The following is a 56,315-nucleotide window of genomic DNA, read 5'->3' as shown; positions in this document are numbered from 1 at the left end:
GTGCAACCGGTCCTCGGTGGCCGCCATCAGCAGTTCGGGCCGCTCGGTGACGGCCAGCACGGCGAGCGCCGCCCGTCCCGCGCTGTGCGCCGCGTCGGCGTGCGGCACCCGCGCCGGAAGGAGCCCGCGCGTCGTGTTGGTGGACGACTTCTCCGCGGGCACCGCGACCACCGGGCGGATCGCCGCGTTCGGCTCCACGCGCTCGGCGCGGAATCGACCGTCCTCGGACCACGCCACCACGAGCCCGCCGAACAGGCTCGCCGCCGCGTTGTCCGCGTGTCCCTCGAACTCGGCTGCGAGCTGGAGCGCGTCGGCGTCGAGCGGACGCTCCGCCAGCGCATAGCCCAAAGCCACGCCGGTGACCACCGCGGCCGCCGACGACCCGAGGCCGCGCGCGTGCGGAATGCTGTTGTGGCAACGAAGGTGCAGGCCCGGGGGCCGGACGTCCAGGTGCTCGCAAGCCCGCCGGAGCGCGCGGACCACCAGGTGGGATTCGTCGGTCGGCACGTCCTCGACGCCGCCCGCTCCCGCGTCGAGCACCTCGATCTTCAGGCCGCCCTCGGTGACCTGCAGTTCGACCACGTCGTAGCGGGCCAGTGCGAGGCCGAGCGCGTCGAATCCCGGGCCGAGGTTCGCGCTCGACGCCGGGACCGTCGCGCGGAACCCGCGCAGGGCCGTCACGACCGCGCCCCAATGTGGCATTGGGTGCATGCGACGCACCCAATGTGGCGTTCGGTGCGTGAGACGCACCCAATGCCACATTGGGGCGCTGTGGCCGAAGCGCGAGCCGGGCCGGTCACCGCAGGTCCAGCGCCGCCGCCACGGCCGTCGGGTCGACCGCGAGCGGTTCCACCTCGACGTTGCCTTCCAGCGCCGTCGCCGGGTCCTTCAGGCCGTGCCCGGTGACCGTGCAGACGACCTTCGAGCCCTTCGGCAGGCGTCCGTCCGCCGCGGTGGCCAGCAGGCCCGCCACGCTCGTCGCGGACGCGGGCTCCACGAAGACGCCCTCGCGGCGGGCCAGCAGCCGGTACGCCTCAAGGATCTTCTCGTCGGTGATCGCCTCGAACAGGCCGTCCGACTCGTCGCGCGCGGAGACCGCGCCCGCCCACGAAGCGGGGCTGCCGATGCGGATCGCGGTCGCGATGGTGTCCGGGTCGGAGACCGGTTCGCCGTGCACCAGCGGCGCGGCGCCGGCGGCCTGGAAACCGAACATCCGCGGGGTGTTCTTGACCACACCGTCGGCCGCGTACTCCGAATAGCCCTTCCAGTACGCGGTGATGTTGCCCGCGTTGCCGACCGGGAGGCAGTGCACGTCCGGGGCCTCGCCGAGCACGTCGCAGATCTCGAACGCCGCGGTCTTCTGCCCGGCGATGCGCACCGGGTTGACCGAGTTGACCAGCGTGACCGGATAGTCCGCCGCGGTCTTGCGGGCGAGTTCGAGGCAATCGTCGAAGTTGCCGTCGACCTGGAGGATCCGCGCGCCGTGCAGCACCGCCTGGGCGAGCTTGCCCATCGCGATCTTGCCCTGCGGCACCAGCACCGCGCAGGTGAGCCCGGCCCGCGCGGCGTACGCGGCGGCCGAGGCCGAGGTGTTGCCGGTGGACGCGCAGATCACCGCTTTGAGGCCGCTGGCCAGCGCGTGCGTGATCGCCACGGTCATCCCGCGGTCCTTGAACGAGCCGGTCGGGTTCGCGCCCTCGACCTTCAGGTACACCTGCGAGCCGGTCAGCTCCGACAGGTGCGCGGCGGGCAGCAGCGGCGTGTTGCCCTCGCCGAGCGTGACCACGCGCGCCCCGTCGGGGACCGGAATCCGGTCGCGATATGCCTCGATGATCCCTGGCCAACCACTCACGCGTCTTCGCCTTCCACCCGCATCACGCTGACAACCTCGTGCACCACATCGAGTTTCGCGATTTCGTCCACAGTGGACTGCAAAGCCGCGTCGGGCGCAAGGTGGGTCACCACGACGAGGCTCGCCGTGTCGTTCGCGTCGCGCTGGCGCACCGCGGCGATGCTCACGCCGTGCGCGGCAAACGCTTGCGCCACCTGGGCGAGCACGCCCGCGCGGTCCGCGACGTCGAGGCTCACGTGGTAGCGCGTCGGCGTCTGGCCCATCGGCCGCACCGGCAGCGCGGCGTGCGCCGATTCGCGCGGGCCGCGGCCGCCGAGCACCTGGTTGCGCGCCACCGCGACGAGGTCGCCGAGCACCGCGCTGGCGGTCGGCGCGCCGCCGGCGCCCTGGCCGTAGAACATCAATTCGCCGGCCGCGTCCGCCTCGACGTAGACCGCGTTGAACGCGCCGCCGACGCCGGCCAACTGGTGGCTGCGCGGAATCATCACCGGATGCACGCGAGCGGAGACCGACTCCGCACCGTCATCCGCCGTCACCCGTTCGCAAATCGCCAGCAGCTTCACCGTGCGGCCAAGCGTGCGCGCCGCGGCCAGGTCGGACGCCGTGACGTCGGCGATGCCTTCGCGGTGCACGTCTTTCGCGGTGACCCGGGAGTGGAACGCCAGCGAGGCAAGGATCGCGGCCTTCGACGCGGCGTCGTAACCGTCGACGTCCGCCGTCGGGTCCGCTTCCGCGTAGCCGAGCCGGCTCGCCTCGTCGAGCGTTTCGGCGTAGCCCGCGCCGGTGGCGTCCATCGCGGAAAGGATGTAGTTGGTGGTGCCGTTGACGATCCCCATCACGCGGGTGATCCGGTCCCCCGCCAAGGATTCGCGCAGCGGGCGCAGCAGCGGGATGGCCCCGGCCACGGCGGCCTCGAAGTACAGGTCGACGCCAGCCGCGTCGGCCGCCTCGAACAGTTCGGCGGAATGCTCGGCGAGCAGCGCCTTGTTGGCGGTGACCACGGATTTGCCCGCGTTCAGCGCGGTGAGCAGCCAGCTGCGCACCGGGTCGATCCCGCCGACCAGTTCGACCACGACGTCGACGTCGTCCCGCGCCACCAGCGCGGCGGCGTCGTCGGTGAGCAGTTCGGCGGGCAGCTCCGGGTGCTTGTCCGGACGCCGCACCGCGATGCCGACCAGTTCCACCGGCGCGCCCGCGCGGGCCGCCAGCTCGCCGGCCTGTTCGGTGAGCAGCCGGGCGACCTCGCTGCCGACCGTGCCGCAGCCGAGCATCGCGACGCGAATGGGCGCACGATCCGTTGGAGAGAGGCCTTTCGGAGACACAGTGGACACTTCTCAAACCTCCAGGCGCAGCATGTCGTCCGTCGTCTCCCTGCGCAGCAGCAGCCGGGCGGCGCCGTTGCGCACGGCGACCACCGCGGGCCGCGGCAGCCGGTTGTAGCCACTGGCCATCGCGTAGCAGTAGGCGCCGGTCGCCGCGACGGCCAGCAGGTCGCCGGGAGCCAGCGTGTCTGGCAGCCAGCAGTCTCGGACGACGATGTCGCCGGACTCACAGTGTTTTCCCACCACGCGAGACAAAGCCGGGGTCACCGGCTCGTCGCCGTCGGCGGCGGACCGCGAAACCACGCGGCAGTCGTACACCGCGTCGTAGAGCGCCGTGCGGATGTTGTCGCTCATGCCGCCGTCGACGCTGACGTACCGGCGGGCGGTCTCGTCGCCGAGCGCGACGTCCTTGATCGTGCCCACTTCGTACAGCGTGAACGTGCCCGGGCCGGCGATCGCACGGCCGGGTTCACCCGCGATGCGCGGCACCGGGAGGTCGGCGTACGCGCATTCCTTGCGGACGATCTCGCGGATCTGCGTGATCATCTGCGAGGGCGGCGGCGGGTTGTCCTTTTCGGTGTAGGCGATGCCGAAACCGCCGCCGAGGTCGACGACGTTCATCTGCTCCAGCAGTTCCGGGCCGTGCTCCTTGGCCAGTTCCGCGAGCAGCCCGACGACGCGGCGCGCGGCCACCTCGAACCCGTCGGCGTCGAAGATCTGCGAACCGATGTGGCTGTGCAGGCCGATCAGCTTCAGCGACGGCGCGTTCAGCACCCGGCGCACCGCCTCGGCGGCATCGCCGGAAGCCAGCGAGAAACCGAACTTCTGGTCCTCGTGCGCGGTCGCGATGAACTCGTGGGTGTGCGCCTCGACGCCGACCGTCACCCGGACGAGCACCTTCTGCTCGACCTCGTGCGCGGCGGCGATTTCGGCGAGCCGGGCGATCTCGTAGTACGAGTCGACCACCACGGTGCCGACACCCGCTTCGACGGCGGCGTCGAGTTCGGCGACCGATTTGTTGTTGCCGTGGAACGTGATCCGCTCCACCGGGAAGTTCGCGCGCTGCGCGACGGCCAGTTCGCCGCCGCTGCAGACGTCGAGGCTCAGTCCCTGTTCGGCCACCCAGCGGGCGACCTCGACGGACAGGAACGCCTTCGACGCGTAGTGCACGAGCGCCGGGTCGTCGAACGCCTCGGCGTAGTCGGCGCAGCGGGACTTGAAGTCCGCCTCGTCGACCACGAACAGCGGCGTGCCGTAGGTCTCGGCGAGATCGCGCACGTCGACGCCGGCGATCCGCACGACGCCGTCCGCGGCGCGATAAACGTTGCGCGGCCACACTTTCGCGGGCAGCAGGTCGAGTTCGCCGGCGCTCGCGGGCGGGAACCCGGAGGCGTCGGCATGGGGGTAGACGTCGGCGTGGCGGGGGCCCGCGGGGTGCGCCATTGTTTACATCCGTTCCGGAGCGGAGACACCGAGCAGCGACAGGCCGTTCGCCAGTACCTGGCGCGCGGCTTCACACAGAGCGAGCCGGGCGTACGTGAGGGGTGTTGCCTCCTCGTCGCCCTGCGGGAGGACCCGGCCCACGGTGTAGAACTTGTGGTACGCGCCGGCCAGTTCCTCGAGGTAGCGGGCCACGCGATGCGGTTCGCGCATCTCCGCCGCCCGCCGCACCACGGCGGGGAATTCGCCGATGGTGCGGATCAGGTCGCCTTCTGCAGGCAGGGTGAGCAGTCCGAAATCGACGTTCTCGCCGGACTCGCCGGTCTTGAGCCCGAGGTCCGCCGCGCCGCGCCGCAGCGACGACAGCCGGGCGTGCGCGTACTGCACGTAGTAGACCGGGTTGTCGTTGGAATGCTTGCGCAGCAAGTCCAAATCGATGTCCAAAGAGGAATCGACGGAGTAGCGGATCAGCTCGTAGCGGGCCGGGTCGACGCCGACCGCCTCCACGAGGTCCTCGAGCGTGATCACGGTGCCCGCGCGCTTGGACATCCGCACCGGTTTGCCGTCGCTGACCAGGTTCACCATCTGGCCGATCAGCACCTCGACCGTGGCCGGGTCGTCGCCGAACGCCGCGGCGGCCGCCTTGAGCCGCGCGATGTAGCCGTGGTGGTCCGCGCCGAGCATGTAGATGCACAGGTCGTGGCCGCGGTTGCGCTTGTCCTTGAAGTAGGCGAGGTCGCCCGCGATGTAGGCGGTGTTGCCGTCCTTCTTGATGACGACCCGGTCCTTGTCGTCGCCGTACTCGCTGGAGCGCAGCCACCAGGCGCCGTCGGCGAAGTAGAGGTTGCCGGAGTCCTTGAGCTGCTGCACCGCCGCGTCGACCGCGCCGGATTCGTGCAGCGAGTTCTCGTGGAAGTAGACGTCGAAGTCGGTGCCGAACTCGTGCAGGCTCTGCTTGATCTGGCTGAACATCAGCTCGATGCCGATGCGCCGGAAGGTCTCGTGCCGCTCGTCCTCGGGCAGGCTCAGCGCGCTCGGCTCGGCCTTGATCACCTCGGCCGCGATGTCGCTGATGTACCCGCCCGCGTAGCCGTCCTCCGGCGCGGGCTCGCCCTTCGCGGCGGCGATCAGCGAGCGCACGAACCGGTCGATCTGCGCGCCGGCGTCGTTGAAGTAGTACTCGCGGGTGACGTCCGCGCCCTGCGCGCCGAGCACGCGGCCCAGCGCGTCGCCGACCGCGGCCCAGCGCGTGCCGCCGAGGTGGATCGGGCCGGTCGGGTTCGCGGAGACGAACTCCAGGTTGATCCGGGTCCCGGCCAGCGCGTCGCCCCGGCCGTACGCCGCGCCCGCGGCCAGCACCTGGCGCACGACCTCGCCCTGGGCGTCCGCGGCGAGCCGGAAGTTGAGGAAGCCCGGTCCGGCGACCTCGACCGCGGCCACCCCGTCCGCACCGGCGACGACCTCGGCGAGCGCCTCGGCGAACTCGCGCGGCTTCAGCCCGGCTTTCTTGGCCACCTGCAGCGCGAGGTTGGTCGCGTAGTCTCCGTGGTCCGGGTTGCGCGGGCGTTCGATGGTCACGGTCTCCGGCAGCACGGCGGCGTCGACGCCCCGTGCGGCGAGGACCTGCACGGCGGAGCTGCGGACCAGATCGGCGAGAGCGGCGGGAGTCACTCGCCGGATTCTAGGTGCGCTTCGGCCGCGCGGTCGCGGCGGTACGCGCTGGCGAGACGGCGGGCACACCGGAGGCGGATGTTCCGCTCGCCGGGGCGCCTCGCGGGTGTTCACGGTGATCGCACGCCCGGTCTCTACACTGGGCTACCGGCAGGGTTCCGTCCGGATCCCTCCCCCGCTCTCACGAGGAGATCTCGGCAACCATGGCCAACGGGACCACCAAGAAGAAGGGCTCGTCCGCGTCCGCGGTGAAGGCGGCGAAGAACCGCTCGGTCGTCGCGGGCAAGCGCACGCCCTGGGGCACCATCATCGGCGTCGTCGTGGTGGTCGCCCTGCTGGCCGGCGTCATCGTCTACTACCTGCAGGCCTCCGCGCCCAAGCGCGACCAGGCCTCCCGGGACGAGGCCGCCGCCGCCTTCGCGCCGACCGCGAGCAATCCGGACCCGTCGAAGAAGATCCCCGGCGTGATCACCAAGCAGTACACCGGTTCGGTGCACATTCTGCCCACCGAACGGGTGGCCTACGACCAGAGCCCGCCGTTCGGCGGCCCGCACGACGGGTACTGGGCCACCTGCACCGGCGTCGTCTACCCGACCGCGGTGCGCAACGAGAACATGGTGCACGCGCTCGAGCACGGCACCGTGTGGATCGCCTACAACCCGGACCTCGTCAAGGGCGACCAGCTGCCGCTGCTGGAGGCGCGGGTCAAGGGCAAGCCGTACACGATGATGTCGCCCTACCCCGGCCTGGACAAGCCGATCTCGCTGCAGTCGTGGGGCCACCAGCTGAAGCTGGACAGCGCCGACGACCCGCGCATCGACCAGTTCATCGCCGCGCTGCGGACCAACCCGAACGGCGTGTACCCGGAGATCGGCGCCTCGTGCGACGCGCTCGGCAAGGGCATGTTCGACCCGAGCAACCCGCCGAAGTTCGACCCGAGCAAGCCGGGCAAGGACGCGAAGCCGATGGACTACAAGGGCAGCACCGGGGCGCAGAACGAGCAGCAGCCCGGCATGCCGGGCACCCCGCCCGCCGGGCAGTGACCGTGGGCAGCTCCGAAAACGACGCTGACCAGGCGGAGGCGAGCGCTGTCGAACCCGAAGGGTCCGCTCCGGCGGAGCGGACCGGCTGGTCCCGGTGGGTGGTCATCGGCGGGACGCTGATCGCCGTGCTGCTGGTCGGGGCCGCGATCGGCGTCTTCGCGACGCGGCTCACCGACGGCAGCGACGCGGTGCCGGCGACGCCGGGCGCGGGTTCGGTCGAGGTCGGCTTCGCCCAGGACATGTCGGTGCACCACCTGCAGGCGGTCACCATGGCCGGCTGGGCCCGCGACCACTCGACCGACCCGGAGATCCGCCAGCTCGCGTTCGACATCGAGCGCACGCAGACCGAGCAGGTCGGGCGGATGAAGGGCTGGCTCATGCTGTGGGACCAGCCGGAGCAGGCGACCGGCGCGTACATGACGTGGATGACCGAGCCGATGGGCCACGCGGGCATGCAGATGCCGACCAGCAGCCCGGCCGGCGGCGCGCCGATGCCCGGCATGGCCACCGACGCGGACCTCGCGAAGCTGCGCTCGCTGTCCGGGCGTGCGCTGGACGTCGAGTTCCTTCAGCTGATGCTGCGCCACCACCAGGGCGGCGTGGCGATGGCCGAGTACGCGCAGGACCACACGTCCAACGACGCGGTGAAAGCGTTGTGCCGCAGCATGTTGGTGTCCCAGGGCGCGGAAATGGACCAGATGAAGCTCATGCTGAAGGGGCGGAACGCGCAGCCGCTGCCCGCCCCCTGACGTTCTCCGTGAACCCTTTCAAAAGCTCGTGAGCGCTTAGCCGCTCACGAGCTTTTGTATGTGGGCCGCGCCAATTCCTTGATGTCGCCCAGCGTCCCCCACTCGTCGCGCCCGAGCCGGGACAGCGGGCGCAGCCGGTCGATCATCGGGTGGTCGCCGTCGAGGACGTCCTCGTTGACCGCGAGGTGCACGACCCGGCCGAACACCACTGTCGAGCGGCCGAAACCGACCGTGCTGTGCAGTTCGCATTCGAACGCCACCGGCGATTCCGCCACGCGCGGCGGACGGACCTTCAGGCTCGGCTCGCGGGTGAGCCCGGCTTCGTCGAATTCGCTCAGCTCCGGCGGGAAATCCGCGCCGGTGGCGTTGATCTGCTCGAACAGCGGCTCGGGCGCGAGGTTGACCACGAACTGCCGGGTCGACTCGACGTTGCGCAGAGTGTCTTTCCGCCCGACCGAGGTGAACTGCAGGACCGCGGGCGCGGCCGAGGCGACGGTGAAGAACGAATGCGGCGCGAGGTTGTCGACCCCGGCTCGCGAGGTGCTCGACACCCAGGCGATCGGCCGCGGCACGACGGTCGCGGTCATCAGGTGGTAGAACGCGTTCGGGGCCAGCTGTGCGGGGTCGAAGTCCTTGCGCATGGTTCCCGGTCTACCAGGACAGCTCCGCGCATCTGCGGGCGCATTGCGGTCCCTCGACCTGAAGCGTCGCGTGTTTGATCTCGTAGCGGACCGACAGCAGGTCTTGCGCCTTGGTGAGCACAGTGGACTGTTCGGCTTCCGCGTTCACCGTCAGGTGGGCCGAGGCGACTTCCATGCCCGAGGTCAGCGTCCAGACGTGCAGGTCGTGCACATCCGCGACGCCCGGCAGCGCAGCGAGTTCGGTGCTGATCGCGCCGACGTCGACGCCGGCGGGCGCGTGCTGGAAGAGGATCCGCAGCGCGCGGCGGGCGAGCGTCCAGGTGCGCGGCAGGACGAACAGTCCGATGGCGACACCGATGATCGGGTCGGCGTAGCGCCAGCCGGTGGTGAGCGTGATCGCGCCGCTGAGCAGCACGCCGACCGAGCCGACGAGGTCAGCCAGCACCTCGAGGTACGCACCGCGGACGTTCAGGCTTTCCTTCGCGCCCGAGCGCAGCACCAGGAAGGACACGATGTTCGCGCCGAGGCCAGCCGCGGCGGCGAGCAGCACCGGCAGGCCAGGCACCTCCGGCGGATCGGTGATCCGCCCGATCGCCTCGACCGCCACGTACCCGGCGACCCCGAACAGCAGCACCGCATTGGCAAGCGCGGCAAGGACTTCCGCCCGGTACATGCCGAACGTGCGGCTGGGCGTCGGCCCGCTGCGGCGCGCGAGCACGATCGCGGCGAGCGCCATGCCGACGCCGAGGACGTCGGTGAACATGTGCGCGGCGTCGGAGATCAGCGCGAGCGAGCCGGTGGCGAAGCCGACGACGAACTCCAGCACCATGAACCCGGCGCCGACCGCGAGAGCGATCAGCAGCGCGCGGACGTAGCGGCCGGACGCGCTCGCCGGAGCGGCGGTGTGCCCGTGGCCGTGCCCGTGTCCCATCGCTCGCCTCCCAAGTTTCGGTGTCGAGAGGAATATATAGTGACATGCGCATATGTGCAATACAGGGTAGCCTAACTTCACTCTAATGCCTGGTGGAGTGTTTCTCCCAGCCCTGTTCCGCGAGGTGGGAAAGCTCAGCGCACGAGCCGGAAGAACCCGCGAATCTGCTCGACGAGCGACGCCGGTTGTTCCATCGCCGCGAAGTGCCCGCCGCGCGGCAATCGCTCGAACCAGCGCAGGTCGGTGTACTTCAGCTCCGCCTGCCGCCGCGACGGCCGGATGATGTCGCGCGGGTACACGGAGATGCCGGACGGTGCCGTGACGAGATCGCCGAAGCTGCGGAAGCTCTCCCAGTACAGCCTCGCGGACGACGTCGCCGAGGCGGTGAACCAGTACGCCGAGATCGCGTCGAGGAGCTGCTGCCGGGTGACGGCGTCCTCGGGGTGCCCGTTGTTGTCGGTCCAGGCCCAGAACTTCTCGGCGATCCAGGCCGCTTGTCCCGCCGGCGAGTCGGTCAGGCCGTAGCCCAGCGTTTGCGGACGCGTGCCCTGCTGGCCCGAATATCCCTGGCCGGTGCTCCGGAACTCCGCCGCCGCTCGCGCGCCTTCGCGCTCCTCGTCAGTCCGGTCCTCGAACTGGCCCTGTGGCGCGGCCGCCATGTTGACGTGCACCCCCGCGACCCGCTCCCGCGCGACTTCGCCGAGTGCGCCCGAAACCGCCGAACCCCAGTCGCCGCCCTGCGCGCCGTACCTCTCGTAGCCGAGGGAAACCATCAACTGATCCCAGGCAGCCGCGATTTTCGGGACGCCCCAACCGGCCTCGCTCGGTTTGTCGCTCCAGCCGTACCCCGGCAGCGAAGGCGCGACGACGTGGAACGCGTCCGCCGGATCGCCGCCGTGCGCCCGCGGATCGGTCAGCGGACCGAGGATGTCGAGGAATTCGAGCACCGAGCCAGGCCAGCCGTGCGTGATCACCAGCGGAAACGCGTCTGGCTCCGGCGAGCGGAGGTGGACGAAGTGAATCCCGAGGCCGTCGATCTCCTGGCGGAACTGCGGGAAAACGTTGAGCCGCTCGGCGAACCCGAAGTCGTAGTCCTCGGCCCAGCTGCGGCAGAGCTCCTGGGCGTAGGCGAGCGGCAGCCCTTGCGACCAGTCGCCGACGGTCTCCGCCTCCGGCCACCGGGTGCGCCGCAACCGCGCCCGCACGTCGTCGATGTCCTCGTCCGCCACCCTGACCTGGAACGGCTCGGCGCTCACCGGTGCTCCCTCCGCCTCGACAGTTCGACGCTACCGCGCTAAGCACCCTCTGTGCGCGGTCGTGAGGGGGCATGCGCTAGGCTTTGTTCAGTTCGCGCGAGCGAGCCCTCGTAGCTCAGGGGATAGAGCACTGCCCTCCGGAGGCAGGTGTCGCAGGTTCGAATCCTGCCGAGGGCACCCTGTTTGAACACGCAAAACCGGCCCCTACCAGCGAGAACGCGGTAGGGGCCGATTCGCGTCTTACCCGGCTGACCACGGCGGACTGCGGCCGAATCCGGGGGCCAGCGGCCAATGTACGGCCAAACGCTCACCGGCCCGAGCCGAGCGCTGTCTCCACCTGCCGCCGCGCGGCCTGCTCACCGCCGTCGAGGAAGCTGGCGTAAACCTCCAGCAGGACGGCAATCGACTGCCCCGCCCACTGCGCGACCGTCGCCGCCGGGACGCCGGCAGCGAGCCACGTGCTCACCGCGGCGTGCCGCAGGTCGTACGGCCGGGCGGCGAGCGGACCCCGCAGGACGTGGGGCGTGAACGTCGCCTCACGGGCCGCACGGAACACCTTGGTGTAGGTGACCTTCGAGACTGGTCCCCCGCGCTCACCGACGAACAGGCGTCCATCCGGGCCGTAGCCGAACCGTTCGACGTGTCGCCACAGGATGGCGGTCAGCTCCGGCACGCACGGCACCGGCCGCACCTCCCCCGCGGACCGCGACTTGAGCGGCCGGTCCTCCCCCACCGTGCCCGTGTCCGTCCACAGGGCGTCGATGTAGGGCCTTGATCCTTCGAGGTAGAGCGTGCCCCAGTCGAATTCCCACTCCCCCGTTTCCGCATCGCGGCGCGGTGCCGGCAGCGCCAGCTGCTCTTTGCGGAGGTTCGTGGCCTCCTCCGGCCGGAGCGCGGCGAAGTACATCAGGCCGAAGAACGCTTCGAGGTGCGCGCCGCTCCGGGGAGTCTCACCGATGATCCGCAGCAGCGTGCGCGCCTGCACCGGGTTGGGAACGGCCCGCTTATCGACCTTGCGCTTGCCCTTGGGCATCTTCGTCCACTTCGCGTTCGTGAGCGGGTTAGCGTCGAGCACCTGAAGTTCTTCCCGGGCGTAGTCGAGTAGGTTCGACAGGACGGAACGGGTCCGGCGAGCCACAGACGGCGCGTACGGCTTGCCGTCGAGCCGTTGCGTCACTGCCCGCTGAAGCGCGCGCAGCACCTCGGGGTTTTCCGCCGAGTCGACGGCCATCGTGTTGCGCGACAGCCATTCGAGCACCCGCGCGGCTTCCGCCGGCACCGCTCCCGCTTTCCGCCGGGGCGGGTTGTATCCCCACTGGCGCACTACCGACCGCACCAGCGCGGAATCCGGCCGCCCGGGCTTGTCCGGCACGAATACCGGCAGCACCCTGATCAACGCCTCCGCTGTCGTCTGGCGCGCCGTCGCAGCGAGGTCCGGCCACTTCATGTCGACGTAGCGTGTGGTGGCTTCAAACCACGGCATGTCCGCGACTGCTTTTCCCTGTTCGACGGGTAATCCGGTCGCGAGGTCGAATCGAGCGCCGTTCCGCTGTGCGGTGATCAGTTCGGCGCGGAAGCTTTCCGCCTGCGCACGGATCTTGAAGCTCTCGCCGAATTCGGTGGTCTCGACCTTCCACCGGACGCGGTAGCTGGTGACCTTGCCGTTCGCGTTCTTACGAGTGATGACGGCCCAGACCTGGACTCGGTAACTACCAGGCATTACGCGGCCTCCAAACAGGACTCAAGCCAGGTGTCGACGTCGGCACGTCGAATACGGAGTTGGCGATTGGGGAGCTTCAGGCACCGCGGCGCGCGTCCTTTTGCGCGCCAGTCATCGAATGTCGAGCGGGCGATATCGAACTCCTCGCAGAACTCGTCAACGGTGAGGTGTTCACGTGCGGCCATGGCGATGTCTCCGGAGCTAGGCAGGCGGGCGCGGAGGCGATGAACACGGGTGCTCCTCTCGGTGGTGTCACTCGGGGTGTCACTCGGGTTTGTGCTGGTCAAAGGGGGTGGAGTGACGGAGTGACAGGTGTGACAGGGATGGGTGGTCGCGGGCGTCACTCCCGCGTCCGCGGCGTGACAGCCGGCGTAGCTGTCACTCGGGGGTGTCACTCGGATTCGTGCTGGTCAGCGGCCTGGGGTGACACCGGTGACAGGTGTGACAGGGTGGGTGCGGCACCGCTGTCACTCGCCCCCGGCGCGCTGTAGATGCCGTCCACCGTGCGCGCCAGCTGGCCGGCGTCGCCCATGCGCTTGCAGGTCTGGCGGATGGTTTCCGGCTTGGCCTCAAGCGCGGCGGCGATCGCTTTCGGCGTGAGCGGCCCGTGGTCGCGCAGAACCCGCAGGATCTGCGCGCGGGTGTCGCCGACCAGGTGATCGGCCGCCGGGCCGTCGAGCTTTGTCCACCTGCCGGCGGTGGCGTCGAACGTCATGGCGTAGTCGGCCTCTTCGACGTCGCGGCCGGTCACGTGCAGCACCCCGTCCGCCTGCCCACGGCCGCGCTCGAGTACGAGTGTGGCGTCAACGGCACCGGTAAGCCCGTTCGTGCCGGAGACGAGGTTCTGCCAGTCCTCCGCCCCCTGCTTACGGACGTGGTGAATCAGCAGGAACGGGACGCTGTAGTGGTCAGCCAGCTGCTTGAACCGGCCGGCCGCGGCGTAGTCGCCGGCGTAGGCCGACAGGCCCGACGCGTCGGACCCGCGCATCTTCTCGTAGGTGTCGATGATGACCAGCCGGGCGTGCGGGTTCTCCTCCAGCCACTCGACAAGCACGGCGTCACCGCCCGCGGTCATGGTGGGGCAGGCGGTTTCGAGGGTGAGCATCGGCGCGGCCTCGCCGCCGGCGGCGAGCATCTGCCGCCGGCGACGCTGCAACCGCCGGCCCGTGTCCTCCAGCGCGCAGTACAGGACCGGGCCGCGCTCCACCTCGATCGAGCCCAGCACCGGCACGCCGTTGGCGATGTCCGCGCCCATGCCGAGCGACAGCCACGACTTGCCCAGCTTCGGCGCGCCGGCCAGCAGGTTCAGCCCCTCGGCAAGCAGGCCGGGCACGGCCCACTTCGGCGGCGGGAACTCCTCTCGCATCAGCTCCGCATCGGTCCACCGGGTGCGGCGGGCGGGCGGTGTCGGCACAGCGGCCAGCGGCCGGGGTGTGGTCATGGCTGGTTCCTCCGAGCGTTGGTCAGGCGACGTGCCGCGGGCGCTTCGCTCCGGCGCGCAGACCGGACGTGATCGTCGTGTTGGCTTCGCGGGCGGTGAAATGCCGCGCTCCGATGTGGCGGCCGGCCGCGGTGAGCAACGCGGCCCGCACCTCGTCTTCGGTGAGCGCGTCGCCGGCGACCAGCTGCCCCAGTGCGACCGCGGCGGCGTAGAGCGTCGCGTTGCGGTTCTGCTTGGCGTCGGCGACCTTCCCCGCCTCCGCCCGCACCGCGACGTCGAGGTAGCGGGACCGGCGGCCGGCGGCCGGGCGGATCGGCACCGCGGGCGCGGCCGGCAGCGGGGCGGGGGTGAGCCGCTCGACCAGCCACGCCGGCAGCTCCGCCAGCGCACCGTCCCACACGTAGCTGTAGCGTCCGGCGTCGGTGACCGTGCCCGGGGCGACGACGTAGCCGCCCCACGCGCGGGTGTCGACCTTCCAGCCGAGCCCGTTGCCGCGGTCTCCGCTGGTGATCCGCAGGACCACGCCGGCCGGGACGCGGTAGTACAGGTGCAGCCCACCCGAGGGCGTCCGGACGGTCAGGGTGTCGCCGGGCAGCTCCTGGCCGGCTTCGTCGGCGAGGACGGCGAGCACGTCTTCCCCCGAGCGCGCGCCGGCCGCGGCCCACCGCGCGGGGACGTCCTCGCCGGGCTTGAGCGTGTCGAGGTCGAGCACGCACAGCCCGGACGGCCCGGTTGCGATGCCGATCCCGTACGGCGCGTGGGTCCACGCGGCGCGGATCTTGTCTGGGTCGGTGGTGGCGCGCTGCTCCCAGGTGCGGTGTCCGCCGGCGCACCGCCCGGTCCCGGGGCAGCCGTCTTCGGCGTGCCCGGCGGGTCGCTTGCCGCCGGGGCGGAGCGGGAAGACGTGCCAGCCGCGGCCGGCCGCGTCGAGTGCGGCGTCCACTGTGGTCGTGTTCATCGGTCCTCCTGCGGGTGGTCGTGGTCGGGGTTGCTGAGTCCGAAGTCCGGCGCGGCCGGGTCGGCGACCGCGACGTCGTCGAGTCCGCCGCGAGCGCGGGCGATGACGTCGAGCAGGTCACCCAGCGACGTGCGCAGCTCGGTGCCCTCGGGCAGCGGCGCGACGGGCAGCCGGTCGACGCCCAGCCGCGCAGCCTGCTCGGCGGCCCACGCGTCCATCGCGGCTTCGTCGTCGTGGAAGTCCGGCGGCAGCGGGATCTCCCGCAGCCGCGGGTGCTGCTGGAGCAGCCAGTCCCGGCATTCCGCCCCGACCGTCAGAGCCGAGACGCCCGCGCCGGGCATCGTGGCCACTTCGCGGCGGGTGATGTGGGCGAGGATCGTGCGGAACGGCAGCGCGTTCACGGGCAGTCGGTGCGTGACGGAGAGGATCGAGTACAGGTCAAACTCGCGGGTGTCCATCGTGGTCAGTTGCCCTTCGTGAGCTGGTGGACGGCTTCGCAGCCGCGGCACTTGGCGGTGAAGATCCAGAACCAGGGCGAGCGGGTCTCGCCGGGCTCCAGCACCAGGCCGCACAAGGTGGTGATCCGGCCGGACCACCACGACCTGCTGCCGCGGTGCACGAGCGGTTTGCTGCTCATCACGTCTCCCGTCGTCGGTGACTGTGTGTGCCTGTTTTTGGGTAGGGTCGACCGGCGCGGTGTCCCGGGAGGGAGCCGCGTCACGGGGTGTTCAAGTGGGGGTTTCGGGCCGTGATCAGGGGGTTCGCGGGGGTGAGTCCCTCGCCTCCCTGGTCAGTGTCGGTGCTGGTCAGGTGAGGGAGGCGAGTCCGGGGAGGCGGTGAGGGAGAACTCCCCGGATCTCGCGGCCTCCCTCAGTCGGTTCCCTCGGTCTCGTCGCCGTCGAACTCGCCGTCTTCGTCACGCTCCGCGATAGCATCGCGGACGCGGGCGGCAGAGACCTGCATGACTCCGCCGGTCTTGTACGGCTTGGCCGACTCCGGCAGCGCGTCGTGCAGGTCGCTGTGGGTCCACTCGCCGTAGGTGCCGCGGTCGCATTCGGTCAGCCGCTGCAACACCTCCTGCGTGCGCATCCGCGCTTCGGTACCGAGCACGGCCGCGATGTTCGCGAGGTGGTCCACCGGGCCAGCCTGCTCCGCCGGGGCGTCGGCGGCCGGCAGCGCCGTCTGCTCGCGCAGCACCATGGCGCGCTTGGTGACCGCGTGGGCGTCCTTGGGCGAGACGTAGAACGACCGCAGCAGGCCGGGCTTGGCGGTGAAGCCGCGCGCCATGCAGGTGCCGACGTCGCCGGGACCCTCGTCGGTCTTCGGGGTGAGCCCCACCGCGGAGATGCCCGCCTTGTACGAACCCGTGCCGAGAACGGCGTCGTTGGCCATCTGGTCGCCGATGGCGAAGCACGCCTTGTTGCTGGCCACCGAGGTGATCTTGCGCGGCAGCGCGTCCTTCGACGGCTCCGGCGTGAGGAAGATCAGCGTGATGGCGTACTTGCGTGCGGTGCTCATCAGCTTGGACGCGACCTCGATCGCCTTCTTGCCGTCCTTGCCCATGAACAGGTTCTGGCACTCGTCGATCACCACGACGCGCGGGCGCAGCCGTCCGTCCTTTTCGGCCAGTACGCGGGTCACCGCGCGGTCGGTGGCGTGCGCCTTGAGCGCCTTACCCCGCACCGAAAGGTCGTCGTACAGCTCGTAGAGCAGGTTCAGGCACGCGTCCACGGTCTCGTCGCCGGCACCGGTGGTGAGCGTCCGCAGCCGCGGCTTCATGGGGTCGTAGTCGGTGTTCTCCGCCATGACCACGACGTCGATGTCCACCAGCGGGTCCAGCATCGCGCCCAGCACCAGGTTGATGGCCAGCGTGGACTTGCCCGAGCCCATCATGCCGCCCAGGGCGTAGTTGGCCTCGAACAGCCGGCCGCGCACCACGTCGCCCTTGAGCGTCACCCCGACCGGCACGCCGGCGAAGTAGTCGGCGGTGACGGTGTCCAGGTCCGTGAGCAGCGGCCACGGGTCGACCGGCTCAGACAGCACGCCCGGCTTGGCCACCCACAGGTCCAAAACGGACGGCTGCGGTTCGGTCGGCCACACCTCCCGCGGGTAGCGGACCAGGTTGTGCGCCAACGTGGTCTTGCGCTTGACGATCTCCTCCACCGGGCACGCCGGCGGCAACGCCACCTGCGCGCGCCAGCCCTTGCCGTCCTTGTGCGGCGGGGTGATGAACTTGATCCGCCACCCCTCCTTGACCGCGCGGTTGAACCCCGGGATGTTCAGGTTCTTCAGCGCGTTGAGGATCGTGTTCTCGTCCGGGAGTTCGTCCATCGTGTCGCCCTCGGCCGGCGGGGTGAGCCACTGCGGCATCTCGCCGTGTGTGCGGCCCTGCTGGTACAGGTAGCCGACACCCACGACCGTGCCGACGACCAGCAGCAACACGCCGTAGGTGGTCAGGAACCACACCACGAACGCGACCGCGTCGAACACGCCCGTGATGGGCGTCAGGATCTCGCCGATTTCGCCGTCATTGATCGCCAGGATGATGCCCAGGACCAGCAGAAACCCTGTCACACCAACGGAACCGATGACGGCAGCCTTGATCCACTGACCCGGGGCGCGGAGCCAATCCATGGTGCGGTCGTGGCGGCGCTGCTTCTCCGCCACGTCCCGGGCCTCCCACTCCAACAGCTTGTCGTGTTCGCCCGCGGCTTCCGCGGCGCGCATCATGCGTTCGTAGCGGTTCGCGCCGTGCGTGTCCCGCCACCGCGTCACGACCACCTTGACCCCGGCGGCGGGGTAGGCGACACCGTGCCGGAACGCGGTCTTGGTGCGCTCGTGCTTGACCACGTCGCGGGCCGTGCGGACGACGGTCACCACGTCGTTGCCGTAGCCGCGGTAGCGGGCGATCGCCCGGGCCTTCTGCGAGGTGAGGCGCTGGTACTCCTCGTCGGTGACGATCTCGCCCTCGATCACCTCGCTGTGGTCCGGCGCGGTGGGCAGGTGGTGGACGGTGGCCAGCTCGCCGGCGGCCGGGGTCTGTTCGGTGTTGTCGTTCATCGGGTCCTCCGGCTCACTTGCGGTTGGGGTTGGCGTGCTCGTCGCGCAGCTGGCGGGCGAACTTCGGCGCGCAGTGCAGCGTCTTGCGGATCGACTCCGCCGAAGCCGGGTTGATCGCCACGTCGGGGTTGTCCAGCGCGGCGGTGAACGCGGCGCGCAGGTCCTCGATCGTGCGCGTCTTCGGGGCGCGCGGAGGTCGGGGCTTGTGGGTCGATTTCGGCTGGTCGGCCGGGCGATCGAGGGTCAACACCGGGGCGTCGACGATCGGGCCGTCGTCGACGCGCGGGGCCTGGTCCTGTTCGGCGAAGAACGCGGCGATCTCCTCGTCGAGCACGTCCGCGGCGTGCCGGTCCGGGTCGACCACCGCGGCGAGTCGACGGCCGTCGAGGGTGTAACGGCCCGGGGTGAACACCAGCCGCGCGTTGCCGTCGCCGTCGAGTTCGGCGACCGCGGTCCGGACGGCGGCGGCCCGGACCTTGGCGACCTTGCGCAGCGTCTTGCGTTCGATCCGGGCGGCGGCCCGCTCCGCCGCCGACCGCGGCGGCGAGGCCACGGCGAGCTGATGGGCGATGACGCCGGCGACGGACACGATGCCCATCACCACCGCCGCGTCCCACCCGCGGCCCAGGCCGTGCACGACGTTCAGGCCGAACCCGACGCCAGCGAACAGCCACGTGCCGAGCTGCAACGCCCACACCGGCCGCTCGGGGTGGCGGTGGCGGGTGACCTCCACTGCGAACGCGAACGCCCACATGCCCAGCTCCGAGAGCGCCGGCAGCGGTGCACCGGTGGCGTTGCCGTAGACACCGACGCCGTAACCGGCCATCGCCGGGACGGCCATGCCCGCCGACACCAGGGCGAGCAGGTAGATCGGCAGCCGCACCCGGTTCGCCGACAGCCACCCCGTGACCGCCTTCCGCGCGGCTTTCCGGTTGGCCTGGCGGGTCTTGCGGCGCTGGTCGGCCAGCTTGACCGCGGCTGCGGCGTCGATCCGGCGTTGGTCCGCCGCCGCAGTCTGCGCGCGCAGCTTGCGGTCCAGCGCGGCGTTCGCGTCCTGCCGCTGGATCTCTGCCTCCGCCGCGCGGGTGGCGCGGCGCTCGTCTGCCCAGCTCATCGGGTCACCTCCCGGTTCTCGTGGTCGGTCGTCTCGTCGGTGGTGGTCGGCGGCGCGGCGAGCTGCTTGCGCTCGGCCGCTTCGGTCTTCAGGCGGGTCTGCTGGCGGTGGTCGCGGATCTCGTGCGCCGCCCACCCGGCGGCGACGACCGCTGACACCAGGGCGAACCACGGCGTGAACACCATGGCCAGGACCAGCGGCCCGACCGTGAAAGCCAGCTCACCGAAGTGCCAGACGGCCCACTCCATGGCCAGTTCCAGGCGGGTCCGCTGCTCACGCTGCACGTTCATCGGGGCACCTCCTGCCCTGTCGGGAAACCTGCGGGGAAGAACTGGTTCACTCGCCGTCGCGGCGGCTGGGACGCCTGCCGTGTGGCGGCCTGGTCGAGCCGGACCAGCACGCCGGCCAAGATTCGTTCGGCGATGACCAGCGGAATGCGCAGCAGGTGTAGGACCAGGAACAGGCACACGGTCCCGGCGAACCGGAGCAGGGCGAGGGTTCCGCGCTCCTGCAACACCTCGAACGTGTTCACGTGCGCTCACCACCCTTCGCCGCGTTGAAGTCGGCGGCCCAGCGCTGGCACCACGCGGTGAGCTGGTCGAGCGGCGCGGACCAGGTGATCGACGGGTCCGCCTCGAACGCCCGGGCCGCGGCAACGGCGGCGGCCTGGCTGGGCGTACTCAGCGGCAGCACGGTGATCGGCCCGTTGTGGCCGAAGTTCATCGCGGTCCACATGTCGAGGCGGATGCGGATGCTGTTGCCGTCAGCGGACATGCCCGGGATGACCGCGAGGTGCGGGCCGATCTGGACGAACGGCCGCGTGATCGAAACTCGCGTGCCGTTGACGTCGAGGTCGCAGTTCACCGCGGCGAGGCCAGAGCCGTCGAACACGTAGGTGTCGAGTTTGAGGTAGCTGGTCATCGGTTCCCCTCCTTGGCGGCGGCCTCGCGGCGCGCACGGGCGATCTCTTCCTCTTGGCGCTGCATCTCCGTGTGCCAGGCGCCGGAGTCGTTCGTGGTCATGCGGCCACCCCCGCCCGGTCGGCCTGCTCGCTCTCGAAGCAGGTCCAGCACTGGCGGGTGCTGGTCGGCACGCAGTAGTCCTGCACCTGCCCGCAGTCCACGCAAGTGCGGCGGGCCTCCATCGCGTGGTCCAGCTGCCCCGGCGCCGCGGTGCGCTTGACCGCGGCCAGCTCGACCGAGAACAGCTCCGCCACGGTCTCCCGGGCGAAGGGCTGGTGGTGGCGGAACACCAGCAGCGCCAACGGGTCCTGTCCGTTGGGGCGCAACCCGACCTCGCGCAGCTGGGCGCGGGTGAGCAGGGTCGAGGGGGCCTCGCCCCACCCGAACACCGGCAGTCCGTCCCGCTCGCCGCGGCACAGGCACGCGTGATGCGTGCGGCCGTCGAACACCGTGGTCACCGTCTGGCGGCGGTTGCGCGGGTTCACCGGTCCGCCCCGTCCGTGACGCCGGCCAGCTCCGCCGCGGCGAGCTGTTCGAGGCGGTGGGCTTCGGCGTGGTGCCAGATGCTGCGGCGCCACTCGTCGAACGTCACGCCGTCGCCAGCGGCCATCGCGTCGCCGACGTGCTGGTGCATTGCGGCGATCTCGCGCAGGCGGCCGGCGATCTCGCGGGAGATCAGGCGGTTCAGCTCGACCGGCGTGTAGGCCACGGTCGCGACCTCGCGCGCCGGGCTGGTGGTGTCTACCATCTGGTGTTCCTCCGTGCGGTTTCGTGACTGGGCGGTGGAACCCGGCGCGGTCGGCGCGTTCTTGGCGGAGTGGGCCGCCGCGTCGGGGTGGAACAGCACGCGGGCCGCCATCACGCGGCCTCGTCGTCGAGCAGCAGCGACAGCGCCGCAGCGGTCTTGCCCTGGCCCTGCACGCCGGCGATCAGGAAGTTCGACCGCAGCACCTCGCGGCCGGCGCGGCGACGCGCCCGGCTCACCCGGCGCTGGTCGTTGAAGTCGTGCCGGAACGCACGCTCCGCGGCGTGCTCGTCGGCAGCCAGCTCGCCGTAGACGTCCTGAAGCAGCGCGTCGATGTCGGTTTCGGTCAGCCCGTCCGGGTAGACCGCCTCGCCGGCGAACTCGTCAGCGGCCGACACAGTGGCGTCGGTCAGGCGGCGGTAGACGTTGGTGTCCATTGCGAAGTCCTCTCGAAGAAACGTGCAGGTCAGTGGGGATGTCAGAGCGAGCTGAAGAACGTGGTCAGGCTGTGCATGACGTGGCGGACGTGTCCGGCCGCCTCCAGCGGCGAGGAGACGACGAACACCAGCACCGCGACCACCAGGGCCAGCCCGACGAGCTTCCGGCCGAACCCCGAACCGGTCTTCAGGACCGGGAACCCCTGCTGCTTCCGCGCCATCTCGTCCTCCACATGTTCGCTGGTTCGCTAGTTCGCTAGCGAAGTTGACGAGAGTGACGCTAGCCGATCCCCGATCGACGCGCAAGGGGTTCGCTAGCGAACTGGCGAAGTTCCTGTTCTAATGGCTGCATGCAGTCACAAGCCACGGCCGGCACGGTGCCGGTCCACCACCAGATAGCCGACTCGCTCCGCGCGCGGATCGAGTCGGGCGACCTCAAGGCCGGCGACCCGTTGCCGTCAGTCAGTGAGTTGACGCAGCTTTGGGCATGCTCTCCGGGAGTCGCGCGAAGTGCTCTAGACGTCCTGAGGGGCGAGGGGCGCATCACTGGCGGGCGCGGCAAGCCGGCGACGGTGCGCGTTCCGCCCCGGCGAGTTCGGCTCACAATCGACTGGACGCAGGAACAAAAGGACCTCGTTCTTCGGCCGACCGAAGAGAGGAAGGTGCGCGGCGCTATCGAGATGACCGCAGGGATTCCGATAGAACAGCTCAACTCAAGCCATCGCTACTCGCAAGTTCCCGCGTCGGAAGAATTGGCGGCTGAGTTTCATATTGAGCCCGGAGCAACCCTTGTCCGCCGCGCATACGAGATGACCGACAAGACTTCGGGACACCGCGTAACGTGGAGCGTCTCGCATATTCCGTTGACCCTCATTGAGGGAAACCCGGACCTCCTGGACGAAAACAATGAGCCGTGGCCGGGAGGGCACCAACATCAGCTCTACACGGTCGGAATCGAATTAGGTCGGTTTGAGCGGTCGGTTATCGCGATACAGCCCACCACCGCAGACCGACAAGTGTGGGGAATGGAACCGGGAGTCCCGCTACTTCAGGTGCGCAGCAGGTCGATCGATATCGACGACCGCGTAGTTGAAATCTCGGATGCAACGTACCCGGCAGACCGGACTGAGATTCACTTCACCGAGCATCTGAAGCGATGGCCGGCGGACTACCCCCGACACGAGCGAGACGAGGACCAGTGACAGTGGAACGGCCGACGATCAACCCCGCCCTCGGCCTGGAGTTGACGCCAGAGCGGACCCTGAAGAAAGAAGTTGTATCCGTCAGCGTCGTAATTCCGGCCCACAATGAAGCGGAGACCATCGGGGAGGTGGTGGAAGAGGTTCGCGAAGGACTGGAGTCACTAGGGCTCCCGTTGGACGTTCTTGTGAGTGCGAGCGGATGCACCGACGCCACTGCTGAAATCGCAGCGTCGGCGGGTGCGCGCGTAGTTGAAGCGCCAGCCGGAAAGGGGGCCGCGGTGAGTGCCGGTCTTGCGGCTACCGATGGCGAAATCGTCTGCCTGATCGACGGCGACATACGCTATTACGGAGATCCGCCCTTGGTGCCTCTCTTGGCGGAACCGATCCTGAACGGAATAGCCGACGCGGTAGTGAGTGACCTCTATTGGCGGCCGCTATATCCCCAACTGTGGCTCTACGGATTCTTTGCGCCGTTGGCGGGCTCACTCTTCCCGGAGTTGCTTCCGAAGGTCGGCTCTACGCCCTGGTCAGGCCAGCGAGCGGCAAAACGGCACCTTTGGCCCGAGTCGTTGCCTAAGGGCTTCACGATGGACCTGGCGCTTTTGCTTCACTGGAACGAGCACGCCTTGCGCATGCGGCCCGTTCTTGCGGACGACTGGGTCAACCCGCAGCGTCCGAAACCGGACCTGATGCGGCAGGAACATGACCTGCTGGTCGGTGAAGCGATCCGGCGTGGACGCATCCCGGCTGGGGCCGCGGAACGCCTCGCCGGCTGGTTCGAGACAGCCCATGAGCTGATGGCCCAGTACAACCCGGAGCGAGATGACCCGCAAGCGTTCGAGGCGCGCGTTCTTGAGTCGTCCCTGGCGGCGCTTCGGCCGCATCTCGCGACCTAGGTCGCCGACCTCGCCATGAAGTCCACGCTAGCCTTTCGGGCCGTTACGGGCGCACTCAGCGCCGGTAACGGCCCGAATTGCGAGCCCTGAGATCGCCGTACGCGGACGAACATGACACCGCGGGTGTAGTTGGACCCGGGGAACCGTCCTAGAGGCTTTGAGGGGGCCGGATTTCGACGATGACCGGGCTTTCGCCGGGCGCGGCGCGTGGTCCTCGCCGTTGAGGTGAGTGACACCCCGAGGGTGTCGAGACTGTCACACCTGTCACTCTGTCACTCGACCCCCTTTGAGCTGCGGTTATAGGTGTGACAGGTGAGTGACACCAAGGGGGACAGCAGTTTTCCCACTCTACTACTATGTCTCTCTAGTCACTGAGCAGCGAAAAGAGGCTGAAACAGCGGGGAGTGGAGGCGCACTCCACCTAGCGCTGTTCCAGCCTCTTTGCCCTGGAGTCACGAGGCCAGCGGCCAATACACGGCCAAGGTGGCATCTCACCGACCCCAGGGACATGACAACGCGCAGGTCAGGGGCCATACGGCACCCTCTTTCAGCCCATCCCTCCGGAGGCAGGTGTCGCAGGTTCGAATCCTGCCGAGGGCACATTATCGGCCGATACTCGAAATCACCTTCACGGTGCGAGTATCGGCCAATGTTGTTTCCGCCGGTCGACGTCACGCCGGGTGGATGAGGCGGCTTTCGTAGGCGAAGATCACCGCCTGGATCCGGTCGCGGAGTTCGAGTTTGTGCAGGATTCGCCCCAGGTGGGATTTCACGGTCGCCTCCGCGAGGTGCAGGGCGGCGGCGATCTCGGCGTTCGAAAGGCCGGAACCCACCTGGACGAGCACCTCGCGCTCGCGGGCGCTGAGTTTGTTCAGGCGCTCGTCGCCGGCGGCGTCCGTGTCGGGCAGGTGCGGGCGGAATTTCTCCAGCAGGCGGCGGGTGATGCGCGGGGAGACCACCGCGTTGCCCGCGGCCAAGGTGCGGATCGCGGCGAGCAGTTCCTCGGGCCTGGCGTTCTTGAGCAGGAAGCCCGAGGCTCCGGCTTTGAGCCCGGCGAAGGCGTATTCGTCCAGGTCGAAGGTGGTGAGGATCAGGACTCTGGTCCGCGGACGGCCTCGGAGGATCTGCCGCGTGGCTTCGATTCCGTCGGTCACGGGCATGCGGACGTCCATCAGGACGACATCCGGGCGGAGGTCGGCGGCCAGGCGGATGGCGTCGGCGCCGTTCGCGGCTTCGCCGACTGGTTCCAGGTCCGGTTGAGCGTCCAGAATCATGCTGAATGCCATGCGCAGCAACGCTTCGTCGTCGGCGATCAGGACGCGGATCGTCATGCGGACTCCGCTGTGCTGCCGAAGACGAGGCGGGTGTGCACTCCCCAGCCGCCGCCGGGAAGCGGTCCGGCCAGCACCGTCCCGCCGTAGCCGGCCGAACGTTCGCGCATGCCGGTGATGCCGTTGCCGGAGCGGGTGGCGGGGGAAGCCGGCGGGCCGGTGTCGGTGACGTCCACGGTGACGGCCTCGGCGGCGCATTCGATCCGGACCTTCGCCTGGGTGCCCGCGGGGGTGTGCTTGAGAACGTTGGTCAAGGCTTCCTGCACCAGGCGGTAGACGGTCAGTTGCGCGGTGGCGGGGATGTGCGCGTGGCCGCCGTCGATGTCGAGGACGGTCGGAAGCCCGGCGGCGCTCGTCTGGCCCGCGAGGGTCTCCAGTTGCGCGATGCCGGGCAGCGGATGGCGCGCCGCGTCCGGTTCGTCGGAGCGCAGGACGCCGAGCGAACGCCGCATGTCGGTCAACGCCTGCCTGCCGGTTTCGGAGACCTGGCGCATCGCGGTGGTGGCTTTGGCTGGCGACGAATGCTGCGCGTAGACGGCGGCATCGGTGAGCGCGACCATGACGGACAGGTTGTGCGTGACGATGTCGTGCATCTCCCTGGTGATCCGGGCACGTTCCTCAGCGACGGCCCGTTCCCGCACGGCTTCCAGGTAGGCGCGCGCGGTCCGCTTGTTCACCCCGAGGACGGCCGCGGCGACGACCATCGCGGTAAGCGCGGCGAACGGGGTCAGGAACGCACCGTCGCTCGCCCAGCGGAGACAGGCGAGGACAGCCCCGATCTCCACCACGACGGCAGCGGCGAGCGTGACGCGCTTGCCCGAGTTCGCGGCCACTGTGTAGAGCGCCACCAGCAGCGCGATGTCGGCGGGCAGTTGGATGCCTGCCAGCCACTGGACAGCAGCCGCGGTCGCCACCACACCGAACACGATGAGCGGGGCCCGGCGCCGCCACACCAAGGGCAGCGCGAGTGCGACGGTGAGTGTGGCGGCCATCGGCAGCTCTGCGGGCGTCCACATGGTCAAGACGTGAAGCAGGAGAAGCGCGGGCAGCAGGGAATCCTGCACTGACGCCCAGCGTCGCTCGTTCTTCACAACGCGAGGGTAGGCCGACGTCCCGCCGCGCACATGAGCCTGCCGGCTGACCGCGGCGCGCCGGATTGCGACTGCGGAAGGAGTCCCGATACCTCCTGTGGTCGTAGTGCGGCCGCCAGTTCGGGTGCTCGATTGCCACTGGAGACGGGTTGGAGATCGGGTCCGGAGAGCGATGTGGCCGGGCTGGTCCGGCACCGAATATGGCGGCATGAACCTGTCCCTGCTGGAAATTCTGACGTTGCTCGGCGCCGTCGCGCTGGTGGCAGCACGCTGGCTGCCCGCAGCTGCCCGCCCGCGCGTCGCTATCGCGGCAGGAGTGGTGTTCCTGCTGTCCGCGCTAGCGCTCTGCGTGACTGGGATTCGCTGGCAGCTGCTGCCGGTGGTGGCGGGCGGTGTCGTCGCGGCTCCGCTCGCCTTCTTACCGCTGGTACGACGCCGGTCCCGCTGGTGGCTGGCGTTGCCGGGATCGTTGTTCTGCGTCTGCCTGATCGCCACCGGTCCCGTTACGGCGTGGGCCTTTCCCGTCCCCGTCTTCCCGACGCCCTCCGGCGGCTTCGCCATCGGCACCCGGGTGCTGCAGTGGACCGACCCGGACCGCCCCGAGACCTTCACCGCCGATCCGCGCGACCGGCGCACGATCGTGGCCCAGCTCTGGTACCCCGCTAACGGCCCAGCTGACGCCCCGCGTGCCCAGTACCTCGGACGTACGGAGGACGAAGCGCGCACCGTCTCCGAAGCACTCGCCGGCGGAGTCGGCTTGCCGGGCTTCCTGTTCGACGGTGTTCCGCGCGCCCGTACGCACGCAATTCCCGACGCACCGGTGGCCGTTGAGGGCGGACGGTTCCCGGTGGTGCTGTTCTCGCCGGGATCCAGCGGAGTGCGCACGCAGAACACCGCGTGGGCAGAGGAAATCGCCAGCCATGGTTACGTGGTCGTCGCGCTCGACCACCCGTACGACTCCGCCGCCGTCGTGCTCGCCGACGGCCGGACGATCACCAGCGCGACCGTCTCCACCGGCGACCGGGCGACAGACGACCGGCTGGCCGACGGCTGGACCGCGATCCGAGCCGCCGACCTCAGCTTCGCGCTGACCCGGCTGGAGAGCCTTAGCGCCGACCCGCTGACCGGACGCCTGGACCCCGGCCGGGTCGCCGTAACCGGGCACTCGATGGGTGGCGCCGCCGCGCTGCAGGCGGCCAGGCGGGACCACCGGTTCACCGCCGTCATCAATCTGGACGGCTACCCTCGTGGGCCCTTGTCTCCCGTGCTTGATCAACCGATGCTCGCGCTCACCCAGGCCGTCACCCCGGCTACCGATCCGCGCTACCTGCCTCAGCTCACCGAGGTGCTCGCACGCGGCACGGCGACGAACTACCGGCTCACCATCCCCGGCGCGGCGCACCTCACCTTTACTGACGGTCCGCTGTATCTGCCGCCGGTGCCTTCGATCGTCGGTTCGCTGGGCCGCGCTGAGAGTCCGCGGGTGGTGGCCGCTGCGAGTCTGGCGTTTCTGGATTCCTTGCTGCGCAAGGGGTCTGGTGATCTGGCGGGCGCTTTGTCGAGCTACGGGGAGCTCAAGGTGTTTCATCCTGGCAACGGCCGCTGATCGCTCGTGATCAGCGGCGCGTTCCGGTGCGTTCGCGCGCCCAGCGCACGAATTCCATCGCGTTCTCCCGCTGCGGTTCGGTGGCCACCGTCTCGAGCAACCGGTCAAGCTCGTCGCTGCGACCATGCTCGGACAGCATCGCGGCCTCAGCCCGCGCGAGATAGCCGGCATTCTCGTCGCCGCGGATGAAACCGAGGTCGCGCGACCGGATCTGCTCGGTCATCCGCTCGCGATCAAGAAGCGCGGTCAAGAACGGCCAGCCGTCGTCGGCCAGGCGGGCGGCCATGTCCCGCACGGCGACCGCGCTGTCCCGCCGTCCGGTGATCTCCCACCACCCGTCGCTGCCGGGCGGCGCGCCGGCGGGGTGCAATCGCCCGCGGTAGAGGCCCAGGCTCTCTGGGATCGGCTTCGGCAGGCGTCCGAGAGTGCGTTCTTGCCAGTCGAGCCACGGCCGTGGCGCCAGCGACAAATTGATCACGCATCTCAGTCGCTCACGATTGCTGCACGAAGACGACTGAACGTTGACGATGGCCCAGTCTCCCAACGCATTCGACCGACGCCAGGTCCCGCCCGAGCCGCTGAACCCGTGCACGCGCGCGGCCGGGCCGACAACATCGCGCAGGGCCTCGCGAAGCGCGATCTGGGCGGTCACGAAGCCGAGCATGGCAGACCCCAGGGTCCGCCAGCTACGACGAACGGCGGTTGCCCCTCGCCCCACCACCAGGTATTTCTATTTTTACAACGTTGTAACGAGTGGAGGCTGGTCTCCGTGCCGCTGAACCGCAGACACTTCGTCGCCGGGACCGTCGCCGCTCTGCTCGCCACTGCCTCCGCCGGGACCGCTGAGGCCGGGCGCAGGCGCGGCGGCTTCTACACGCCCAACGCCGCCCCGCTCTCCCCCACCGCGTTCCTACGGCTCCCGCCGGGCGCGGTCAAGCCGAGGGGCTGGCTCGCCGGCCAACTGCGGCTCCAGCTCGACGGCCTCTGCGGCCACTATCCCGAGACGTCCCATTTCCTCGACTTCGACATCACCGGCTGGGTCCATCCCGAACGCGGCGGCTGGGAAGAACTGCCGTACTGGCTGCGCGGGTACGTCGACCTCGCCATCGTCACCGGAGACAGCACCGCGCTGGCCTCCGCGCGCCGCTGGATCGACGCGGTCATCGCCACCCAGCAGGCCGACGGGTTCTTCGGCCCGAGCGAACTGCGCACCAGATTCCGGGGCGGGCCGCATTTCTGGCCGTACCTGCCGATGATCCAGGCGCTGCGGTCCTGGCAGGAGTACTCCGGCGACGGGCGCATCATCCCGCTGCTGACCCGATTCTTCCGGTACATGAACGCGCAAAGCACCGACATCTTCGACGCGGACTGGCTGAACATGCGCTGGGGCGACGGCCTCGACAGCGTCTTCTGGCTGTTCAACCGCACCGGCGACCCGTTCCTCCTCGACCTCTCGGACAAGATCCACCGCTACGGGGCCAACTGGGTCGGCAATCTGCCGAGCCTGCACAACGTCAATGTGGCACAGGGATTCCGCGAACCCGCTCAGTACTCGCTGCGTTCCGGCGACGCGAAGCTGGTCCAAGCGTCCTATCAGGACTATGACCAGATCATGGCGGCGTACGGCCAATTCGCCGGCGGCGGCTTCGCCGGGGACGAGAACGCACGCCCAGGTTACGGCGATCCGAGGCAGGGCTTCGAAACCTGCGGAATCGTCGAGTTCATGGCAAGCCACCAGCTCCTCGCCCGGCTGACCGGCGATCCGGTCTGGGCCGACCGTTGCGAAGACCTCGCCTTCAATTCCCTCCCCGCCGCTCTCGATCCGGCCGGGCGCGCGGTGCACTACATCACCAGTGCGAACAGCGTCGATCTCGACAATGTGCCCAAGACCGAAGGCCAGTTCCAGAACGGCTTCGCGATGCAGGCGTATCTTCCCGCCGTCGACCAGTACCGTTGCTGCCCGCACAACTACGGCATGGGCTGGCCGTATTTCACCGAGGAATTGTGGCTGGCCACCCCGGACAACGGCCTCGCCGCGTCGATGTACTCGGCGAGCACCGTCACCGCGAAAGTCGGCGACGGCAGTTCGGTGACCATCGACGAGGACACCGCCTACCCGTTCTCGGAGACGATCACTTTCACCATCCGGACCCCGCACCCGCTGAATTTTCCTTTGTACTTCCGGATCCCTTCGTGGTGCACCGCCCCGAAACTCACCGTCGCAAGCACGCCGGTCACGGTTCCGGCCGGGCCTGCGTACGCGAAAGTCCAGCGAGTATGGCGAAACGGCGACATCGTCACCTTGACTCTGCCGCAACGAACCACCGTACGAACCTGGCCCGCGAACCACGACTCCGTGTCAGTCGACCACGGCCCGCTGACGTACTCGCTGCAGATCGGTGAACAGTACGAGCAACTCGGCGGGTCCGCACAGTTCCCGGAATACGCCGTGCACGCGACCTCGCCGTGGAATTACGGACTGGTCGGCGACGTTTCAGCGATGACGTTCGCCGCCACCGGCGGACCATTGCCGGGCAATCCCTTCACCCCGGACACCACGCCGGCCCGGATCACCGCGCCTGCGCGGAAAATCGCCGAATGGACCGCGGACGATCAGAATGTCGTGACGCCGCTGCAGCCGTCGCCGGCACGCAGTACGGCGGAGGTCGAGCCAGTCACGCTGATCCCGATGGGCGCGGCGCGGCTGCGGATCACGTCTTTCCCGACAGCCGCGCCCGACGGCACTCCCTGGCTTCCCGGCGGAGGCGGTGCCGGATTCCGGATCATGAACCTGAACTCCGGCAAGGTTCTCGGTGTCGATCGCATGTCCACAACGGACAGTGCGCAGGTGGTCCAGTACACGGACAACGGCACCGCCGACCACCTCTGGCACCTCGTCCCGAACGGCGACGGCTGGTATCGGATCCGCAACCACAACTCCGGCAAAGTGCTCGGCGTCGATCGCATGTCCACTGCGGACAGCGCCCAGGTCGTGCAGTACACGGACAACGGAACCGCGGATCATCTCTGGCGGCTCATCGACAACGGCGACGGCTGGTTCCGCGTCGTCAATCGCAACTCCGGCAAGGTCCTCGGCGTGGACCGGATGTCCACAGCGGACAGTGCACAGGTGGTCCAGTACACCGACAACGGGACCGCCGACCATCTGTGGCAGCTAGTGCCGGACGGCCAGGTACGCATCGAGAACCGGAATTCGGCGAAGATACTGGGCGTCGACCGGATGTCCACAGCGGACAGCGCCCGGGTCGTCCAGTTCGGCGACACCGGCACCGCCGACCATCTGTGGACCTTCGAAGCGGCCGGAGGGTGGCTGCGGATTCGCAACGTCAACTCGGGCAAAGTGCTCGGCGTCGATCAGATGTCCACAGCGGACAGCGCGATCGTGGTGCAGTACGCCGACAACGGCACTCCAGACCACGACTGGCGGCTGCTCGACGACGGAAGCGGCTGGTTCCGGATCGTGAACCGCAACTCCGGCAAGGTGCTCGGCGTGGACCGGATGTCCACTGCGGACAGTGCGCAGGTGGTCCAGTTCAGCGACAACGGGACCGCGGACCATCGGTGGCGATTGCGTTAGGCCGGCCGCGAGGCCTTCCCGCCTTCCGCGACTCGCAGCAGCGCTTTCCCGATCACCGCCGCCTCCTCGTCGCTGACGTGCGCCGAGAAATGCCGTTCGATGCTCCGCAGGTAGACCGGCGCGGTCTTGCGCAGCGCGCGGACCCCCTCGTCGGTGATCACCGCCCAGCTGACCCGGCGGTCGTCCGGTTCCGGGCGCTTCGTCACGAGCTCGGCCCGCACCATCTCGTCGATCAGCCGGCTCACCCGCGTCCGGCTCAGCACCACCCGGTCGGCGACCTCCGCCATCCGCAGCCCGTTCTTCCCCGCCGCGTTCAGTTCCAGCAGGACGTCGTACCAGGCCAGGGGCACGGTTCCGCCCCGCTGCACGTCGGTTTCGATGGCTCGCACCGCGGCGCTGTGCGCGAGCAGCATCGCCCGCCAGGCCTCCAGGCCGATCTTCGGGTCGCTCACCCGCCCAGTGTAGGTCATTGCGTGCGGGCGCACCTAATGAGTAGAGTGCGTGCGTACGCACATAAATCCTTCGAGGAGGACTGAATGGTCAAGCCCATCACGCGGGACGAGGTCAAGCGGCGGATCGACGCCGGGTCGGCGATCGTCGTCGAGGCACTGCCGGCCAGCTACTACGCGGAGGCGCACCTGCCCGGCGCCCTCAACCTGCCAGTGGACGACGTGGAAAAGCTCGCCCCCATTCTGTTGCCGCACAAGGATTCCGCGGTGATCGTCTACTGCGCCGACTCGCCCTGCCAGAACTCAGGCACAGTCGCGAAACACCTGTCGGAACTCGGATACACCCAGGTTTTCGACTACGACGAGGGCAAGGCCGACTGGATCGCGGCCGGACTGCCGACCGAATCCGGCAATTGAACGCCCGGGACAGAAGGGACAGGAACATGACAGACGCAACTCGCGTGGTCGCCGGAACGGAACTTCCCGCCGCGGGGACGTGGAAGGTCGACCCCGGGCACGCCGAGGTCGGCTTCGTCGGAAGACACTTCATGCTCACCAAGGTCCGCGGCCGGTTCACCGGCGTGGACGCGACACTGGAAATCGGCGAGCGGATCGAAGACACCACGGTGCGCGCGGTCATCGACATGGCCACAGTGGACAGTGGAGACCAGACCCGGGACGATCATCTTCGTTCCGGCGATTTCTTCGACGTGGACCATCATCCGCGAGCCACGTTCGAATCGGTCTCGGTCACCGCGACCGGCAACCACGCGACCATGGCCGGAAACCTGACCATCAAAGAAGTTTCGCGGCCGGTCACGCTCGCCGTGGAGTATCTCGGGCACGCGCGCGACCCGTGGGGGAACGATCGAGCGGTGTTCTCCGCCCAGGGCAAGATCAATCGCGAGGATTGGGGACTGGTCTGGAACATGGTGCTGGAATCGGGCGGGCTTCTCGTGTCGAAGGAGATCGAACTCGTCCTGGAGATCGAGGCGATCCGCTCCTCCTGATCGGACAGATCCCGCTCGCTGAACCGCGAACCGGCTGGGTGGGCCGCCGTTGCCAAACCCGGCCGGGCGGATCGGTCAGCGGACCTAAGCCATTACCGCGGCAGCCAACTCGAACTGCTCCCGCGCCGCCTCATCCTCGCCCCGGGCGTGCAGGCAAGCCCCCAGCCGATTCCGAACCTCGATCTCCGCCCACGGCGACATCTGATCCGTCAACGCCCCCAGCGCCCGCACATGATACGAGAGCGCGAGATCCAAACTCCCCAAATCCTGTTCCGCGCTGCCCAGCCGAGACAGCGAACTCACCAGCAACAGCCGATCCTCCACCCGCTCAGCCAATTCGACCGCCTCCCGCAAGGATTCCGCCGCTTCCTCCGATCGACCGAGATGCAGCCGGACACTGCCGATATGGCTGGAAACCCGGCCCAGCATCGCCGGATTTCCGGTCTGGACCGCGACTTCCCGCGATTCGGCGAAACAGGCGAGCGAGAGTTCGTGCTCGCCCTGCTTGAAATGCACGTAACCCAACCCGGATACCGCCCGCTCGACCAGCCAGCTGTCCGCGACCTCGGCGGCCAGCGTTCGAGCCTCGCTCAGCACCTGTTCCGCTTCATCGAGCGGTCCGGCGAGCATCGTGACCATTCCCAGCCCGCACAACCCCCGCGCCGTTTCCCGCCGGTCGCCGGTTTCGCGGCTGATCCGCAGACCTTCTTCGCACCATTTCCGGGCCTGCACGGAATCCCCCAGCGCGAGATGCGCCCAGCCGAGTCCGAAGCGCAGCGCCGTCGCCATCCGCCGGTCTGCCACGTTGTCCACTTCGGACAGCGCGACTTCCAACAGGGCAAGGCATTCCCGATACCGGATGCGCCGCACGAGATAGTCGACGGCACCCTCGGCGATCCAGCACGCGTAATCCGGATGCCCCGCCGCGACCGCGGACGAGACCACTTCCACCAGATCGCCCGCGCGGTCCAGCCAGGCCGAAGCGTCCACGAGCCCGGCGAACGGCGAATCTGCGATTTCCGGGCCGCTGGGGAAACCGGGTTCGTCCCATTCGCTCGCGGCGCGGCAGGCGTGCAGGTACACCCCGAGCCCGCTGGCGACGTCGGGTTCGTCCGCGGCGAGGCGGCGGGCATAAACCGCGACCAGGTCGTGCATCCGGTACCGGCCCGCGGCGGGCGCCTGCACCAGGTTCGCGTCGACCAGGTCTTCCAGCACGTTTTCCGCGGCACGACGGGAACAGCCGAGCATCGCGGCCAGGACCAGCTCGTCGAACTCGGGCGCGGGCGCGCGGCCCAGTGTGCGGAAGGCGCGTTGCGCGTCAGCCGGAAGCTGGTCGTAGGACAGCCGGAACGCGGCCTCGACACTGCGTTCCTCGGCGGTCAGTTCGCCGAGCCGTCCGGTGTCGTCGGCGAGCCGGTCCGCCAGGTCGCGGAACGTCCACATCGGACGGTTTTGCAGCCTTGCCCCCGCGATGCGCAGGGCGAGCGGAAGCCGTCCGCACAGGCTGGCGAGTTCGTGCACAGCCTCGCGTTCCTGGCCCGCGCGAGCCGGGCCGACGATCCGGCTCAGCAGGCCGGCCGCAGCGTCAGAGCTCAACGGACCCAAGGAAATCCGGCGTTCAACGTCCAAACCGGGCAGTCGGCGGCGGCTGGTGATCAACACCCGGTTCCCGGTTCCGCCGGGCAGCAGCGGGCGGACCTGTTCGGCGCTGACGGCGTCGTCCAGCACCAGCACCAAGCGCAGCGGAGCTGTGGCGGCACGCCAGTTCGCGGACAGTTCGTCCAGGTCGTCCGGAATGTGCTGATCGTTGACGCCCGCCGACCGCAGCAACCGCCGCACCACCCGCACCGGCGCGAGCGGAGCCCGGCTGGTGCTGTGGCCGTGCAGTCCGACGAACAGGCAGCCGTCGGGATGTTCCTCGCGCAGCAGCTGGGCCGCGCGCACCGCCAGCGCCGTCTTTCCGGCCCCGGGTACACCGTCCACTGCGGACACCGCACTGCCCGGCGAGGCGAGCCGGGCCAGTTCGTCGTCGCGGCCGGCCAGCTCGCCGACGTCGTGCGGCAGTTCGTCCCGGATCCTGGGCAAGGCGGCCTGCCGCGTCGCGACACCGAGCGCGCCGTCGTCACCGCGCAGCACCGCTTCGTGCACGCGCCGCAGGTCTTCACTGGGTTCGAGCCCCAGCTCATCGAGCATCCGGACGCGGAACTCGCGCCAGGTGTCGAGCGCGTCCGTCTGCCGCCCGGCACCGTAGAAGGCGCGCATGAGCAGGCCGGTCAGCGGCTCGCGATCCGGGTGTTCGGCGAGCAGCGCCGACACCTCGCTGATCGCCGATTCGTAGTCCCCCAGCCGGATCAGCGCGTCCGTCCGGCCTTCGACCAGCCCGACGCGGCGTTCGCCGAACCGGCGGCGCTCCCGTTCGGCGAACGGGCCGGGCAGTCCGGCCAGCGGAACGCCGTCGTAGAAGGCCAGCGCCTGGCCGTATGCGTCCGCCGCCGCGGCGAGCGCACCGGCTGCCGCCGCTTTCTTGGCGCGGGCGGCGATCTCCTCGACCCGCACGGCGTCCACCCCGACGCCCGCCCCGGCGAACCGGTATCCGCCGGGGTCGGTCCGCAGCACCGATTTCGCGTCCGCGCCGGCCGCGGCCAGAGATTTCCGCAGCTGGTAGATGTAACCGGGCACGCCGTCGCTCTCCGGCGGATGCTCGCCCCACACCCGGTCGACCAGCTCGGCCCGGCTGACCGTCACGTCCGGCCGCAGGAGCAGCGCGACCAGCATCGTCGTCCGCAGCACCGGCCCGAGCTCCAGCGGCTGCCCGCCGTACCAGCCGCGGACCGGCCCGAGCACGGCGAACTCCAGCCGGGACCCAGGCTCGCGCTCCGCCCCTGCCCGGCCGGTTCGCGCGGCACCCGATGACATACCGAAAGTTTAAGGCAGCTCTTTCCGAGGCAGGGCAGATCCGTGTTCCTCGCCTCATTGCCCGGCTTGGGAGCCGCGGTGCCCGAGCACCGGTGTGGCTACCCCTTGGCCGCCCATTCATCCCGGGTCAACGCGTACTCGACCTCGCCGTGTTCGGTACCCGGCAACGGATCGTCGAAGTGGACGTGGAAAGTGCGCACGTAAGTCAGACCCGCGCGTTCCATCACCCGGCGCGACGGGGTGTTGACCGCCATCGTCTGTGCCCACACCCGCCGCATGCCGAGTTCGGTGAATCCTTTGTGGATCACCGCCCGCGCGCCTTCCGTCGCGTAGCCGCGGCCCCAGGATTTCGCCAGCAGCCGATAGCCCAGCTCCAGCTCCGCGGTGCTGCCGTCTTCCGGTGGATCCAGGGAAATCCAGCCGAGGAACTCGCCGGTTTCCCGCTCGATCGCCGCCCACCGCCCGGCCGGTCCGTTTTCATAGGTCCGGAGGATGTCGGGAAGGGTTTTGTGCTCAACCTCAGCGCGGGGTGTCGGCTCACCGGTGAGATACCGCATCACCCGCGGGTCGCTGTCGAGCTGCACGAGATTCTCGACATCAGCTTCGGTAAACCGCCGCAACAGCAACCGGTCCGTCTCCAGAACTTTCACGCGATCACCAATCCGGCCGCCTCCGCGATCCGGTCGCGAGATTCCAGCAGCCTGGTCCTGAGCTTCGGCAAATCCACTCCCAGCAGCCGACCGTCCCGTTTGACCGCCCTTCCGCCGACAAAGACGCTGTCCACCAACCCCGGATGGGCAGCGGTGACCACTGTGGACACCGGATCGTTGACCGGAAACACCGACAGATCCTCCGCGTCGATGAGCACCAGATCCGCGTCCTTACCGACGCTGATACTCCCCGCCCGGTTCTCGCGCCCACAGGTCCGGGCACCGTCCACAGTGGCGAACTCCAGCAGATCTCGCGCGACCAGGCTGCCGTCGAGACCGCGCTGCGCGGCGAACGCCGTGCGCATAGCCGAAAACATGTCACCCCCAGCTGACGGACAGTCGTCAATGGACAACGACGGCCGGATCCCAGCCGCCAGCAGACGTCCGGTTTCCGGCCACCCGAACCCCATCTTGAGCTCGACGTCCGGGCTGACCGTCACCGAACAGCCCGCGTCCGCGAGGATCGCCAGCTGCTCGTCGGCGAGGCCGTTGCCATGAACGATTGTCGTCCGGTCGTCAAGCAGTTTTCGTTCGCGCATCTCGGGAATCGAGTCGCGAACCGCGCGGTGGATGTGCACGCTCACCCTGAGCCCGAGCTCCCGCGCCAACGCGACGTCGGCGGCCGTAGTGTCCATTGTGGTCAACATCGGCCCCCGCAGCCCGAACGCCATTTCGTCGCCGGTCAGCCGGTTCCGCACTCGCGCGGTGTCGGCGGGGTCCAGCGCGCTGTAGCAGAAGATCGACCTTCCGGGAGCCTCCTGAAGCGCGTCGATCGCCGCGTCGGCGTTCTCCGGCCGGTCAGAGCAGTGGAACCAGTCGAGCATCGTCGTCACACCCGAATTGAGCGCTTCGAGCCGCCCCAGCAGATTGCCGAGATACACATCCTCCGGCCGGTAGTGCGGCCTCAGCTTCTCGTGCATCGTCTCGCGGTATTCAGCGAACGTCCAGTCCGCGCCGATCCCCCGAAACGCCGTCTGCCAGGTGTGCCGATGAGTATCCACGAACCCAGGCAGGACGATCTTGCCCGCCGCGTCCACGACCTCAGCGTCGGCTTCGAGCGCGGTGCCGACCGCCGCGATCCGCCCGTTCTCGATCAGCACGTCGCCACGCGGGAGATCCCCGACCTCCGGATCGAGACTGACCACTGTGCCGTTCCGCAGCAATGTCCGCATGAACCCTCCCCAAAGTTGATGCATCAACTCTAGGGCGGGTTGAGTTGATGAGTCAACTACCGAGGTACGCTCCCTGCCCATGACGCCCGACGACTGGGAGCTGTGGAACGCCTGGGTGCGCGCCCAACGCCTGCTCACCCGCGAGCTGGACCGCGGACTGCAGCGTGACTGCGGCATTTCGAAGGCCGAGTTCAGCGTCCTCGTGACCCTGTGGCGCACCCCCGGCCACGAGGCGCGCGTCGCCGACTTGGTCGAGGCCCTCGGCTGGGAAAAGAGCCGCCTCTCGCACCAGCTGACGAGGATGGAGTCGCGCGACCTGGTCACCCCGACTCGCAGCGGCCCCAGCGGGCGGCGCACCGGAATCAGTCTGACCGCGCGGGGCCGGTTGACTATTCAGGACGCCTTGGTGGTCCACGGCAACAACATCCGCCGCCACTTCCTGGATGAACTGACCCCCTCGCAGACCGACGCCATCCGGTCCTGGGCCGAACAGACGATCGAGCGAATCGAGCCAGCCGGCTGACGGGACGCTACCGTGTTCCGAAGATGACTACAGGTATCCGAAAGGTTGATGCCGGATGAGCGACGCATCGGGCAAAGCAGCGTCGCCGGCCGCGGACCGGACGCTGACCGTGCTGGAGGCCCTCGTCCGCGCCGAGGAACCGCTGACGCTGACCGCGCTCGCCAAGGCTGCCGGGGTGCCGCTCGCCACCTGCGCCTCTATCGCTTACACGCTGGAGCAGCGGGGGTATGCCGTTCGGCGGGTCGTCGGCCGGAGCCACTTCTGGCGCCCCACGCTGCGCCTCTATGGGCTGGCCATCGAGTTGGTCCGGAAGGTCGACCTGCCGTCCATCGTCCAGGCCGACCTGCGGCGTCTCGCGGAGAGCCTGGGGATGCCTGCGCATGTGGGGATCTTGGAGGATGCTTCGGTCGTTTATGTGGCTAAGGCTTCTACGCCTGGGTTTGTTCAGTTCGATACTTATCGGGGGAAGGTTGCTCCGTTCGACCTGACTGCGTTGGGGCGGGCAATCGCTGCGCATCTGCCGGAGGCTGAGTTGAAGCCGTTGTTGTCCCGTCTTTCGCTCGGGGCTGGGCCGAAGGCTGCTGCGCCGGATGCGGGTCAGTTTCTGGCCTTGCTGGCGAAGGTGCGGGCGGATGGGTATGCGATTGAGAGCGAGGAGGAACAGGCTGAGATCGCTTGCCTTGCTGCACCGTTCTTCGACGCCGAGGGTGCTGTCGCTGGGGCCGTTGGGGTGACGGGGTTTGCGCGGCAGTTGGTTGGGGAGAAGCGGAAGGCCGCGGTGCGGGGTGTGGTGCAGGTGGGGCAGGAGGTCTCACGCCGACTGGGGTTTGTGGTGTGAGACTCCAGGCTGTCTCATCCACATTCACAACTCGCGAATAAACTTGCTACTGGAAAGCAAACCGTCAAGACAGGACAGAAAGTCGTCGCCAAGCTCGCCGAATGCGTCGTCAAAGCCGCCGAACCAGCGACCGTCTTCCCCGGCCAACACGAGCAGATAGCCCTGATTGGCCTCCCCCACAGGCACCAACGCGGTCCCCGCACGATCAGCGTAGATCGCAACCCATCGCGGATCGAAGCTCCCCACCACTCGACTCGCGGAGATCCAGAGGTCATCCGGGAAGCCGCTGGCCCTTTTCCAGCTCATACTGAGCCCAGAATACTCCCGAAGAAAACTAATGGCGCCAGGGAAGACTTCGATACCAGCCTCAGCCAAAGAACGCAGATCATCCGAAATGTCCACATCGCGACCAGAAGTCCAGCCGGCTTGTCTCAATAACTTAACTGAAGGTCGCTCGTTCATTTGTCTCCATACAGCCAACGCGCACAATTTCCACAAGGTGGTCTTAACATACCGTCATTCGTACGAACAGACACAACTTCCAGATCCTCAAGCTTAGCACCATGCGAAATCGCCGCCGAGCATGCCGCCACCTCTCCGCAGTTCCGCACTGGCCAACGTTCGCGGCTCTCTCCAGGAAGCCGTTCAGCCAGCTCTCGAGGAACGAACACCTTGGGGTTTCCACTTGTACCGATCCAGACCTGACCAGTCGTCCGATCCACCGCCGCCGTTGTCACCCGAGGTGTCGCACTCCTGGAGAGCCCTAATCCCATTAGCTCCGATGCCGCAGCCCGCGCCGATTCCAGTGCTCCCGGTATCCCAGCCGCCGCTTTTCCAGCCTTTCCAATTCCACCCAAACCGGCACCGAGCACCAGGAGAAACTCTCCAGCAAGAGCGCTTCCGGAATTGTGCTCGCATTCCGCCGCATTGATAATACAGTAGGTAGCGGCAATGAATTTGGCACCCTGCACGTCACTCTTGTTCTCTCGCAGATATTCTGCAGCCTTCTGGCATCCAGTTAACCCAAAGCAGCTTCTCTTCACCTCACCCTTGGCGCCAGTATAGGCGGGATCCCACCACGAACCGACAAATTCTGCCCCCTTCAGATCGTCGAGAACTTCCTCAGATTTTTCCGTTTCGGGAGAATTCTTCTTAACCCATTCTTTTCGCGTCTTGTACTGTTCCCACCAGACAGCCTGACTTACCGCCCAACTCTTTTCCTCAGCAGTGGGCGGAGCACACCCCTTGTCTTGAACTCCAACCCCAGAGCAATTGATCGAAGTATCCCGAGGCTCATGGCCATCGAGTTCTGCCCGACCGACAGGGTTCCCGCCAGTGAAGGCGTACCGACTTCCAGTGAACGGATCAGTGGTCAAATTGAGGTCACCAAGTGCCCCGTTGTACGAGTCACGCGTCAGGAAGGTGTTGCGACCAGGGCTGTAGTGTCGGAACCCCATGTCGTAGTTACGAGTAGCCGGGTCGTAGCGCTTCCCGTTGAACCGATACAGGTTGTAAGCCTGCGCCGAAGGATCCTGCGGCTTAGGCTTGTCAATCCCGGTAAACGACTGCTTGTCGTCACTCCCGTAAGCCGTATAACCGTAAGTCGCCTTCGTATCGCCCTTATCCGTAGTAAGAGTCTCGACGTCCGTATGCGGGTTATACCCGTACTGAGTCGTCTCCTTGCCACCGTCACCGGTCTGCTTGGTCTGCGACAGCCGCTGCCCATTGGGGCTGTACTGGTAAGACTTGTCCAGCTTCCCGGCAAGCTTCTCGTTCAAGACATTGGAAGACAGACCGAGATAAGCGAAATCAGTGGTCTTACCGCCCTCGGTCTTGGCGAGCGTCCGGTCCAACGGGTCGTACGCATACGTCGTCGTGACCCGCTCAGTCGCGCTGCCTTCCTTAAGCTTCTGGTACTCCGCGATCCGGTCGAACCCGTCGTACCGGTATCTCTCCAGCAACGTCCCGTCGACAGTCACGTTGTCCAGGCGGCCGAACGGGTCGTAGGTATGAGTGCTGGTGTTCTTGTCGATCGACGACGTGACCAGCCGGTTGCGGTCGTAGGTGTACTTGGTGGTCTTCCCGTCGATCGTCTGCTCGATGACGTTGTTGTTCGCGTCGTGCAGGTACTTCTCGACACCGAGGGTGGCACCCGAAGGCTCGGTCTTGGTCGATGAGCGGAGCCGGTCTCGGGGGTCGTAAACGAACGTCCGGGTGTTGTCCAGGTAAGCGCCGTGGTTGTCCGCGTTCATTGTGTGTTGCGTGTCGTGCGCGGGGTTGCCGTTGGCGTCGTAGTCGCGGGTGTGTTCGCTGACGATCGTGCCGTCGGGCTTGCGTTCGACCTCGTGCCGCAGTGCGCCGTCCGGGAAGTACTCGGACTGGAGTTGGTTGCCGTTCGCCTTGGTTTCGAGCAGTTTCTGGGCTCGGGGCGTGTAGGTGTAGGTCGTGTTCTGCGGGGTGCCGCCGGTGTCGGTGTTGGTGGCCTTCTCGACCAGGTCGCGGACGTCGTACTCGTAGACCGAGTGCTGGTCGTCGTGGTCGCGGGTCTTCGGGTTGCCGTTGGGGTCGTAGCTGTAGCTGGTGGTCTTGGCTACGGCGCCCTTGAGCTTTTCCTGGACCTGCTGGATCTGGTTCAGCCCGTTGTACGCGATCGCGTAGTTGTCGATCTTGGCATTCGGGCTCGAATCGGTGATGTCGACCAGATTGTTGTTCGGGTCGTAGCGGTAGCCGAACGTTTTCTCCTGGGCCGGACCGGTTTCGCCGCTGCCGTCGCGGACGATCTTCACCGCGTCCGCGGCTACGACGCCGTTGGCCTTGTCCGACAGCGTGACCTTGCGCGGCTGGCCTTCGGTGAGACCGTACGAGCCGAGGCTGACCCACTGGCCGGGTTGCTGGGTCTGGTCGACGGTCTTGGTCGTGGTGGCGCCGTCGTGGTCGATGGTGTAGGTGGCGTTGGTGGCGGTGGCGGCCTTGGGATAGCGGACGAAGATCTCGTAGGTCCCGGTCCGCGGCGCGTCGAGGTTCCAAGCGACCGTGTCCGTGCCGGTGCCGGGGTTGTGCCGCCGGTAGTCGAACCCTTCGTAGTCGGGGTTCGGGTCGGCCCCGCCGGTGCCCCAGGTGCCGGTGACGATGGCGGCGGGGTCGCTGTTGTCGATCACCCGCACGTCCCGGCCGATCGGGACGCCGTCGTCGGAGCGCGACTTCAGTTTTCCGTCGGGGTAGAACGACCACGCCATGGTGCGGCTCATGGATCCGCCGGCCGCGGTGAGGGTGCGGGCGGTCTGCTTGCCGAGCTGGTCGTAGTCGTAGGTGGTGGTGATGTTCCACGGGTCGACGCTGGAGCGGAGCCAGCCGGTGTCGAAGTAGCTGGTGCGGGTGACGTTGCGGAAGTTCTGGCCGTTGGACGGCGGCGCGCTGACTTCGGTGAGCCGGCCGACCTCGTCGTAGGTGTAAGTCGTCTTGTCCGGCGTCTTGACGCGTTCGTCGTTGACGTCGAACGGGGTCTGCTGTTCGATCGGGCGGTTCAGCTTGTCGTAGACGGTGACCGCGGCGAAGTTGTCGGTGTTGCCGGCGATCTCGGTGCCGCGCGGGGAAATGACCTTGGTCTTGTTGCCGACCTCGTCGTACTCGAAGCGGGTCTTGCGGTAGACGGGATTGCCTGACGCGTCCTTCGCGCGCGGCACCCACTGCTCCTCGACCATGGCGCGGGCATCGAGTTTGAGCACTGAGGTGTTTTGCTCGGCGTCGGTAGCCTCGACGATATTGCCGTCTCGGTCGTACTTCCGGCCGGTGGTGAAGCCCGCGGCGTCGGTGACCGTCTTGACCCGGTGGTTCAGGTCGTAGGCGTACTTCGTCGTGTACGCCTTGGGGTCGTGCGTCGCGGTCTTGCGCGGGTCGACCACGGTGGTGAGGTTGCCGACGTTGTCGTAGTCGTACGTGGCCCGGTTGCCACTGGCGTCGACAGTGGCGATGACCCGGTTGAGCTGGTCGTATTCCCGTGTCGTGGTGAAGTCGCCGGGGTCGGGCGTCAGAGTGCCCTTCGGGTCGGTTTGCCGCAGCAGGTTCCCGACGTTGTCGTAGTCGTACGTCGTGGTCCGGTCGGGATCGCCGGCGTTGTCCTTGGGGGCGCTGACCGCGGCGATCTCGTCAGTGGGCCGGTAGGCGGCCGAGGTGACCGCGCCGTTGGCTGCCGTCGTTTTGACGACATTGTCGTTCGAGTCGTATTGCGCGCCGGGGGTGAAGATGAAGTCGCCCTTGTCGGCGTCCTTGGGCACCTTGGCCGACAGCGGCCTGCCGAAGAGGTCGTAGGTGTACTCGCTGACCTTCTTGCGAGCGTCCATTGTGGACAGCACGTTGCCCGTCGCGTCGAACTTGGTCAGGGTGTCATGGCCGTACGCGTCGGTGATCCGGCGCGGCGAGCCGATGGGGTCGTAATCCCCGAAGGTCGTGGTGTTGTTGTTGGCGTCGGTGACGGTCAGCAGCTGGCCGTAGCTGTCGTAGCTGCTCAGGGTGGTGTAGTGGCCGGAAGCGGGATCTCCGCTGCCCTTGGGGTCGGTGACGGCGACCAGGTTTCCGCGGTCGTCGTAGGTGAACAGCCATTTGCGGCCTTCAGGGGTGATCTTCTCGGTCAGGTCGGCGACGTGGCCGCCCAGCCCGCTCCGGTAGTTCAGCGCGGTGGGCGGAGTCTTGTTCGCGTTGGCCTCGGCGTCGGCGATGGTCTTCGGGTAGCCGGTGACCGGGTCGTATTCCCAGGTGGCGACAGCTTTCCCGCCATCCTCGGCCAGCCGGCGGACGTTGTTGTCGGCGTCCCAGGTCAGTTCGGTGGTCTGGTTCTTCGCGTTGGTCACCTTCGTCGGGCGGCCGTAGCCGTCGATGAGCGTGTCGGACGCGTGGCCGTTGGCGTCAGTCACGATCGAGTCGACCGCCGAACTGTGGTCCGGATCCGGGTAGCGGTAGTCGAAGCCGGTGTCTTTCCCGGCCCGGTTGGTCAGCGTCCGCGTCTTCCATTTGCGGGCCGGATCGTCGTAATAGGACAGTCCGGTGGAATTGCCGCGCGGGTCGGTGACCGAGATCAGCTTCGCGTTTTTGTTCAGCAGCGCGTTGTTGTAGAAGAAGGTGAACGTCTTGTGCTGGTCGGTGCCCGCGCCGTCGGTGATCTCCTGCAGCAGGCCCCGGTCGCTGTAGACGAACTCGATGCGGCGTCCGGAGATATCGGTGATCGCCTTGAGCTGGTTGGCGATCTTCCCGTTGGCCAGGTTGACGCCGTGATGCTTCTTGTCGCCGGTGAAGTAGTCGTAGTCCGGGTCGCCGTTCTGGAAATACTCGAAGTTCAGGGTCCGGCGGCCGGTGGCGTCGGTGAGGTATTTCAGGACGCCGGTGTTGTGGTTGTTGACGCACGAGCGTTCGTAGGTGAACTGGAGCTCGTTGCCGTTCTTGTCGACGGTGGCGCTCTGGTAGCCGTCGCTGTCGAACACGAGCTGGGTACGGTCCGGCCGTGTCATCACCCACGTGCGGTTCGGGTCGCTGCTCCCGGTGCGCTGCAGATAGAGATGGACGCCGGCGGGCTTGTCGTAGTCCCACAGCCGCGGGTCAGGGCTGTCGTGCTTGTTCAGCGCGAACTGGTGGCTGGTGCCGTCCCCGTCGGTCAGCACGATTTTCGCCGGATACCCCGCCCCGCCCCAGCCGTAGAACTCCAGCGGGGTGCCCAGCCTGGCCAAGGTGGAGGCGGAGAGGGACCAGCCGGAGCCGATGTAGGAATTGGACGTGTCCTGGGCGTTGTAAGTCATCCGCAGGAACGTCGCCAGGCCGCGGCTCGGATTGCTCAACGCGTTGTAGGACCACACCGCGTTGCCCGCGAACTGGTTGACCATCAGCGTCGAGCCGGCTCCGGTGTTGCCGCCGGAGTAGGAGTAGAACTTCTCCAGGCCCAGCTGGTCCGACTTCGGATCGTCGATCGTGATGTTCTGCGCCAGCGGCGGGATTTTCGTCGTTTCCGACAGCCACTTCCCGGTCGTCCGGTTCCGCAGGTCCCACTTCAGCACGAAGGCTTCGCGTTTGTTGCCGAGGTCGAACGGGGTCGCCGTCTTCACTTTCGCGTCGACCGCGAGCACGCCGTCGGGCGCGACGTCCTTGGGCAGCGGCGTCTCGACCCGGTTGCCGGGGCCGGTCACATCGGTGCCGTCAGGCAGTTCCCAGTGGTAGGACAACGCGTAGTCGGCTGCGGGCCAGGCCGCGCCGGTGGTGTTGGTGAGGGTGACCGGGACGGTGTACTCGTCGCCGGGGATCATCCGGTCCGGCGTGGTCGGGGCGTAGTAGGTGCTTTCCGCCGTCTGTTCGGTGTAGACCACGGTCAGTTTCGGGCGCAGGCGCGGCTCGGCGGCCTCGCTGCTGAGGAAGATCGTGCGCTCCGGCGGGTTGGCCTCGTCGGCGAGTTTGACCAGCGCGCCGTGGTTGCTCGCCGGATCGTTGACCCACCGCTGTGCCAGACCGGTCACGCCGAGGACGCGCGAAGCGGGGTCGTTGGTGATTCCGGTGGTGGTTCCGGCGACGGCCGGGTCGAAGTCGCCGCCGGGAGTCGACCAGGCTCGCCCGGCGCTCGCCTTGTTCCAGGTGGCGCTGCCCTGGTCGAAGTCCTTCGTGAGCCCGTGCGCTTCGTAAGTGCCGGTGCCCACCGGCGTGCCGCCGACATAGGTGAAGCCCCAGAGGCTGAGCTCCGCGTTCTGCACCCGCGCGCCGGACGGAATCCCGCCGAGGTCCGGGAATTTCACCACGCCGCGGGTCGCGCCGAAGGTGCCGGAGTTGTTGCCGACCGACAGCCACGGCTCGCCGGTCAGCTTGTCGTGCGGCTGGTCGGGTTGCTTGCTGGCCAGGGTGGTGTCGGCGGCGTTGCCCTGGAGGACCTTGACGACCTGGCCTGCTTTGGGCAGCCGCACCAGCTGGGTCGCGGACGGGATCAGCTGGCCGTCGCGCGTTTTGGCCGCGACGACGTAGTAGAAGGCGTTGCCGAACGGCTGCGGATCGTCGGCTTTGGTCGGCTGCGCGGTGGTGTCGGCGTAGCTGGCGGTGCCGGGACGCAGCGGGGCGACCAGCGTCGCCGCCGTCGGAGTGAACTGCTGGAATACCGAACGGTGGACCTGGTACTCGACCAGGTCGTTCCCCGGATAGGCCGACCAGGTCAGGTTCGCGCCGGTAGCGCGGATCGTCGTCGGCGGGTCGAGGGCGGGACCGGGCTTGCCGTAGGTGAGCAGCAATCGCGGGGTCTGCTCGGTCGCGCCGTTGTAGGCATACTCGGCGGCCTCGTAGCGCGGGCCGCCCATGCCCCGGGTCTCGTCGGCGGCTTTGAGCAGGAAGCCGTGGTTGGGCTGGGCGCCGTCCAGCCAGCTTTGGACGGTCGAGCGCACGCTGAAGCTGTGCCACACATTGGCCTTGTTCGCCTTCTTGACCTGCGTGCCGGGCTTGGTCAGGCGTACGGCGTCGGCCACGACCTCCTTGCCCGGCACCCCGCCGAGCACGACCTTGTGCCCGGTGCCCGCTTTGAACGGCCAGGTGCCCAGCGGCTTCCACCCGCCGGGGGCCGGGGCGGTCTGGTCCACCGGAACGGTCTGCTGCCCGCCGTTGTAGAACACGGTGTAAGGCGCGTTCGACGCCCGGCCCGCGGCGGGCACGTAGTGCACCTCGACCTGGTAGTCGCCGTCCTCGGTGAGGCGGGGAACCCAGGTGTAGTCGCCGCCGCGGCTGCCGGCCCGGTAACTGTGGCCCACCGCCTGGTCAGCGTCGCCGGTATCGACCGTGCGCCACTCCCCGTTCGCGGCGGTACGACCGGGTTCGCCGTCGTCGACGCTGTCCTGGTTCTGGCCCACTTCGGCGAAAGCGGCCGCGGCGGAGTTCCAGGTCGCGGTGTTCGCCGTCCACGGCTGGGTCGCCCGGTGCGCTTCCACGGTGACGTCGTTGGCGCCAGTCGTGTGGTCCTGGTCGTAGTACACCTGCAGCTGCGCCGAATCCAGCCGCGTGCCGGCCGGAATGTTCGCGAGGTCGAACTTCAGCAGGCTGCGCGCGGCACCGGAGTTCGTCGCGCCGACCGAGAGCCGCCAGCTGCCGTCGTGGTTGGCGTCCGGCTCGTCGGAGGTCACCATCGTGTCCTGCGCCTGGGTGGCGGTGGGCTGGATCTTGATGGTCGGGTCGATCACCACCGGGTACACGCGTTCCTTGGCGCGCAGCCATTCCTGGTCCGCGGTCACCGTGATCGTGAACCGGTTGCCCTCGGCCCGAACCGTCTGGGCGACCTTGCCGCTCCACGCCTTCCCATACGGAGAAGCTGCGTCGTCGCGACCGTCCAGCATGAACGGCTTGGCCATGACGAACAGCGGACCGCCGTCGCGGTCGCCGCCCGCGCGGAAGAAGGCGATGGAACCGTCCTTTTGCTGCTCGGCCTCGACACCGGCCAGGTCCATGGTGAAGCTGTAGCTCGGTGCCTGCGCCGGAGGTTTGGCCAGCACGAGCTTTTCTTTCAACGCGTCCGGAGTCACCTGGTAGACCACATCGGTGCCGGGGAATGCGCCCGGATAGGTGATCGCACTGCTCTCGACGCGCGGTTCGAGTGAACGCGATTCACCGGCGATGCCGAGCCGGATTTCCCGTTCGCCTTGCTTGAACCCGACGAGATGATCCGTTTTAGTCCCGAAAGAACTGTGGAAAGTGTTGTGTTCGTTGCGGTAAACGAAGCCTTCCGGCGCGGACGTTTTCTCGATGCGGGTGTCGATGTCCTGCCAGTGCCCGGCCGCGTCGCGATAGTGCAGCGGCGTCTGCGACACCTGGACCTGCGTCCGACCGTCCGACAAGGGAAACGCCTTGGTCGTGAGCGTCCGCTGCTCGACCTTCTCGGCCAGCCGCTTCGCCTCGGGCACCACCTGCCCGACCGGCGCTGATTCGTGACGGGGCAACGCATCCATCGGTCCGGGCGGCGACGGGGGAACGCTGCGATGGGAATGCGCCGGCGGGCCCGCGGCCGGACGCGACGGTAGCGCGGCAGCTACCGGACCGGCGCCGAAAACGGTGCCAGCCGTTACGATAACCGTAAGAGCGCAGCACAAAAAAGCGCGTTTGGTCGGCATCTCTGGCTTCCCCCTGCACAATCGCGCCCGAGTCCGCTTGATATGCGACTGACCGGCGACAACGCCAGTCATCCCCTCTGGGCGGCGAACACCGCAATCGACGGTACAACCGGGTGATCACGTCCTCAATACGCCGGATGGTCCAGCTTGGACAATCGCGGCGGGATAGACCGATAGCGCGGTATTCGCTACATTCGAGCCACTCAGTCATGCAATCGCATGGTCCACGGATGGGGAGGCCGGGATGAGCATTATTCCGCGCGCGAAAATAATGTTTCTCACCGCGGCGGCGGCCGCGGCACTGCTCACCGTCGCGCCCAGTGCGGAGGCTAGCCCGGAGGCGAGTTCGCTGGGCCTGCCCGCCTACTCCGATCTGGTCGTCGACGACGCGAACCACCAGGTGTTCGTGAGCGGCGGAAAGACGAGCAACGGCGTCGTCGTCACCGACTTCGGCGGTTGGGTGCGCAAGACCGTCGACCGACAGTTCGGGGCGTCCGGGCTCGCACTCTCAGCCGACGGCCGCACGTTGTACGTCGCGCTCGCTTCCGGAGACGCGATCTCCGCGATCGACACCGCCACGCTCGCCGAAACCGCTCGCTACCCCACCGGAGCCCAGACCTGCCCGGCACATCTCGCGCGCACTGGAAACGTCGTGTGGTTCGGCTACGGGTGCGAGGAATCCTGGAACGGCGGCATCGGGAGGCTCGACACCGGTGTCACCCCGCCTGCGGTCACCCTCGATCAACAGGGTGCCAACGTCCGGTTCCACCACGCGCCGCTGGTCGCGTCTCAGGGCGGGGATGCCGGACCGCTCGTGGCGGGGCAAGCAGAACTCAGCCAATCGTCGGTCTACGTCTATGCCCGTCGCCGCGGGCAAGCTCGAGTCTCGCGCGTCCGGCGCGGTCGTCGGCAGCGACCTGGCCGACCTCACGCTCGCTCCGGACGGTGCCACCATCTACACCGCCTCGGGCTCCCGTGACGCAGTCGAAGCCTTCAACAGCAAGGATCTCACTCGTGCCGGCGCGTATCACACCGGGCAGTATCCGAACTCCGTCGCCGCATCCGCGGACGGCAAGTACCTCGCGGGCGGCGTCCGCAACCCGCGCGATGACGTCTACGTCTACAAGGTGGGCGGCAGCGCGCCGGTGGCCACGTTGGATGTGACCAGCGACGGGGTTCTCGCACCCCGAGGGCTGGCGTGGGCCGCGGACGGCGAGCGGTTGTTCGCCATCACCCGGCCTGCCAATGGGGCGGAGCCCGCGTTGCGGGTGCTCAAGGATCCGACTGACCGGTAAGCCTTCTCCGCACGTCCAAGGCCCGGCCGCAGCTCCATCTGCGGCCGGGCCTCTTCTTGCCGTCCGGTCAACGGCATTGCTTCTCCTCCCTCGATCGACTATCTTCCTGAATAAGGAAGACTTCTACGAAATACCGGAAGATGGGCCAACCGGAGTATCGGGGAGACGTCGTGGGCGCACTGCTGCGCTGGGCGGAGGCCGACCGCGCTGTGGTGCGCGGGGTGCTTTCCGAAGCGCTCGTCTTGGTGCCGATCGGCGCGACCGAGCAGCATGGGCCGCATTTGCCTACTGGCACTGACGCGTTTCTCGCGGCCGCCGTGTGCGAGCGCGCGGCTGAGGTGGCCGCGCCGCGAGCCGAGCGGGCGTTGTTGCTTGCGCCGCCGATTCCGTACGGGGCGTCTGATCATCACTTGCCTTTCAACGGAACGCTTTCTCTTTCCGCGCAGACCTTGTTGCACGTGCTTGACGATCTGGCTCGGTCGATCGCGGTCCAAGGCGGACGGCGGATGGTCGTCGTCAACGGGCATGGGGGCAATGTCGGCGCCTGCCATGCGTTCGCGGGCGCTGCTTCGACGCGGCACGGGCTTGCTGTGGCGCATACCGACTATTGGCGGGTTCTCGAGCCCGAGGACATTGTTCCTGGACATGCCGGCGAGTTCGAGACCTCGATGATGCTCGCGGTCCGCCGGGAGCTGGTTCAGGAGCCGGCCGCACGGGAGAAGCCGCCGCGGACGGGAGTGTCTGATGTGGACATCCATTCCGGACAGGTCTGGCGAGAGATGGACGGGTATACCGACCAGCCCGAGTTAGCAACGGAGAGCCGGGGTACCAGGTGGTTCGAGAGGATCGCCAACGGGCTCGCGGACCGGTTTGTGGCGCTAGCGAAGGTGTTGTGAAGCCATGATCGTGGACGTGCACACGCACACTCCGACCCACCAGGCAGCGGTGCCGGAGGACGAGCGGCGCGTTTACGAGGGGTGGCGCACCGACCGGGCGGTGGTGACCACGAATTCCTGGGACGACTACGACAAGGCCACTGAGGCCGCCGATCTGTCCATTGTGTTCAACATCGCGGTCGAGAAACCCGAAGAGGCCACTGGATTGCCGTATCGGGCGGAGGACACCAACACGGCCACGGCGGCGTTCGTGACGGCTGATCCGGAACGGCGGATCGGGTTCATGTCGGTGAATCCGACCGCGCCCGACGTCTTCGACGAGGCTGATCGGTGTCGTGAACTCGGGCTGGTCGGGGTGAAGCTCGGGCCGAACTATCAGAATTTCGACCCGCTGTCGCAGCCGGCGCTGGACTTTTACGGGTACTGCGAGCGGAACGGGTTGCCGATCTTGTTCCATCAAGGCGCGTCGCCGATTCGGCAGGCGCCGCTGCGGTATACGTATCCGCTGGTGACGGACGAGGTCGCGTTGCAGTTCCCGGAACTTCGGATTGTCATGGCGCACATGGGACATCCGTGGGGGCGCGAAACGGTGGTGACCATCCGCAAGCATCCGCACGTGTACGCCGATGTCTCCTCGATCTATCTCCGGCCTTGGGTCTGTTACGAATCGCTGCTCGCGGCGCAGGAGTGGGGCGTGCCGCACAAGCTTCTCCTTGGTTCGGACTTTCCGATCGCCACTACCGCGGAGGCGATGGCGGGGATCCGGCGGGTCAATGACATCGTCGAGGGCACCAGGTTGCCCAAGATTTCCCCTGAGCTGATCGAGCGAGTCATTCACGCGGACGCGATCGCCGCACTCGGCTTGGAGAGGAGTCCGCGATGACGCCGATCCGGGGAGTCTCGCCCGTTCTCGAAGTGCCTTTTACTGACGACGGCGAGATCGACGTTTCCGGCTTTCGGCGCGTGGTCCGGCATGTGCTCGGGACCGGGGTCGGCAGCGTGATGTTCCCGGGCTTCGCGTCCGAGTTCTACAAACTGGCGGAGGACGAAAGGCAGACCCTCACCGAGATCTTGCTGACGGAGACCGCGCCGCGGGCGGACGTCCTGGCCATCGTCGCGGTGCAGGATCATGCGACCCGGCTCGCGGTGAAGCGGGCTGCCGACGCGGTGGCGGCGGGCGCTGATCTGATCAACCTTTTGCCGCCGCATTATTTGCAACCCTCCAGAAAGGCGTTGGTCAAGCATATTCGGGAGGTGCTTGACGCGGTGGCACCGACTCCGGTGGTGTTGCAGTACGCGCCTTCGGAAACCGGCACTAGTCTTGATGCGGACGTCCTGCGCGAGATCGCGGCCAAGCACGCCAATCTGCAACTGGTCAAGGTCGAATCCAGCCCGCCGGGGCCGTTGATCGCCGAGCTGGCCGCTGGGGATCCGCCGATTCCGTCGGTCGAGGGATACGCGGGGGTGCAGTTGCCGGACGCGATCCGGCGTGGCGCGGTCGGGACGCAGCCGGGGTGTTCGTTCACCGAGATCTACGTGGAGATCTGGCGCCGGTTCGAGAACGGCGACGACGCGGGCGGGGACGAGTTGCACCGCAGGCTGTTGCCCTACATTTCGTACTGGATGCTGGACACCGAGCGAATCATCGCTACGGAGAAGCTGATTTCGGTACGCCGCGGGCTGTTCGCCAGCCCGTACTGTCGCGCGCCCGCGCACCGGCTCGACGCCGAGGACATCCGGATGATCGACCGCTTTCTAACGGAGTTCCGTGAGTTCCTGTGAATACGGTCGAAGACATCGAGGTCGTCGCGATCAGTCCGGTCGTCCGGCCGGAACTCGTCGTGGCCGGGGCCCGTGGGACCCATGACCATTCCGACTTCCTGCTGGTCCGGGTGACCACTTCGGACGGAGCGACGGGACTGGGCGAGGTCAGCGCGACGCTTCAGTGGAGTGGCGAAGACGCAGGCACGGCGGAATATCTCATCAGAAAAGCGCTCGCCCCCGCGATCCTCGGCCAGCCGCTCGTCCCGGTCGCCGATCTTGAACGGCTGATGGACGAAGCGGCGGCCGGTGCACCGTTCACCAAGGCGGGGATCTCGACAGCGTTGTGGGACGCGTACGCGCGCACGCTCGACGTCCCGCTCGCAACCGCCCTCGGTGGTCCATTAAGGACTGAAGTACCGGTGAAGTGCTCCCTCAGCGGCAGCGGGCAACGACTCCAGGACGTCTACCACGCAGCGTCAGAGGCGGGATTTCGCTGCTATAAGCTGAAAATCGGCTTCGAACCCGAAGAGGACGCCCGTCGGCTCGCAGAGACCCGCGCGCTCATCGGGGAGGACACGTTCCTCGGTCTCGACGCGAACGGCGGCTACCGGCCTGCCGACGCAGCCCGGGCGATCGAATTGATGCGCGACCAAGACCCGGCGTTTCTCGAGCAGCCGGTGGCCCCCGGGGACCTCGCTGGGATGCGAAACCTGCGCGGACGCGGACTGTCCATTGTGGCTGATGAAAGCGTGTTCGGCACGGACGATCTCGTATCCGTGATCCGGGCCGAAGCGGCGGACGCGGTCAGCCTGTACATCGGCAAAGCGGGCGGACCGGGGCGGGTGGTGTCGATGGCGCACCTCGCGAATGCATTCGGGCTGGACGTCGTGCTCGGGTCCAATGGGGAGCTGGGCATCGGCGCGGCGGCGCAGCTGCACGCCGCGTGTGCCGCGCCGGGGCTGTCGACCCGGATTCCCTCCGACATCATCGGCGCGCACTATTACGAGCGCGACATCCTCAAGACGCCGTTGGACAGCGACGGCCAGAAGGTCCGGCTCGGCGACGCGCCTGGCCTTGGCGTCGAGGTGACCGACGACGTCGCCGCCGGGTTCAGGAGCGTCCGATGAACCGGTCGAGCACGTTCGCGGTCACCGCGGAGACGCCGTCGTCCACCAGCACCGCGGACGTCCAGGTGATCGAACCGACCGAGAAGACCTCGCCGCCGCTGGCCGTGGCGTAGCAAGCGATCTCACCGCCGCCGGCACCAGGGTTGCGGCCGCGCGCGAGGACCTGAGTCCCTTGTGGACTGTACGGGCCGGTCTTGTCGGTTTCGTGCCCGGAAGCGCCGCCTGAGCATCGTTCGTGCAAGCTCCGGACTCCGAACAAGTCCCCTTTGTCCAGTCCGGTACCGCGGAAAGCCCAGTGGCTTGGGTCGATCACTTCGTACGGCGCTCCGGTCATCGCACCAGCGCTGGTGAACACGACGCCGAACAGATCTGAGGTCGGCCGGAACGTGCGGTGCATCCGGCTCTCATACGGACCGGATTCGATGGCCTGAGTACGGAATTGCAGCGCGTCAGCGGCGAAAGCTACTTCGCAGTCGGCGACATTGCCGCCGAAGTTGGCCAGCTTTCCGCCGCGATCGTGCACCCAGGAGTAGACAGCGGAGTACATCTCGCGGGACCAATATTCCGGATGGGTGCTCAGGACCAGCGCGCGGTAACTGTCCAGCGGCAGGGTGCCGTCGTGCAGGTGTGCGTCGGAATAGAGGTCGTATTCGTAGCCGTTGCGTTCCAGCCAGCTGAGCAGTCGCCATTCCGCAGCCGCCAGGTGACACGGCTGCCTGCCGCGGATCGGGTCCTCCGGCTGGTCGGCCGCGCTGAGCTGGTTCAGCGGCTCCGGGCGTTCAAAGGACAGCGGCGGATACGCGTCGTCGGGCAGCGCGTGTTCGCTGAAGCTTGATTCGAGGTAGCGGGGCATTTCCAAGCGGGGCACCAAAACTGGCGCCGAAGGCAGTCCGGCGGCGTTGATGTAATTGCTGCGGCCGCCGAAGTTGTTGTAGGCGTTCCACGTGTTTGTGGAGGCGACTACGGCGATCGGCGCCGTCGGCTGGCGCGGCGCGACCACCCAAGGGAACGAGAATCGGGCACCGGATTCGCCTTCGACGTGAAAGTAGTACAAGCCGCTGCGATCCGGAGCCGTAACGTACTGGCGGTGCGACGGATCGACGTAGCCTTTTTCGTTGAACCGCACGCCGGTTCGCGTGTAGTCGCCGTCCGGCGTCACCTGCACCGTCGCGCGCGGTGCGTGTTCGTCGAACCATCCGATCAGCGCCGTCTCCTCGGCTTCGGCACCGTGCCGCCACAGGCTCAGCCGGTACGGCTCGGGGCTGTGGATCCGGAACTCCCCCTCGTCGCCGCTGCGGGCCCATTTCGGCCAGACATAGCCGAAAATCCGGTCGGACAGCAGCCGGAACTGGTGCGGTTCGCCGGACCCGAGCGCGACGTCGACGTGTTTGGCTCCGTAGCCGTCTTTGGCGAGGGTTACGCGGTACTCGCCGGGCGGGACGTCGGCGTGGACCGCGCCGGTCGCGGTGGAGCGGGCGGTCCCGTGGCCGCCGATCTCCACGAGCACGTCCGGCAACGCCAGATAGCGTTCGTCGCTGACATATCCCAGCAAGGTCATACCGTCGCGGCTTTCGGCTCGGCAGCTGGCTCTGGCAACGGCTGGCCGGAGCGTTCGGGCAACATCAGCATCGCGACCGCGCTGAGCACGCAGCCGGCGATCACGTAAATGCCGACGCCCCACACCGCACCGGTCGCGCCGACCAGCCACGCGCTGAGGTACGGCGCGAACCCGCCGCCGAACACCGCGGTGAGCTGATATCCCAGGTTGACCCCGGTGACGCGCGAGCGGGTGTCGAACAGCTCGGACAGAATCGTCTGGGACAGCGCGGACATCGCCATCACGAACACCGAGAAGCCCAGCACCATCGCGACCGCCACCAGGACCGGGTTCTTGGTCTCGAACAACCAGAACACCGGGAAGATCACCACCGCGAGCCCGACGCAGCCGCCGAGGAACACCGGTTTCCGGCCGATCCGGTCCGACAATGCGCCCCAGGTCGGCGCGAGAATGATCTGTGCGCCGGCGGCGGCCATTGTGGCGGTGAGTGCCACCGAGGCGGGCATGCCGAGATCTTTTTTGACGTACGACGCGCCGTAGGTGGTGATCACGTAGCCGCCGATGCTGTTGGCGAAACCGAACAGAACGCCGTAGATCAAATTGCGCGGACGACGCAGTACGGTAAGCAAGGGAATGCGTTCTCCGACGACCTTGCGCGCGCGTTCGAACTCCGGCGTTTCGCCGACCCGCAGCCGGATGACCAAGCCCGCGACCAGCAGCACGAAGCTCAGCAGGAACGGGATCCGCCAGCCCCAGGCCAGGAAATCCCGATCGGGAAGCGTCGCGAACAACGCCATCAAACCGGAGGAAATGAGCAGCGCGACACCCGCCCCGGAAAGGAGCAGCGCGCCGTAGAGACCGCGTTTGCGCGGCGGGGCGTGCTCGACCGCCAGCGAGATCGCGCCGCCCATTTCGCCGCCGGTCGAAAACCCCTGCAGCAGCCGCAGGATGACGAGCAGAATCGGGGCCGCGACACCGATCTGGCGGTATCCGGGCAGCGCGCCGATGAGAATCGTGGCGATGCCCATCAGCACGATGGTGAGGATCAGGGCCTTCTTGCGGCCGAACCGGTCCGCGATGTGGCCGATCACGACGCCGCCGACCGGGCGCAGCACGAACCCGACCGCGAAGGTGGCGAACGACGACAGCTGCCCGGTGAGCGGGTCCGCGGACGGGAAGAAGACGGCCGGGAACACGACAGCGGCGGCTAGGCCGAACAGGTAATAGTCGTAATACTCGAGCAGCGTGCCGATACTGGAAGCCAGCACCGCGGACCGGCGCGCCGATCGAGGCGGGGCCGAACCAGCCGAGCCGGAGCCGTCCGAGTGAGAGCTGTCTGCGCTCATGACGCCCGCACCTCCTGATCCGATGGTGGACCAAGGCCGGTCGACCTCGACCCGACAACCCCCCGAATCACGTATTTCCGAGATACCGTAGATACGTCTTCTATTTCGGAAAGATTAGTCTATGCTGGCGCCGTCGGACAAGGGGAATCTCGGGCGGGCGCCGGCGGGTTTCCGCAGCGCGGGCAGCGGGCCGCCGAGCCGTGGAGGGGTCGACCATGACGTTGAGCCGTCGTCGTCTTTTGCAGTTGTCCGCGGTCGCCGCGGGCACGGCCGTGGTCGGGGCCGGAACCGTCGCGGAGGCCGCCGGAAAGGAACCGGACTGGGCCGCGTTGCGCAGGCGGCTGCACGGCGCGCTGCTGCAGCGAAATCACGCCGGCTACGAGGAAATCCGGCCGCCGTTCAACATCCTTTACGACGACCGCTACCCGCCGGCGATCGCGCGCTGCGCCGACACCGACGACGTCCGGAAATGCCTGGAGTTCGCCGGGGAAAACCGCATCGCGTTCGCGGCCCGCAGCGGCGGCCACAGTTATGT

At 68.0% G+C, this 56,315-nt stretch carries 50 protein-coding genes and 1 tRNA gene (2 of these 51 only partly in view); 17 read left to right on the top strand and 34 right to left on the bottom strand.

What is annotated here, in order from left to right; genetic code table 11:
• From thrB to argS, 5 genes are all read right to left on the bottom strand, one after another.
• On the bottom strand, positions 1-711 hold the 5' portion of the coding sequence (gene thrB / locus ACFXI3_RS17810) for a homoserine kinase (RefSeq protein WP_378400488.1). It extends 210 nt beyond the left edge of the window; 711 of the gene's 921 nt are visible here — the first part of the coding sequence; it begins with the start codon at positions 709-711; the stop codon falls past the left edge of the window.
• A gap of 85 nt (positions 712-796) precedes the next feature.
• Positions 797-1,852, bottom strand: a complete 1,056-nt coding sequence (gene thrC, locus ACFXI3_RS17805) for a threonine synthase (RefSeq protein WP_344271387.1) — start codon at positions 1,850-1,852, stop codon at positions 797-799.
• Positions 1,849-3,123, bottom strand: coding sequence for a homoserine dehydrogenase (locus ACFXI3_RS17800; protein WP_377927071.1), 1,275 nt, complete (start codon positions 3,121-3,123; stop codon positions 1,849-1,851). The genes thrC and ACFXI3_RS17800 overlap by 4 nt, the downstream gene beginning before the upstream one ends.
• Positions 3,124-3,186: 63 nt before the next feature.
• Positions 3,187-4,617: a diaminopimelate decarboxylase gene (gene lysA, locus ACFXI3_RS17795; protein WP_344271384.1), complete on the bottom strand. Its 1,431-nt coding sequence runs from the start codon at positions 4,615-4,617 to the stop codon at positions 3,187-3,189.
• A gap of 3 nt (positions 4,618-4,620) precedes the next feature.
• On the bottom strand, positions 4,621-6,285 hold the full coding sequence (gene argS, locus ACFXI3_RS17790) for an arginine--tRNA ligase (protein ID WP_378400486.1): 1,665 nt from the start codon (positions 6,283-6,285) through the stop codon (positions 4,621-4,623).
• A 203-nt stretch (positions 6,286-6,488) separates the two neighbouring features.
• Here argS and ACFXI3_RS17785 point away from each other — a divergent pair, with 203 nt between their 5' ends.
• Positions 6,489-7,328 (top strand): DUF3105 domain-containing protein, encoded by an 840-nt coding sequence (locus ACFXI3_RS17785; RefSeq protein WP_344271377.1) that lies wholly within the window; start codon positions 6,489-6,491, stop codon positions 7,326-7,328.
• Between the two features lie 2 nt (positions 7,329-7,330).
• Positions 7,331-8,077: a DUF305 domain-containing protein gene (locus ACFXI3_RS17780; RefSeq protein ID WP_378400484.1), complete on the top strand. Its 747-nt coding sequence runs from the start codon at positions 7,331-7,333 to the stop codon at positions 8,075-8,077.
• Positions 8,078-8,121: 44 nt separating this feature from the next.
• On the opposite strand, the gene ACFXI3_RS17775 is transcribed toward ACFXI3_RS17780, so the two are convergent.
• From ACFXI3_RS17775 to ACFXI3_RS17765, 3 genes are all read right to left on the bottom strand, one after another.
• The gene (locus ACFXI3_RS17775; protein WP_378400482.1) at positions 8,122-8,718 is read right to left on the bottom strand and encodes a flavin reductase family protein; all 597 of its coding nucleotides are present in this window, start codon (positions 8,716-8,718) and stop codon (positions 8,122-8,124) included.
• A 10-nt stretch (positions 8,719-8,728) separates the two neighbouring features.
• A complete protein-coding gene (locus ACFXI3_RS17770; RefSeq protein ID WP_344271371.1) occupies positions 8,729-9,649 on the bottom strand; it encodes a cation diffusion facilitator family transporter in 921 nt (306 codons plus the stop codon).
• 134 nt (positions 9,650-9,783) lie between these two features.
• Positions 9,784-10,905, bottom strand: coding sequence for an alpha/beta fold hydrolase (locus ACFXI3_RS17765; RefSeq protein WP_378400480.1), 1,122 nt, complete (start codon positions 10,903-10,905; stop codon positions 9,784-9,786).
• A 104-nt stretch (positions 10,906-11,009) separates the two neighbouring features.
• Between ACFXI3_RS17765 and ACFXI3_RS17760 the strand changes: the two genes are divergently transcribed.
• Positions 11,010-11,082 (top strand) — tRNA-Arg (locus ACFXI3_RS17760).
• Between the two features lie 130 nt (positions 11,083-11,212).
• Here ACFXI3_RS17760 and ACFXI3_RS17755 read toward each other — a convergent pair.
• The 15 genes from ACFXI3_RS17755 to ACFXI3_RS17685 all read right to left on the bottom strand — a co-directional run bounded on the left by ACFXI3_RS17755 (position 11,213) and on the right by ACFXI3_RS17685 (position 21,563).
• Positions 11,213-12,625 carry a tyrosine-type recombinase/integrase gene (locus ACFXI3_RS17755; RefSeq protein WP_378400478.1) on the bottom strand — a complete coding sequence of 471 codons (1,413 nt, stop codon included), beginning with the start codon at positions 12,623-12,625 and terminating at the stop codon, positions 11,213-11,215.
• Positions 12,625-12,810: a helix-turn-helix transcriptional regulator gene (locus ACFXI3_RS17750; RefSeq protein ID WP_378400476.1), complete on the bottom strand. Its 186-nt coding sequence runs from the start codon at positions 12,808-12,810 to the stop codon at positions 12,625-12,627. Before ACFXI3_RS17750 ends, ACFXI3_RS17755 begins: the two co-directional genes overlap by 1 nt.
• A 206-nt stretch (positions 12,811-13,016) precedes the next feature.
• Positions 13,017-14,066, bottom strand: a complete 1,050-nt coding sequence (locus ACFXI3_RS17745) for an AAA family ATPase (protein ID WP_378400474.1) — start codon at positions 14,064-14,066, stop codon at positions 13,017-13,019.
• Positions 14,067-14,088: 22 nt separating this feature from the next.
• Positions 14,089-15,024 (bottom strand): bifunctional DNA primase/polymerase, encoded by a 936-nt coding sequence (locus ACFXI3_RS17740; RefSeq protein WP_378400473.1) that lies wholly within the window; start codon positions 15,022-15,024, stop codon positions 14,089-14,091.
• Positions 15,021-15,482, bottom strand: coding sequence for a hypothetical protein (locus tag ACFXI3_RS17735; protein WP_378400471.1), 462 nt, complete (start codon positions 15,480-15,482; stop codon positions 15,021-15,023). The genes ACFXI3_RS17740 and ACFXI3_RS17735 overlap by 4 nt, the downstream gene beginning before the upstream one ends.
• Positions 15,483-15,487: 5 nt before the next feature.
• Complete coding sequence (locus ACFXI3_RS17730; RefSeq protein WP_378400470.1) at positions 15,488-15,661, bottom strand: hypothetical protein; 174 nt, start codon at positions 15,659-15,661, stop codon at positions 15,488-15,490.
• A 233-nt stretch (positions 15,662-15,894) separates the two neighbouring features.
• Positions 15,895-18,084, bottom strand: a complete 2,190-nt coding sequence (locus tag ACFXI3_RS17725; protein ID WP_378400468.1) for a zonular occludens toxin domain-containing protein — start codon at positions 18,082-18,084, stop codon at positions 15,895-15,897.
• Between the two features lie 13 nt (positions 18,085-18,097).
• A complete protein-coding gene (locus tag ACFXI3_RS17720; RefSeq protein ID WP_378400466.1) occupies positions 18,098-19,198 on the bottom strand; it encodes a hypothetical protein in 1,101 nt (366 codons plus the stop codon).
• The gene (locus ACFXI3_RS17715) at positions 19,195-19,488 is read right to left on the bottom strand and encodes a hypothetical protein (protein WP_378400464.1); all 294 of its coding nucleotides are present in this window, start codon (positions 19,486-19,488) and stop codon (positions 19,195-19,197) included. Before ACFXI3_RS17715 ends, ACFXI3_RS17720 begins: the two co-directional genes overlap by 4 nt.
• A complete protein-coding gene (locus tag ACFXI3_RS17710) occupies positions 19,485-19,730 on the bottom strand; it encodes a hypothetical protein (RefSeq protein WP_378400462.1) in 246 nt (81 codons plus the stop codon). The genes ACFXI3_RS17715 and ACFXI3_RS17710 overlap by 4 nt, the downstream gene beginning before the upstream one ends.
• Positions 19,727-20,119 carry a hypothetical protein gene (locus ACFXI3_RS17705; RefSeq protein ID WP_020664225.1) on the bottom strand — a complete coding sequence of 131 codons (393 nt, stop codon included), beginning with the start codon at positions 20,117-20,119 and terminating at the stop codon, positions 19,727-19,729. Before ACFXI3_RS17705 ends, ACFXI3_RS17710 begins: the two co-directional genes overlap by 4 nt.
• A gap of 97 nt (positions 20,120-20,216) precedes the next feature.
• The gene (locus ACFXI3_RS17700) at positions 20,217-20,645 is read right to left on the bottom strand and encodes an RRQRL motif-containing zinc-binding protein (protein ID WP_378400460.1); all 429 of its coding nucleotides are present in this window, start codon (positions 20,643-20,645) and stop codon (positions 20,217-20,219) included.
• Positions 20,642-21,019, bottom strand: coding sequence for a hypothetical protein (locus ACFXI3_RS17695; protein ID WP_378400456.1), 378 nt, complete (start codon positions 21,017-21,019; stop codon positions 20,642-20,644). The genes ACFXI3_RS17700 and ACFXI3_RS17695 overlap by 4 nt, the downstream gene beginning before the upstream one ends.
• Complete coding sequence (locus ACFXI3_RS17690) at positions 21,019-21,342, bottom strand: hypothetical protein (protein WP_378400454.1); 324 nt, start codon at positions 21,340-21,342, stop codon at positions 21,019-21,021. The genes ACFXI3_RS17695 and ACFXI3_RS17690 overlap by 1 nt, the downstream gene beginning before the upstream one ends.
• A 41-nt stretch (positions 21,343-21,383) precedes the next feature.
• Positions 21,384-21,563 (bottom strand): hypothetical protein, encoded by a 180-nt coding sequence (locus ACFXI3_RS17685; protein WP_378400452.1) that lies wholly within the window; start codon positions 21,561-21,563, stop codon positions 21,384-21,386.
• Between the two features lie 129 nt (positions 21,564-21,692).
• Here ACFXI3_RS17685 and ACFXI3_RS17680 point away from each other — a divergent pair, with 129 nt between their 5' ends.
• Positions 21,693-22,544, top strand: a complete 852-nt coding sequence (locus ACFXI3_RS17680) for a GntR family transcriptional regulator (RefSeq protein WP_378400450.1) — start codon at positions 21,693-21,695, stop codon at positions 22,542-22,544.
• Positions 22,541-23,440 (top strand): glycosyltransferase, encoded by a 900-nt coding sequence (locus ACFXI3_RS17675; protein WP_378400448.1) that lies wholly within the window; start codon positions 22,541-22,543, stop codon positions 23,438-23,440. The genes ACFXI3_RS17680 and ACFXI3_RS17675 overlap by 4 nt, the downstream gene beginning before the upstream one ends.
• Positions 23,441-24,111: 671 nt before the next feature.
• Here the strand turns inward: ACFXI3_RS17675 and ACFXI3_RS17670 are convergent.
• Together ACFXI3_RS17670 and ACFXI3_RS17665 are read right to left on the bottom strand one after the other, a co-directional pair.
• Complete coding sequence (locus ACFXI3_RS17670) at positions 24,112-24,771, bottom strand: response regulator (RefSeq protein ID WP_378400446.1); 660 nt, start codon at positions 24,769-24,771, stop codon at positions 24,112-24,114.
• A complete protein-coding gene (locus ACFXI3_RS17665) occupies positions 24,768-25,862 on the bottom strand; it encodes a sensor histidine kinase (RefSeq protein ID WP_378400444.1) in 1,095 nt (364 codons plus the stop codon). The genes ACFXI3_RS17670 and ACFXI3_RS17665 overlap by 4 nt, the downstream gene beginning before the upstream one ends.
• Before the next feature lie 208 nt (positions 25,863-26,070).
• Here ACFXI3_RS17665 and ACFXI3_RS17660 point away from each other — a divergent pair, with 208 nt between their 5' ends.
• Positions 26,071-27,468: an alpha/beta hydrolase family protein gene (locus ACFXI3_RS17660; protein WP_378400442.1), complete on the top strand. Its 1,398-nt coding sequence runs from the start codon at positions 26,071-26,073 to the stop codon at positions 27,466-27,468.
• Between the two features lie 10 nt (positions 27,469-27,478).
• Here the strand turns inward: ACFXI3_RS17660 and ACFXI3_RS17655 are convergent, their stop codons facing one another.
• Positions 27,479-28,120: a DUF4304 domain-containing protein gene (locus ACFXI3_RS17655; RefSeq protein ID WP_378400440.1), complete on the bottom strand. Its 642-nt coding sequence runs from the start codon at positions 28,118-28,120 to the stop codon at positions 27,479-27,481.
• A 117-nt stretch (positions 28,121-28,237) separates the two neighbouring features.
• Between ACFXI3_RS17655 and ACFXI3_RS17650 the strand changes: the two genes are divergently transcribed.
• Positions 28,238-31,066, top strand: coding sequence for an RICIN domain-containing protein (locus ACFXI3_RS17650; RefSeq protein ID WP_378400438.1), 2,829 nt, complete (start codon positions 28,238-28,240; stop codon positions 31,064-31,066).
• Here ACFXI3_RS17650 and ACFXI3_RS17645 read toward each other — a convergent pair.
• Entirely contained in the window at positions 31,063-31,518 is a 456-nt protein-coding gene (locus tag ACFXI3_RS17645) for a MarR family winged helix-turn-helix transcriptional regulator (RefSeq protein ID WP_378400437.1), read from the bottom strand. The two genes, ACFXI3_RS17650 and ACFXI3_RS17645, sit on opposite strands and share 4 nt — an antisense overlap.
• 84 nt (positions 31,519-31,602) lie before the next feature.
• Here ACFXI3_RS17645 and ACFXI3_RS17640 point away from each other — a divergent pair, with 84 nt between their 5' ends.
• Entirely contained in the window at positions 31,603-31,932 is a 330-nt protein-coding gene (locus tag ACFXI3_RS17640) for a rhodanese-like domain-containing protein (protein WP_378400435.1), read from the top strand.
• Between the two features lie 26 nt (positions 31,933-31,958).
• Positions 31,959-32,525 (top strand): YceI family protein, encoded by a 567-nt coding sequence (locus tag ACFXI3_RS17635; RefSeq protein WP_378400433.1) that lies wholly within the window; start codon positions 31,959-31,961, stop codon positions 32,523-32,525.
• 84 nt (positions 32,526-32,609) lie between these two features.
• Here the strand turns inward: ACFXI3_RS17635 and ACFXI3_RS17630 are convergent, their stop codons facing one another.
• From ACFXI3_RS17630 to ACFXI3_RS17620, 3 genes are all read right to left on the bottom strand, one after another.
• On the bottom strand, positions 32,610-35,441 hold the full coding sequence (locus tag ACFXI3_RS17630; protein WP_378400431.1) for a BTAD domain-containing putative transcriptional regulator: 2,832 nt from the start codon (positions 35,439-35,441) through the stop codon (positions 32,610-32,612).
• Positions 35,442-35,539: 98 nt separating this feature from the next.
• A complete protein-coding gene (locus tag ACFXI3_RS17625) occupies positions 35,540-36,091 on the bottom strand; it encodes a GNAT family N-acetyltransferase (RefSeq protein ID WP_378400429.1) in 552 nt (183 codons plus the stop codon).
• Entirely contained in the window at positions 36,088-37,323 is a 1,236-nt protein-coding gene (locus tag ACFXI3_RS17620; RefSeq protein WP_378400427.1) for an amidohydrolase family protein, read from the bottom strand. The genes ACFXI3_RS17625 and ACFXI3_RS17620 overlap by 4 nt, the downstream gene beginning before the upstream one ends.
• A 79-nt stretch (positions 37,324-37,402) precedes the next feature.
• On the opposite strand from ACFXI3_RS17620, the gene ACFXI3_RS17615 reads away from it, so the two are divergent.
• On the top strand, positions 37,403-37,846 hold the full coding sequence (locus tag ACFXI3_RS17615; protein WP_378400425.1) for a MarR family winged helix-turn-helix transcriptional regulator: 444 nt from the start codon (positions 37,403-37,405) through the stop codon (positions 37,844-37,846).
• Positions 37,847-37,901: 55 nt separating this feature from the next.
• Complete coding sequence (locus ACFXI3_RS17610; RefSeq protein WP_378400423.1) at positions 37,902-38,684, top strand: IclR family transcriptional regulator; 783 nt, start codon at positions 37,902-37,904, stop codon at positions 38,682-38,684.
• 24 nt (positions 38,685-38,708) lie between these two features.
• Here the strand turns inward: ACFXI3_RS17610 and ACFXI3_RS17605 are convergent, their stop codons facing one another.
• Positions 38,709-39,146, bottom strand: a complete 438-nt coding sequence (locus ACFXI3_RS17605; RefSeq protein ID WP_378400421.1) for an SUKH-3 domain-containing protein — start codon at positions 39,144-39,146, stop codon at positions 38,709-38,711.
• Positions 39,143-47,632 (bottom strand): DNRLRE domain-containing protein, encoded by an 8,490-nt coding sequence (locus ACFXI3_RS17600; protein WP_378400419.1) that lies wholly within the window; start codon positions 47,630-47,632, stop codon positions 39,143-39,145. The genes ACFXI3_RS17605 and ACFXI3_RS17600 overlap by 4 nt, the downstream gene beginning before the upstream one ends.
• Before the next feature lie 406 nt (positions 47,633-48,038).
• Between ACFXI3_RS17600 and ACFXI3_RS17595 the strand changes: the two genes are divergently transcribed.
• From ACFXI3_RS17595 to ACFXI3_RS17575, 5 genes are all read left to right on the top strand, one after another.
• On the top strand, positions 48,039-48,773 hold the full coding sequence (locus tag ACFXI3_RS17595) for a YncE family protein (RefSeq protein ID WP_378400417.1): 735 nt from the start codon (positions 48,039-48,041) through the stop codon (positions 48,771-48,773).
• Between the two features lie 486 nt (positions 48,774-49,259).
• Positions 49,260-49,985 carry a creatininase family protein gene (locus tag ACFXI3_RS17590; protein ID WP_378400415.1) on the top strand — a complete coding sequence of 242 codons (726 nt, stop codon included), beginning with the start codon at positions 49,260-49,262 and terminating at the stop codon, positions 49,983-49,985.
• Positions 49,986-49,989: 4 nt separating this feature from the next.
• Entirely contained in the window at positions 49,990-50,868 is an 879-nt protein-coding gene (locus ACFXI3_RS17585) for an amidohydrolase family protein (protein WP_378400413.1), read from the top strand.
• Complete coding sequence (locus tag ACFXI3_RS17580; protein WP_378400411.1) at positions 50,865-51,767, top strand: dihydrodipicolinate synthase family protein; 903 nt, start codon at positions 50,865-50,867, stop codon at positions 51,765-51,767. The genes ACFXI3_RS17585 and ACFXI3_RS17580 overlap by 4 nt, the downstream gene beginning before the upstream one ends.
• On the top strand, positions 51,764-52,876 hold the full coding sequence (locus ACFXI3_RS17575) for a mandelate racemase/muconate lactonizing enzyme family protein (RefSeq protein ID WP_378400409.1): 1,113 nt from the start codon (positions 51,764-51,766) through the stop codon (positions 52,874-52,876). Before ACFXI3_RS17580 ends, ACFXI3_RS17575 begins: the two co-directional genes overlap by 4 nt.
• Here ACFXI3_RS17575 and ACFXI3_RS17570 read toward each other — a convergent pair.
• Both ACFXI3_RS17570 and ACFXI3_RS17565 read right to left on the bottom strand, forming a co-directional pair.
• Entirely contained in the window at positions 52,860-54,434 is a 1,575-nt protein-coding gene (locus tag ACFXI3_RS17570) for a N,N-dimethylformamidase beta subunit family domain-containing protein (RefSeq protein WP_378400407.1), read from the bottom strand. The genes ACFXI3_RS17575 and ACFXI3_RS17570 overlap by 17 nt on opposite strands.
• The gene (locus ACFXI3_RS17565) at positions 54,431-55,780 is read right to left on the bottom strand and encodes an MFS transporter (RefSeq protein ID WP_378400405.1); all 1,350 of its coding nucleotides are present in this window, start codon (positions 55,778-55,780) and stop codon (positions 54,431-54,433) included. Before ACFXI3_RS17565 ends, ACFXI3_RS17570 begins: the two co-directional genes overlap by 4 nt.
• A gap of 215 nt (positions 55,781-55,995) precedes the next feature.
• Here ACFXI3_RS17565 and ACFXI3_RS17560 point away from each other — a divergent pair, with 215 nt between their 5' ends.
• Positions 55,996-56,315 carry the beginning of an FAD-binding oxidoreductase gene (locus ACFXI3_RS17560; protein ID WP_378400403.1) on the top strand. 1,111 nt of this gene lie beyond the right edge of the window, so the window shows 320 of its 1,431 coding nt (coding positions 1-320); the start codon lies at positions 55,996-55,998; the stop codon falls past the right edge of the window.

It is taken from the genome of Amycolatopsis sp. NPDC059235, assembly GCF_042754125.1.
Lineage (GTDB): Bacteria > Actinomycetota > Actinomycetes > Mycobacteriales > Pseudonocardiaceae > Amycolatopsis > Amycolatopsis albidoflava.
This window is presented reverse-complemented; position numbering and strand designations above follow the sequence as displayed.

Excerpts from the sequence above, each read along its gene's own strand:
- ACFXI3_RS17800 (WP_377927071.1), bottom strand. The coding sequence starts at position 3,123 with ATGCTCGGCTGCGGCACGGTCGGCAGCGAGGTCGCCCGGCTGCTCACC.
- lysA (WP_344271384.1), bottom strand. The coding sequence starts at position 4,617 with ATGGCGCACCCCGCGGGCCCCCGCCACGCCGACGTCTACCCCCATGCC.
- ACFXI3_RS17785 (WP_344271377.1), top strand. The coding sequence starts at position 6,489 with ATGGCCAACGGGACCACCAAGAAGAAGGGCTCGTCCGCGTCCGCGGTG.
- ACFXI3_RS17775 (WP_378400482.1), bottom strand. The coding sequence starts at position 8,718 with ATGCGCAAGGACTTCGACCCCGCACAGCTGGCCCCGAACGCGTTCTAC.
- ACFXI3_RS17770 (WP_344271371.1), bottom strand. The coding sequence starts at position 9,649 with ATGGGACACGGGCACGGCCACGGGCACACCGCCGCTCCGGCGAGCGCG.
- ACFXI3_RS17755 (WP_378400478.1), bottom strand. The coding sequence starts at position 12,625 with ATGCCTGGTAGTTACCGAGTCCAGGTCTGGGCCGTCATCACTCGTAAG.
- ACFXI3_RS17750 (WP_378400476.1), bottom strand. The coding sequence starts at position 12,810 with ATGGCCGCACGTGAACACCTCACCGTTGACGAGTTCTGCGAGGAGTTC.
- ACFXI3_RS17745 (WP_378400474.1), bottom strand. The coding sequence starts at position 14,066 with ATGACCACACCCCGGCCGCTGGCCGCTGTGCCGACACCGCCCGCCCGC.
- ACFXI3_RS17740 (WP_378400473.1), bottom strand. The coding sequence starts at position 15,024 with ATGAACACGACCACAGTGGACGCCGCACTCGACGCGGCCGGCCGCGGC.
- ACFXI3_RS17735 (WP_378400471.1), bottom strand. The coding sequence starts at position 15,482 with ATGGACACCCGCGAGTTTGACCTGTACTCGATCCTCTCCGTCACGCAC.
- ACFXI3_RS17730 (WP_378400470.1), bottom strand. The coding sequence starts at position 15,661 with ATGAGCAGCAAACCGCTCGTGCACCGCGGCAGCAGGTCGTGGTGGTCC.
- ACFXI3_RS17725 (WP_378400468.1), bottom strand. The coding sequence starts at position 18,084 with ATGAACGACAACACCGAACAGACCCCGGCCGCCGGCGAGCTGGCCACC.
- ACFXI3_RS17720 (WP_378400466.1), bottom strand. The coding sequence starts at position 19,198 with ATGAGCTGGGCAGACGAGCGCCGCGCCACCCGCGCGGCGGAGGCAGAG.
- ACFXI3_RS17715 (WP_378400464.1), bottom strand. The coding sequence starts at position 19,488 with ATGAACGTGCAGCGTGAGCAGCGGACCCGCCTGGAACTGGCCATGGAG.
- ACFXI3_RS17705 (WP_020664225.1), bottom strand. The coding sequence starts at position 20,119 with ATGACCAGCTACCTCAAACTCGACACCTACGTGTTCGACGGCTCTGGC.
- ACFXI3_RS17695 (WP_378400456.1), bottom strand. The coding sequence starts at position 21,019 with ATGGCGGCCCGCGTGCTGTTCCACCCCGACGCGGCGGCCCACTCCGCC.
- ACFXI3_RS17690 (WP_378400454.1), bottom strand. The coding sequence starts at position 21,342 with ATGGACACCAACGTCTACCGCCGCCTGACCGACGCCACTGTGTCGGCC.
- ACFXI3_RS17685 (WP_378400452.1), bottom strand. The coding sequence starts at position 21,563 with ATGGCGCGGAAGCAGCAGGGGTTCCCGGTCCTGAAGACCGGTTCGGGG.
- ACFXI3_RS17680 (WP_378400450.1), top strand. The coding sequence starts at position 21,693 with ATGCAGTCACAAGCCACGGCCGGCACGGTGCCGGTCCACCACCAGATA.
- ACFXI3_RS17670 (WP_378400446.1), bottom strand. The coding sequence starts at position 24,771 with ATGACGATCCGCGTCCTGATCGCCGACGACGAAGCGTTGCTGCGCATG.
- ACFXI3_RS17660 (WP_378400442.1), top strand. The coding sequence starts at position 26,071 with ATGAACCTGTCCCTGCTGGAAATTCTGACGTTGCTCGGCGCCGTCGCG.
- ACFXI3_RS17640 (WP_378400435.1), top strand. The coding sequence starts at position 31,603 with ATGGTCAAGCCCATCACGCGGGACGAGGTCAAGCGGCGGATCGACGCC.
- ACFXI3_RS17635 (WP_378400433.1), top strand. The coding sequence starts at position 31,959 with ATGACAGACGCAACTCGCGTGGTCGCCGGAACGGAACTTCCCGCCGCG.
- ACFXI3_RS17630 (WP_378400431.1), bottom strand. The coding sequence starts at position 35,441 with ATGTCATCGGGTGCCGCGCGAACCGGCCGGGCAGGGGCGGAGCGCGAG.
- ACFXI3_RS17620 (WP_378400427.1), bottom strand. The coding sequence starts at position 37,323 with ATGCGGACATTGCTGCGGAACGGCACAGTGGTCAGTCTCGATCCGGAG.
- ACFXI3_RS17615 (WP_378400425.1), top strand. The coding sequence starts at position 37,403 with ATGACGCCCGACGACTGGGAGCTGTGGAACGCCTGGGTGCGCGCCCAA.
- ACFXI3_RS17610 (WP_378400423.1), top strand. The coding sequence starts at position 37,902 with ATGAGCGACGCATCGGGCAAAGCAGCGTCGCCGGCCGCGGACCGGACG.
- ACFXI3_RS17605 (WP_378400421.1), bottom strand. The coding sequence starts at position 39,146 with ATGAACGAGCGACCTTCAGTTAAGTTATTGAGACAAGCCGGCTGGACT.
- ACFXI3_RS17600 (WP_378400419.1), bottom strand. The coding sequence starts at position 47,632 with ATGGATGCGTTGCCCCGTCACGAATCAGCGCCGGTCGGGCAGGTGGTG.
- ACFXI3_RS17595 (WP_378400417.1), top strand. The coding sequence starts at position 48,039 with ATGAGCATTATTCCGCGCGCGAAAATAATGTTTCTCACCGCGGCGGCG.
- ACFXI3_RS17585 (WP_378400413.1), top strand. The coding sequence starts at position 49,990 with ATGATCGTGGACGTGCACACGCACACTCCGACCCACCAGGCAGCGGTG.
- ACFXI3_RS17580 (WP_378400411.1), top strand. The coding sequence starts at position 50,865 with ATGACGCCGATCCGGGGAGTCTCGCCCGTTCTCGAAGTGCCTTTTACT.
- ACFXI3_RS17570 (WP_378400407.1), bottom strand. The coding sequence starts at position 54,434 with ATGACCTTGCTGGGATATGTCAGCGACGAACGCTATCTGGCGTTGCCG.
- ACFXI3_RS17565 (WP_378400405.1), bottom strand. The coding sequence starts at position 55,780 with ATGAGCGCAGACAGCTCTCACTCGGACGGCTCCGGCTCGGCTGGTTCG.